Annotated in this window: 52 protein-coding genes, 1 other RNA gene and 1 pseudogene (1 of these 54 only partly in view); 29 read left to right on the forward strand and 25 right to left on the reverse strand. The window is 61.1% G+C overall.

The annotated features are described in order from the left end of the window. Positions 1 to 144: 144 nt before the first annotated feature. A complete protein-coding gene (locus M0H32_RS14960) occupies positions 145 to 585 on the reverse strand; it encodes a L,D-transpeptidase (RefSeq protein WP_248155392.1) in 441 nt (146 codons plus the stop codon). Positions 586 to 865: 280 nt separating this feature from the next. On the opposite strand from M0H32_RS14960, the gene M0H32_RS14965 reads away from it, so the two are divergent. Both M0H32_RS14965 and ilvC read left to right on the forward strand, forming a co-directional pair. Beyond that, positions 866 to 1,516 carry a TetR/AcrR family transcriptional regulator gene (locus M0H32_RS14965; RefSeq protein WP_248155394.1) on the forward strand — a complete coding sequence of 217 codons (651 nt, stop codon included), beginning with the start codon at positions 866 to 868 and terminating at the stop codon, positions 1,514 to 1,516. Positions 1,517 to 1,619: 103 nt separating this feature from the next. Further along, on the forward strand, positions 1,620 to 2,639 hold the full coding sequence (gene ilvC, locus M0H32_RS14970; RefSeq protein ID WP_248155396.1) for a ketol-acid reductoisomerase: 1,020 nt from the start codon (positions 1,620 to 1,622) through the stop codon (positions 2,637 to 2,639). A 62-nt stretch (positions 2,640 to 2,701) separates the two neighbouring features. Here the strand turns inward: ilvC and M0H32_RS14975 are convergent, their stop codons facing one another. Beyond that, positions 2,702 to 6,415, reverse strand: a complete 3,714-nt coding sequence (locus M0H32_RS14975) for a tetratricopeptide repeat protein (protein ID WP_248155398.1) — start codon at positions 6,413 to 6,415, stop codon at positions 2,702 to 2,704. 414 nt (positions 6,416 to 6,829) lie between these two features. Here M0H32_RS14975 and M0H32_RS14980 point away from each other — a divergent pair, with 414 nt between their 5' ends. Then, a complete protein-coding gene (locus M0H32_RS14980; RefSeq protein WP_248155400.1) occupies positions 6,830 to 8,044 on the forward strand; it encodes a GGDEF domain-containing protein in 1,215 nt (404 codons plus the stop codon). Here M0H32_RS14980 and M0H32_RS14985 read toward each other — a convergent pair. From M0H32_RS14985 to M0H32_RS15000, 4 genes are read right to left on the reverse strand one after another with little or no spacing between them, the layout of a single operon-like run. Beyond that, positions 8,016 to 8,906 (reverse strand): D-alanyl-D-alanine carboxypeptidase family protein, encoded by an 891-nt coding sequence (locus M0H32_RS14985; protein ID WP_248155402.1) that lies wholly within the window; start codon positions 8,904 to 8,906, stop codon positions 8,016 to 8,018. The two genes, M0H32_RS14980 and M0H32_RS14985, sit on opposite strands and share 29 nt — an antisense overlap. A gap of 26 nt (positions 8,907 to 8,932) precedes the next feature. Then, complete coding sequence (locus M0H32_RS14990) at positions 8,933 to 9,694, reverse strand: ABC transporter permease (protein WP_248155404.1); 762 nt, start codon at positions 9,692 to 9,694, stop codon at positions 8,933 to 8,935. A 17-nt stretch (positions 9,695 to 9,711) separates the two neighbouring features. Beyond that, the gene (locus M0H32_RS14995; protein WP_248155406.1) at positions 9,712 to 10,182 is read right to left on the reverse strand and encodes a GNAT family N-acetyltransferase; all 471 of its coding nucleotides are present in this window, start codon (positions 10,180 to 10,182) and stop codon (positions 9,712 to 9,714) included. Between the two features lie 4 nt (positions 10,183 to 10,186). After that, positions 10,187 to 11,110, reverse strand: coding sequence for an ABC transporter ATP-binding protein (locus M0H32_RS15000; protein WP_248155408.1), 924 nt, complete (start codon positions 11,108 to 11,110; stop codon positions 10,187 to 10,189). Between the two features lie 222 nt (positions 11,111 to 11,332). Here M0H32_RS15000 and M0H32_RS15005 point away from each other — a divergent pair, with 222 nt between their 5' ends. From M0H32_RS15005 to M0H32_RS15020, 4 genes are all read left to right on the forward strand, one after another. Beyond that, positions 11,333 to 12,235, forward strand: a complete 903-nt coding sequence (locus tag M0H32_RS15005) for a pirin family protein (RefSeq protein WP_248155410.1) — start codon at positions 11,333 to 11,335, stop codon at positions 12,233 to 12,235. 364 nt (positions 12,236 to 12,599) lie between these two features. Next, positions 12,600 to 16,058: a DEAD/DEAH box helicase gene (locus M0H32_RS15010; protein ID WP_248155412.1), complete on the forward strand. Its 3,459-nt coding sequence runs from the start codon at positions 12,600 to 12,602 to the stop codon at positions 16,056 to 16,058. 94 nt (positions 16,059 to 16,152) lie between these two features. Further along, complete coding sequence (locus M0H32_RS15015; protein ID WP_248155414.1) at positions 16,153 to 17,304, forward strand: bifunctional GNAT family N-acetyltransferase/NUDIX hydrolase; 1,152 nt, start codon at positions 16,153 to 16,155, stop codon at positions 17,302 to 17,304. A 237-nt stretch (positions 17,305 to 17,541) separates the two neighbouring features. Then, complete coding sequence (locus tag M0H32_RS15020) at positions 17,542 to 18,453, forward strand: PhzF family phenazine biosynthesis protein (RefSeq protein WP_248155417.1); 912 nt, start codon at positions 17,542 to 17,544, stop codon at positions 18,451 to 18,453. Between the two features lie 215 nt (positions 18,454 to 18,668). Here the strand turns inward: M0H32_RS15020 and M0H32_RS29505 are convergent, their stop codons facing one another. Further along, positions 18,669 to 18,992 (reverse strand): helix-turn-helix transcriptional regulator, encoded by a 324-nt coding sequence (locus M0H32_RS29505; protein ID WP_345779335.1) that lies wholly within the window; start codon positions 18,990 to 18,992, stop codon positions 18,669 to 18,671. A 54-nt stretch (positions 18,993 to 19,046) separates the two neighbouring features. Next, positions 19,047 to 19,631: pseudogene (locus tag M0H32_RS15030) on the reverse strand (AraC family transcriptional regulator); the annotation flags it as partial. Between the two features lie 100 nt (positions 19,632 to 19,731). Here M0H32_RS15030 and M0H32_RS15035 point away from each other — a divergent pair. Next, positions 19,732 to 20,496: an SDR family NAD(P)-dependent oxidoreductase gene (locus M0H32_RS15035; protein ID WP_248155419.1), complete on the forward strand. Its 765-nt coding sequence runs from the start codon at positions 19,732 to 19,734 to the stop codon at positions 20,494 to 20,496. A 234-nt stretch (positions 20,497 to 20,730) separates the two neighbouring features. On the opposite strand, the gene M0H32_RS15040 is transcribed toward M0H32_RS15035, so the two are convergent. Next, positions 20,731 to 21,381: a glutathione S-transferase family protein gene (locus tag M0H32_RS15040; RefSeq protein WP_248155421.1), complete on the reverse strand. Its 651-nt coding sequence runs from the start codon at positions 21,379 to 21,381 to the stop codon at positions 20,731 to 20,733. 149 nt (positions 21,382 to 21,530) lie between these two features. Here M0H32_RS15040 and M0H32_RS15045 point away from each other — a divergent pair, with 149 nt between their 5' ends. The 11 genes from M0H32_RS15045 (at position 21,531) to M0H32_RS15095 (ending at position 34,635) form a co-directional block, all read left to right on the forward strand. Then, on the forward strand, positions 21,531 to 21,851 hold the full coding sequence (locus M0H32_RS15045; protein ID WP_425607326.1) for an ArsR/SmtB family transcription factor: 321 nt from the start codon (positions 21,531 to 21,533) through the stop codon (positions 21,849 to 21,851). Further along, positions 21,851 to 22,342 carry an SRPBCC family protein gene (locus tag M0H32_RS15050; RefSeq protein ID WP_248155424.1) on the forward strand — a complete coding sequence of 164 codons (492 nt, stop codon included), beginning with the start codon at positions 21,851 to 21,853 and terminating at the stop codon, positions 22,340 to 22,342. Before M0H32_RS15045 ends, M0H32_RS15050 begins: the two co-directional genes overlap by 1 nt. A gap of 221 nt (positions 22,343 to 22,563) precedes the next feature. After that, on the forward strand, positions 22,564 to 23,271 hold the full coding sequence (locus M0H32_RS15055) for a DUF899 domain-containing protein (protein WP_248155425.1): 708 nt from the start codon (positions 22,564 to 22,566) through the stop codon (positions 23,269 to 23,271). A 446-nt stretch (positions 23,272 to 23,717) separates the two neighbouring features. Then, on the forward strand, positions 23,718 to 25,274 hold the full coding sequence (locus tag M0H32_RS15060) for a 2-isopropylmalate synthase (protein WP_248155426.1): 1,557 nt from the start codon (positions 23,718 to 23,720) through the stop codon (positions 25,272 to 25,274). A 538-nt stretch (positions 25,275 to 25,812) separates the two neighbouring features. Continuing rightward, complete coding sequence (locus tag M0H32_RS15065) at positions 25,813 to 26,730, forward strand: hypothetical protein (protein WP_248155427.1); 918 nt, start codon at positions 25,813 to 25,815, stop codon at positions 26,728 to 26,730. 89 nt (positions 26,731 to 26,819) lie between these two features. Further along, positions 26,820 to 29,930, forward strand: a complete 3,111-nt coding sequence (locus M0H32_RS15070; protein ID WP_248155428.1) for a DUF2169 domain-containing protein — start codon at positions 26,820 to 26,822, stop codon at positions 29,928 to 29,930. Beyond that, entirely contained in the window at positions 29,923 to 31,041 is a 1,119-nt protein-coding gene (locus M0H32_RS15075; RefSeq protein WP_248155429.1) for a pentapeptide repeat-containing protein, read from the forward strand. Before M0H32_RS15070 ends, M0H32_RS15075 begins: the two co-directional genes overlap by 8 nt. Beyond that, complete coding sequence (locus M0H32_RS15080; protein WP_248155430.1) at positions 31,041 to 31,442, forward strand: PAAR-like domain-containing protein; 402 nt, start codon at positions 31,041 to 31,043, stop codon at positions 31,440 to 31,442. The genes M0H32_RS15075 and M0H32_RS15080 overlap by 1 nt, the downstream gene beginning before the upstream one ends. A 59-nt stretch (positions 31,443 to 31,501) precedes the next feature. Further along, positions 31,502 to 32,140, forward strand: coding sequence for a DUF3540 domain-containing protein (locus M0H32_RS15085; protein ID WP_248155431.1), 639 nt, complete (start codon positions 31,502 to 31,504; stop codon positions 32,138 to 32,140). A 19-nt stretch (positions 32,141 to 32,159) separates the two neighbouring features. After that, positions 32,160 to 33,998, forward strand: coding sequence for a tetratricopeptide repeat protein (locus M0H32_RS15090; RefSeq protein ID WP_248155432.1), 1,839 nt, complete (start codon positions 32,160 to 32,162; stop codon positions 33,996 to 33,998). A 91-nt stretch (positions 33,999 to 34,089) separates the two neighbouring features. Next, complete coding sequence (locus tag M0H32_RS15095; protein ID WP_248155433.1) at positions 34,090 to 34,635, forward strand: P-loop NTPase family protein; 546 nt, start codon at positions 34,090 to 34,092, stop codon at positions 34,633 to 34,635. A gap of 315 nt (positions 34,636 to 34,950) precedes the next feature. Here M0H32_RS15095 and M0H32_RS15100 read toward each other — a convergent pair whose 3' ends face one another. Together M0H32_RS15100 and M0H32_RS15105 are read right to left on the reverse strand one after the other, a co-directional pair. Continuing rightward, positions 34,951 to 35,424, reverse strand: coding sequence for a hypothetical protein (locus tag M0H32_RS15100; RefSeq protein ID WP_248155434.1), 474 nt, complete (start codon positions 35,422 to 35,424; stop codon positions 34,951 to 34,953). A gap of 29 nt (positions 35,425 to 35,453) precedes the next feature. After that, positions 35,454 to 35,870 carry a 4-oxalocrotonate tautomerase gene (locus M0H32_RS15105; protein ID WP_248155436.1) on the reverse strand — a complete coding sequence of 139 codons (417 nt, stop codon included), beginning with the start codon at positions 35,868 to 35,870 and terminating at the stop codon, positions 35,454 to 35,456. A gap of 120 nt (positions 35,871 to 35,990) precedes the next feature. Here M0H32_RS15105 and M0H32_RS15110 point away from each other — a divergent pair, with 120 nt between their 5' ends. Beyond that, the gene (locus M0H32_RS15110) at positions 35,991 to 36,572 is read left to right on the forward strand and encodes a TetR/AcrR family transcriptional regulator (protein ID WP_248155438.1); all 582 of its coding nucleotides are present in this window, start codon (positions 35,991 to 35,993) and stop codon (positions 36,570 to 36,572) included. Between the two features lie 17 nt (positions 36,573 to 36,589). Here the strand turns inward: M0H32_RS15110 and M0H32_RS15115 are convergent, their stop codons facing one another. The 3 genes from M0H32_RS15115 to miaA all read right to left on the reverse strand — a co-directional run bounded on the left by M0H32_RS15115 (position 36,590) and on the right by miaA (position 38,873). Next, positions 36,590 to 37,132 carry a GNAT family N-acetyltransferase gene (locus tag M0H32_RS15115; protein WP_248155440.1) on the reverse strand — a complete coding sequence of 181 codons (543 nt, stop codon included), beginning with the start codon at positions 37,130 to 37,132 and terminating at the stop codon, positions 36,590 to 36,592. A gap of 80 nt (positions 37,133 to 37,212) precedes the next feature. Further along, a complete protein-coding gene (locus M0H32_RS15120) occupies positions 37,213 to 37,752 on the reverse strand; it encodes a GNAT family N-acetyltransferase (RefSeq protein WP_248155442.1) in 540 nt (179 codons plus the stop codon). Positions 37,753 to 37,958: 206 nt separating this feature from the next. Then, complete coding sequence (gene miaA, locus M0H32_RS15125) at positions 37,959 to 38,873, reverse strand: tRNA (adenosine(37)-N6)-dimethylallyltransferase MiaA (protein WP_248155444.1); 915 nt, start codon at positions 38,871 to 38,873, stop codon at positions 37,959 to 37,961. 34 nt (positions 38,874 to 38,907) lie between these two features. Between miaA and serB the strand changes: the two genes are divergently transcribed. Next, entirely contained in the window at positions 38,908 to 39,798 is an 891-nt protein-coding gene (serB, locus tag M0H32_RS15130; protein WP_248155446.1) for a phosphoserine phosphatase SerB, read from the forward strand. A 283-nt stretch (positions 39,799 to 40,081) separates the two neighbouring features. On the opposite strand, the gene M0H32_RS15135 is transcribed toward serB, so the two are convergent. The 6 genes from M0H32_RS15135 to M0H32_RS15160 form a co-directional block, all read right to left on the reverse strand. After that, a complete protein-coding gene (locus M0H32_RS15135; protein WP_248155448.1) occupies positions 40,082 to 41,569 on the reverse strand; it encodes a Do family serine endopeptidase in 1,488 nt (495 codons plus the stop codon). A gap of 136 nt (positions 41,570 to 41,705) precedes the next feature. Then, the gene (locus M0H32_RS15140) at positions 41,706 to 41,891 is read right to left on the reverse strand and encodes a DUF2065 domain-containing protein (RefSeq protein WP_094071660.1); all 186 of its coding nucleotides are present in this window, start codon (positions 41,889 to 41,891) and stop codon (positions 41,706 to 41,708) included. Next, the gene (gene hflC, locus M0H32_RS15145; RefSeq protein ID WP_248155450.1) at positions 41,888 to 42,820 is read right to left on the reverse strand and encodes a protease modulator HflC; all 933 of its coding nucleotides are present in this window, start codon (positions 42,818 to 42,820) and stop codon (positions 41,888 to 41,890) included. Before hflC ends, M0H32_RS15140 begins: the two co-directional genes overlap by 4 nt. Positions 42,821 to 42,822: 2 nt before the next feature. Then, positions 42,823 to 44,010 (reverse strand): FtsH protease activity modulator HflK, encoded by a 1,188-nt coding sequence (gene hflK / locus M0H32_RS15150; protein WP_248155452.1) that lies wholly within the window; start codon positions 44,008 to 44,010, stop codon positions 42,823 to 42,825. A gap of 251 nt (positions 44,011 to 44,261) precedes the next feature. Further along, entirely contained in the window at positions 44,262 to 44,723 is a 462-nt protein-coding gene (locus M0H32_RS15155; RefSeq protein WP_248155454.1) for a GNAT family N-acetyltransferase, read from the reverse strand. A gap of 17 nt (positions 44,724 to 44,740) precedes the next feature. Next, complete coding sequence (locus tag M0H32_RS15160) at positions 44,741 to 45,253, reverse strand: dihydrofolate reductase (protein ID WP_248155456.1); 513 nt, start codon at positions 45,251 to 45,253, stop codon at positions 44,741 to 44,743. 158 nt (positions 45,254 to 45,411) lie between these two features. On the opposite strand from M0H32_RS15160, the gene M0H32_RS15165 reads away from it, so the two are divergent. Genes M0H32_RS15165 through M0H32_RS15175 form a run of 3 tightly spaced genes read left to right on the forward strand, consistent with a single transcriptional unit; the run spans position 45,412 to position 47,872 of the window. Next, positions 45,412 to 45,786: a TfoX/Sxy family protein gene (locus M0H32_RS15165; protein ID WP_248155458.1), complete on the forward strand. Its 375-nt coding sequence runs from the start codon at positions 45,412 to 45,414 to the stop codon at positions 45,784 to 45,786. Then, entirely contained in the window at positions 45,783 to 46,463 is a 681-nt protein-coding gene (locus tag M0H32_RS15170) for a DUF2461 domain-containing protein (RefSeq protein ID WP_248155460.1), read from the forward strand. The genes M0H32_RS15165 and M0H32_RS15170 overlap by 4 nt, the downstream gene beginning before the upstream one ends. 59 nt (positions 46,464 to 46,522) lie before the next feature. Next, complete coding sequence (locus tag M0H32_RS15175; protein WP_248155463.1) at positions 46,523 to 47,872, forward strand: GH1 family beta-glucosidase; 1,350 nt, start codon at positions 46,523 to 46,525, stop codon at positions 47,870 to 47,872. Between the two features lie 174 nt (positions 47,873 to 48,046). Here the strand turns inward: M0H32_RS15175 and M0H32_RS15180 are convergent, their stop codons facing one another. Next, positions 48,047 to 49,117 carry a serine hydrolase domain-containing protein gene (locus tag M0H32_RS15180; RefSeq protein WP_248155465.1) on the reverse strand — a complete coding sequence of 357 codons (1,071 nt, stop codon included), beginning with the start codon at positions 49,115 to 49,117 and terminating at the stop codon, positions 48,047 to 48,049. 222 nt (positions 49,118 to 49,339) lie between these two features. Here M0H32_RS15180 and M0H32_RS15185 point away from each other — a divergent pair, with 222 nt between their 5' ends. Then, on the forward strand, positions 49,340 to 50,671 hold the full coding sequence (locus M0H32_RS15185) for a multicopper oxidase family protein (protein WP_248155467.1): 1,332 nt from the start codon (positions 49,340 to 49,342) through the stop codon (positions 50,669 to 50,671). A 290-nt stretch (positions 50,672 to 50,961) separates the two neighbouring features. On the opposite strand, the gene M0H32_RS29730 is transcribed toward M0H32_RS15185, so the two are convergent. The 3 genes from M0H32_RS29730 to M0H32_RS15195 are packed head-to-tail and all read right to left on the reverse strand — an operon-like array spanning position 50,962 to position 52,341. Further along, entirely contained in the window at positions 50,962 to 51,252 is a 291-nt protein-coding gene (locus M0H32_RS29730; RefSeq protein ID WP_425607323.1) for a type II toxin-antitoxin system RelE/ParE family toxin, read from the reverse strand. 3 nt (positions 51,253 to 51,255) lie between these two features. Continuing rightward, positions 51,256 to 51,492 (reverse strand): type II toxin-antitoxin system ParD family antitoxin, encoded by a 237-nt coding sequence (locus M0H32_RS15190; RefSeq protein ID WP_248155469.1) that lies wholly within the window; start codon positions 51,490 to 51,492, stop codon positions 51,256 to 51,258. Positions 51,493 to 51,546: 54 nt separating this feature from the next. Further along, entirely contained in the window at positions 51,547 to 52,341 is a 795-nt protein-coding gene (locus tag M0H32_RS15195; protein ID WP_248155471.1) for a thymidylate synthase, read from the reverse strand. A 153-nt stretch (positions 52,342 to 52,494) separates the two neighbouring features. On the opposite strand from M0H32_RS15195, the gene ssrA reads away from it, so the two are divergent. From ssrA to M0H32_RS15215, 4 genes are all read left to right on the forward strand, one after another. Continuing rightward, positions 52,495 to 52,865: a transfer-messenger RNA gene (ssrA, locus tag M0H32_RS15200) on the forward strand. Positions 52,866 to 53,039: 174 nt separating this feature from the next. Next, a complete protein-coding gene (locus M0H32_RS15205) occupies positions 53,040 to 53,618 on the forward strand; it encodes an SspB family protein (protein ID WP_248155473.1) in 579 nt (192 codons plus the stop codon). A 25-nt stretch (positions 53,619 to 53,643) separates the two neighbouring features. Next, entirely contained in the window at positions 53,644 to 53,853 is a 210-nt protein-coding gene (locus tag M0H32_RS15210) for a DUF4169 family protein (protein WP_248155475.1), read from the forward strand. Positions 53,854 to 53,859: 6 nt separating this feature from the next. Continuing rightward, positions 53,860 to 54,078, forward strand: coding sequence for a ribbon-helix-helix domain-containing protein (locus tag M0H32_RS15215; protein WP_248155477.1), 219 nt, complete (start codon positions 53,860 to 53,862; stop codon positions 54,076 to 54,078). A gap of 6 nt (positions 54,079 to 54,084) precedes the next feature. On the opposite strand, the gene M0H32_RS15220 is transcribed toward M0H32_RS15215, so the two are convergent. Then, positions 54,085 to 56,988: the 3' portion of an AsmA family protein gene (locus M0H32_RS15220; protein WP_345779336.1), read on the reverse strand. The gene runs 936 nt beyond the window's last position; 2,904 of the gene's 3,840 nt are visible here — the last part of the coding sequence; its start codon lies beyond the right edge, outside the window; its stop codon occupies positions 54,085 to 54,087.

Consider the following 56,988-nt stretch of genomic DNA (forward strand, 5'->3'; position numbering starts at 1 on the left):
TCCCGGAGGGACGCAAAAACGGCTTTGATTTGCTGCGTCAAACCGCTCAACCGGGCAGGAAGCCCGCTTTTCGCGCTTTTCCTTGCAACTCGTTGCCGTTTGTTGCGCCATTTCGATCAAATTAATGAGTCCTGCCCCTAACTCTCACCGCGTGATCACGACCTTCGCGTTGGCACGGCCGACCCGCCGGACGAGGTTGAAGAGATGAGCGGCGTTTTTCGGGTGCAGGCGGATGCAGCCGTGCGAGGCCGGACGGCCGAGGCGTTTGAGATCCGTCGTGCCGTGGATGGCATAACCGCCGTAAAAGAAGACCGAATAGGGCATCGGCGCCCAATTATACTTGCGCGAATGCCAGTCGCGTTCCAGACGCGTCGGCCGCCAGCTTCCCGTTGGGGTGCGGTAGCCGCGCCGGGCGGTCGAGACCGGCCATTTGCTGCGCAGCCGGCCATCGACATAGAGATAAAGCCGCTGCTCGGAGAGATCGATCTTGGCCGTCACCCGCTGCGCGGCCTCGGCAGCGGGAGCACCAAGAACAAAAAACGCCAGCAGAAACGGCACAAACGTAAACTTTTTCCAATTGAACATGACTTAGCCACCCAATGTACTCATGAGGTTATTGTTTTTGTTGAAAATGGACATCAGAAGGTATTCTGAAGGAACATTCCTTATCAAGTGTAAAAACATATCGTTACTACATGCACCCGCCGAACCGCACCTGAAACCTGCGCCTTTCCCTGCGTGAGGTAGCAGCACGAAAAGATCTGAAAATCCCTCTTGACCTGCCGTGAGAGCTTTGCCATAACCCGAACCGTACCGTACGGTTCACCAGCTAGAGCCCCTTTCGCAACCGACCTATCAGACCAAGATGCCCGCAACCGCCTTTGACATTGCCACCTCCCGCCCGGACGCAGCGCCCGAGTTTTCGCCGCGCCAGCAGGTGGTTTTGCAGCATGCCCTGACGCTGCTGGTGGAAGGTGGCGAGAAGGCGCTGACAACCGCGGGTCTGGCCCGCACGGCCAGCTGCTCCAAGGAAAGCCTGTACAAGTGGTTCGGCGACCGGGACGGGCTGCTTGCCGCTGTTGTCGCCTTCCAGGCCAGCCAGGTGCAGTTTCCGTCCGAGGCCGGCGCGACCGCCGATGCCGACACCTATCGCGCCCATGTCACCGCCTTTGTCGAGGCCCTGCTCGGCGTTCTGTTCTCCGAAAGCTCGCTGGCGCTGAATCGGCTTTCCATCGGCCAGAGCAACACCAATTCCAACCGGCTCGGCCATCTGCTGCTGGTGCGCGGCAAGCACATGATCTCCGCCCGAGCCCGCGCCATGCTCGACAGCGGCCGCCGTCACGGGCTTTTGAAATTCGACGACTCGGAAGACGCCTACCAGGTGCTCTACGGCCTGGCGATCCGCGACGTTCACATCCGCCTTCTTCTCGGCGAGGCCGCCAGCCCGGCCGAGAAGGATCTGAAATCCCAGGCCGAAACGGCCGTCGACCGCTATTACCGGCTGTTCGGGGCTTAAGCCCCGCCGCCGGATCCACCGGGGAACACCTCAAACACCAACGACCGGCCCCAAGGCCGGCCCTTGATAAAGACAGAACTGCAGACGGGAGAAAGGATACCCCATGCGCGTTTATTACGATCGTGATGCTGATCTCAACCTGATCAAATCCAAGAAAGTCGCCATCATCGGCTACGGCTCCCAGGGCCGCGCCCATGCCATGAACCTGAAAGACAGCGGCTGCACCGAGATTGCGGTTGCCCTGCGCGCCGGGTCCACCACCGCGCTGAAGGCTGAAGCCGACGGCTTCAAGGTCATGACCGTGGCGGAAGCTGCCGCCTGGGCCGACCTGATGATGATGGCCACCCCGGACGAACTCCAGGCCGACATCTACAGGGACCACATTACCGACAACATCCGCGACGGCGCCGCCATCGCCTTTGCCCACGGCCTCAACGTGCATTTCGGCCTGATCGAGCCGAAGGCTTCCGTCGACGTTCTGATGGTCGCTCCGAAGGGCCCGGGCCACACCGTGCGCGGCGAATACCAGAAGGGCGGCGGCGTGCCGTGCCTGGTCGCCGTCCACCAGGACGCCTCCGGCAACGCGCTTGACCTTGGCCTCAGCTACGCATGCGGCGTCGGCGGCGGCCGCTCCGGCATCATCGAAACCACCTTCCAGGAAGAGTGCGAAACCGACCTCTTCGGCGAACAGGCCGTTCTGTGCGGCGGTCTCGTCGAGTTGATCCGCGCCGGTTTCGAAACCCTGGTCGAAGCCGGTTACGCTCCGGAAATGGCCTATTTCGAGTGCCTGCACGAAGTGAAGCTGATCGTGGACCTGATCTACGAAGGCGGCATCGCCAACATGAACTACTCCATCTCCAACACCGCGGAATGGGGTGAATATGTCACCGGTCCGCGCATCGTGACGGCTGAAACCAAGGCGGAAATGAAGCGCGTCCTGACCGACATCCAGACCGGCAAGTTCACCTCCGACTGGATGCAGGAATACCGGGCCGGCGCCGCCAAGTTCAAGGCGACCCGCCGTCTCAACGACCGTCACCAGATCGAGGAAGTCGGCGAAAAGCTGCGCGGCATGATGCCGTGGATCAAGTCCAACGCCCTCGTCGACAAGACCAAGAACTAAGCGCAAGGCGCCCCATCGACCAAATGGAAAGGCCGGGCAGCAATGCCCGGCCTTTTTGCTGCTCAGTGATTTGTGTCGTCCCGATGCTCGCCGAGGCGCGCCAGCGCTGCGAGAGCTTCCCAGTCGCCATTGTCGGCGGCCATCTGGTAAAGCTCCCGCGCACGGTCGAGATCCTTGTCCATGTGCTCGCCTGCCTCAAGCAGGCTGGCGAGATAGAACTTGCCGTCGCCATCGTCTTCGGAGGCAGCCTTGCGGATCAGGGCAAGGCCTTCTTCCGGGTTTTTGGGCAGCCCCCAGCCATGCAGCATCATCCAGCCGATGTTGGCAGCCCCTCCCGGATAGCCGCGATCCATCGCCCTCCTGAACAGTTCGACTGCCTTGAGGTGATCCTGCGCGACACCGGCGCCATCGCGGTAGAGCACACCGAGATTGACATAGGCGTATATGTTCTCCTTCCGGACCGCGGCCTCGTAGAAATGCGCCGCTTCAGCCTGATCCTGCGCGACGTAGAGACCGTTGCGATACATCCAGCCCATCGCGTTCAGCGCGGCTGCATTGCCCATCTCCCCAGCGATCTTGAAATGATGAAACGCGCGCGCATAGTCGACCTTGCTGTCATCGCCTGAATAGTAGAAATAGCCGAGATTGAGGTGCCCACGGACGGGGTCGAGCGCGCGGATCCCTTCTAGCAGCTCGAGCGCCCTGGTCGGGTCCTTCGAGACGATTTCTCCCTTTACATGCAGATTGCTCAGGGTGAGCATTGCACCCGGGTCTTCAGAGGCCGCCAGATCCTGAATTGTCTCGAGGCCGGAGAGCTTCTTGTCGGCACCAAAGGCTTCTTCGAAAAGATAAAGTCGCGCAAGGTATTTTCGGGCGGTGTCGTCACCAACCTCAATCGCCTTGAGGTACCAGGTCTCGGCTTTAAGGACGTCCTTTTCCACGCCCTGGCCGTTCTGGTAACGCCAGGCAACGACGGCATAAGCGTCCGTGTTCCCGTCCAGCGCCGCTTTTTCCATGATCCTGAAACCGGTCGTGCGGTCGGTTCCCGGAAGTACCATGTCGTCATGCAGGTAACCGATCTCCAGCGCGGCCTGCGGCTGCCCCAGTCTTGCGGCTTTCTCCAGCCAGGCCAGTGCCCGGACCGGGTCGTATGTCGCTGTCTCGGTTGGGTCACCGAGGATCTTGCCGAGGCTCAGCGCCGAATTCGCATGACCGGCAGCCGCCAGATCCTCCAGAAGGCGGATGCCCTCCTCCGGGTCGGACTTGCCGGTCAAGGCGGCATGGTAATAACGCGCGTCAGCCGACTCCTTCGCGGCCAGACCGTACCACATCAAGGCCTTTTTGGTGTCGGGCGTAACCAGGGTCCTGCCCAGGAAGCGTCCGCTCTCATAGGCCTGGCCCAGAGCGAACTGGGCGCTAAGATTGCCTTGATTGGCAGCAAGGCTGATGAGGCCCAGGATCTCCGCATTGGCCTCATCCGTTTCGGGAAGAGTTTTGGAGAGCAGCCTTGAAAGGCCCAGTTGGGCTGCCGGGAAGGACGCCGAGTTCCAATCCAGCGCCTTGCGAAGATGCGCTTCGCCCGCTTCCAAATCGAGGGGAAAGATGATGCCGTAGGTCTTTGCCAGCCCCAGAAACAGCTCGCGCTCACGATGCTTCTGCCAATGACTGTCCGCATCCGCGCCGTCGCTGACCAGCTGGGAGAGAGCCCCGAGCGCCGACAAGGGCTGTGTCGCTGCGATTTGGCTGAGTTCCTTCAGGCCCAGATCGAAAATCGCGCCCGGCACCTCATCAAGAATCTGCATGCGGGCCCATTTGACGGAGGCATCCAGATTGCCGTTGTCGGCCGCCAGCCGGTAAAGCTCGGACGCTTTGGGCAAGTCCCCGAGAAGAGATCCGCCGGAGAGCTGTTCAGCGGCCGCATAGGCGGCCTCGGCATCGCCCAGCTCCGCCGCCCGGATGCGCCATCTCAGCACTTTTTTCCGGCTTTGTGTGACCGAGGTTCCCTTTGTAAACAGCTCGACGAGACGCTGTGCCGCGTAGAGGTTTCCCCCTTCGGCGGCGCTCTCGTAGTGGCGGATGGCCGCGTGTATTTCCTTCAGCCCGCCAAGCCCGTTCTCTTCCAGATAGCCGAGATAGGCGGACGCTAACCAGTTGCCGTTTTCCGCAGCCTTCTGAAAATAGCCCCGTGCCCGGAACAGGTCCTGCTCAACCCATTCCCCATCGAAATAGGCAATGCCGAGCACAGCAGCCGAGGCATCGACATTCGCAGCATATGCTTTTTCCAGGTAGTTCAGGCCCTTCTCGTAATCATGTCCGGAAAAGGCTTCGGTCGTAAAAAGCACGCCGAGATCCAGAAGTGCGCCCTGGCTCCCCCGATCAAGAGCCTGCTGGTAAAGCTCCAGGGCACGTCCGTAGTCCTGTTCGACCCCCTCGCCATCCTCGTAAAGGGTGCCAAGTTCGCGCATGCCATCTACGCTGCCAAGGTCGATGGCCTTCCGGTACCAGCCCGCCGCCGCAGTAGGATCCACGGCAACGCCATTTCCCCTGCTGTACATTTCGCCAAGCGACAGGATGGCCGGAAGATGCTCCGCGTCCGCAGCCTTCTCAAGCAGCCGGCGTCCCTTGTTGACATCGCTTCCGGTCACAGCTGCGCCGGCTATGTAGCCCAGTCCCAATTCGGTCAGCGCGAACAGGTCGTCGGCTTCGGATGCTTCGTCATAAAGCGCCCGCGCCGTTTCCAAATCCTGCTCAACGCCGAGACCTTCCGCATGGAGCCAGCCGAGATAGGCAAGCGCACGGGGGCCTCTGTTCTTGTCGATTGCCAACCGGTATTGCCCCGCGGCCTCGGCATAGTCCTGTTTCACACCGCCGCCCTGCTCATAGGCGAGGCCCAGCGAGACATGGGCGTCGACATAGCCAAGATCGACCGCCTCGCGAAACAGGGCAATCGCCCGCGTTTTGTCTTCCTCAACGCCCCGGCCCCAGTAATACATGGTTCCAAGATGATGTTTTCCCTGGCCATAGCCGGCTTCGGCTGCCTTTCGGTAAAGCGCGACGGCCTGTTTCAAGTCCGCTTGTCCCAGGGTCCCATGCTCATGCAGCAGCCCGAGCAGGACCCAGCCGCTCGGCAGGCCCTCGTCTCCGGCCCTGGCATAGAGGCCGGCGGCCTCCTCGATGTCCTTGTCCGTGCCAATTCCAAATTCATGAAGCCAGCCCAGTGCGACGATGGCTTCGGTCACACCCGCCTGACTGGCCCAATTGATCCAGAAGAAAGCCTGGCTTTCATGTTTTCGAACACCGAGCCCGTCCAGATACATGTATCCCAGACGAAGACCGGCCCAGGCGTCACCGAAATCGGCGCCGTCCTGGTAGAAGGAAACCGCCTTTTCGTAATCCTGAACACCCGCGAGACCGGTTTCATAATAATAGCCGACTTGCGCCTTGGCATAGGGATAGCCGAGGGCTTCGGACCGCTGAAAATAGGAAAAGGCCTTTTTGTTGTCGGGCTCCCAGAGCGCCTCTGACTCATAGGCCAGACCAAGGCGAAACAGGTCTTCCGGGTCTTGCGCGGCCTCTCGGGCAAGCAGTTTTTCGAGTTCGCCTGCGTCCGGAACCGCGTCAGGAAATTTGTGCGCTGGAGACACTGGTTGAGAAAAATACTGGCGCAGGCCGTGTCCGCTCCAGTCTCGCTCCTTGTCGCCGGCCTTGGGGGAAACCGCGTGTGCACCAAGTGCGGAAAGAAGGACAAAAGCGAGTGCAAGTCCAAGAAGTCTCATTGCCCACCCAGAACAACCAGAGCCTTCACCAACGGCCGAAGACCCCACCGGTTTCTCGCGCCGACAGACACTGGAGCGCATACTGCGCGGACTGCATCCCGGCGCCCGGGCCGTGTGGACGAATTGGGCAGGTGCCACGGCCAATACCAATTCGTCCATACGGCCCGGGACCTCCCTCTTACCGCGCGCTTCCCCCGCAGACAACTTCCGGAACGGCAAGGAATTGGTGTCCAACCATGCTGACGCCCGGGCTTACTCGATCGGTATATCTCGCGATGGAGAAGAATGATTTTCGACTGATAAGCCTCTCATTTTAATGAAATTTTTTTCCCGATCACTAACCGGATCGCAAGACCTCTTCCCCTAAGGTTATGCGGTGATTTTCGGTTTGGGGGGCCGTAGGCGGAGACAGTCTTGATAGATCCATCGACACTTTTTTCAGCCAATGTGCTTTTGCTGTCGATCTTCTCGATCACCTTCCTGGCAATCTCCTTCCAGGTGAGCCCTCGTGCGCATTGGCTCAGCTGGGCCGGCGCCAATGCACTGCTGGCCGCTGCCCTGGTGTGTTTCGCACTCGACGATTACCTGCCGCCCCTCGCCGTCTATCTCCTGCCCAACGCGCTGCTGCTGCTCGGCTTCGGTTTCCACTGGCATGCCGCACGCCAGATCGCCGATCTGCCAAGCCGCCTCGGCAATGTCTTTGCGCCGGCCTCCGCTTACCTGCTCGTCGCCGCCTGCGCCTTTCTCCTGCCCAACTACGCCCTCGCCTACACGGCGTCGAATGTGATCTTCACGCTCATCGCCGTCGCGATCATCAGCACCTATGCGACGAAATCCTTCCGCGGACTGCTGTCGCCGATCGGGCTGATCCTGGCATTCTTCTTCCTGGGCGTCGAAGGCGTGTTGCGGACCGTGCATGGCCTGGTCACGGGCGGCCCGCAGGGTCCGGGCATGATCGCCGACATGATCCTGGACATTCACCTGATGTGCGCCCTGGTCTTCGTCACGCTGACCGGCGCCTTCTCTCTGGCGCTCTCGTTCGAGCTTGTCGCCCGGCGCAACGAGGAAGCCGCCCGGCGCGACCCGCTCACAGGCGCTTTCAACCGGCGTGAATTCCAGGAGCGCCTGGAGGATCTGCTTGACGGTAGAGAGCGGGAGGATTTCGGCCTGGTGCATTTCGACCTAGATCATTTCAAGCAGGTCAATGACCGCTATGGTCATGTTGCCGGTGACGAGGCCCTGGTCAGGGTCAGCTCCGAGGTAAAGGCGCATCTGCGCCAGAACGATTGTTTCGCCCGGCTTGGCGGCGAGGAATTCGCCGTGTTGCTGCCCTCTATCTCACGTGACAATGCCTACAAGGTGGCGGACCGGTTGCGCGAACGCATATCCGGCCTCCGTTTTGAATTCGCACCGGATGATTTCCGCCTGACCGCTTCGGCCGGCATTTATCACGGCGACGGCAATGCCCTTGCCTCGACCGATATTCTGCAGACGGTCGACAAGGGGCTCTACAAATCCAAGAAAGCCGGCCGCAACCGGGTCTCCTTCGCGGACAGTGCGTCCGAAGAGAGGGAGCTGGTGAACGGCGTCGCCGGCAAACTCAGGAATAGGCCTCAATCAGCCGCGTGACTTCCTTGTCGCGCGCCGCTTCGCTCTGTCCGCCCATCACCACGACGATCAGCCGTTTGCCGCCGCGATTTGCGGTGGCGACCAGATTGTAGCCGGACATCCGGATGTAACCGGTCTTCAGACCATCGACACCGGCAACCTTGCCGACCAGGTTGTTGGTCGCCCGGAAGGTGCGCCCGTTATAGGAAAAGGTTTTCGCACGGTAATAGCTGCCATATTGCGGGAAGCTGCTTTTCAGCGCCAGGCCGAGCTTGGCCATGTCCCGCGCCGAAGTCACCTGGGCCGTATCCGGCAGTCCCGTCGCGTTTACAAAGCGGGTGCGGCTGAGGCCCAGCGCACGCGCCTGCGCAGTCATCTGGCGGGCAAAGGCCGCCTCGCTTCCGGCCAGGTTTTCCGCCACCACGATCGCAACATCGTTGGCCGACTTTACCGCCAGTGCCCGTGCCGCCTGTTCCACGGTGATGGTCGAGCCCGCTTTCAGGCCGATCTTGGCCGGCGGCTCCCCGGCGGCCTTGGCCGACACGGTGAGTGGCGACGACAGGGAATAGCGGCCTTCGCTGACGGCCTCGAACAGGAGGTAAAGCGTCATCATCTTGGAAAGGGACGCGGGATAACGCGGGGCGTCGGCCTCAACGGCGTAGAGCTCCGCACCCGTTGAGGCATCAATGACGAGCGCGGAAAAGCCGCGCTCGACCGCGCTGGCCGGCGCGTAATTGATGACCGGCGGGGCCGCGCTCTGGACTGCGGGTGTCGCGGTTGCGGGCGCTGACGCCGTTGTCGGTCCCTGCGCGGTCTGGCAGGCCGCCAGCAGCGCGACAAGAGCAACAACAGCGGCGCGTTTCAAAGTGGTGATGCAGCCCATTCCAAACCCGTAATCTGACCGGCGCCTCAAGGTTTCAGGCGGTAACCGGTTCTGAAAATCCAATGCACGACGGCCAGCGAGCCGCCGAGAAAGATCATGGTGGCCACCAGCGACAGCCACAGGCTGACATCGGCCTGACCGTAGAAGCTCCAGCGGAACCCGGAGATCAGATAGACCACCGGGTTGATCAGCGTGACCTTCTGCCAGAATTCCGGCAGCATGTTGATGGAATAAAAGCTGCCGCCCAAAAAAGCCAGCGGCGTGACGATCAGCAGCGGAACGAATTGCAGCTTTTCGAAATTGTCGGCCCAGATGCCAATGATGAAACCGAGCAGCGCGAAGGTGATCGCGGTCAGCATGAAAAAGGCCACCATCCAGAAAGGATGCTGGATTTCGAGCGGCACGAAGAAGCTGGCCGTGATCAGAATAATGACACCGACGATCACCGACTTGGTGGCCGCCGCGCCGACATAGGCGATGGTGATTTCCAGGAAAGATACCGGCGCGGACAACACCTCGAAGATCGTGCCGGTAAAGCGCGGAAAATAGATGCCGAAGGACGCGTTGGAGAGGCTCTGGGTCATCAGCGACAGCATGATCAGGCCGGGTACGATGAAGGCGCCGTAGCTGACGCCGTCGACTTCCGAAATGCGCGAGCCGATGGCAGCTCCAAAAACCACGAAATAGAGCACGGTGGAGATCACCGGCGAGATCACGCTCTGCATGATCGTGCGCCGGGTGCGTGCCATCTCCGCAACGTAGATCGACTTGATCGCCTCGAAATTCATCTGCCCCGTCGCCCCAGTTAAAGTGTCAGTTCCATGCGGGGCAAGCTGCGCCCCGGGATCGAGCCGGACGGTGTCCGGCCGATTGTTTGAAAGCCCATGTGGCCGTAGAACGGCTCGGCGAACGGATCCGCGTCCAGACCGATCCGGGTCAGGTTCAGCTCCCGCGACCGCAGCAGGAAAACCTCGAACAGCGTCCGGCCGACCTGCCTGCCCTGCCAGTCCGGATCGACAAAACAGGTCTCCAGTTCGCCGGTGACGCCGTCTTCGGCGACCGAAAGCCGGATGCAGCCCACAGGAGCCCCCGTTTCGGTCTCGGCCAGCCAGAAGTCGTTGTCGAGGATCCAGCTATCGCGGACCGCAAGCTCCTCGGCGCACATGGCCATGAAGGCATCGTCGTATCCGTTGGACTGTTTGGAACGCATGCACAGGTCCGTCAGCGCGTCCCGGTCAGCCAACTCCGCCCTGCGGATCGTGAAGGTCTCCGGCATCGCCCTATCCCTGCCTCACGAGATCGACAAAAATGTCCTCGAGCGAAGACTGGTCGGTCTGCAGGTCCTGGAAGCGCACGCCCGCCTTGGAAAGATCCGTCAGCAGCGATGTGATTCCGGTGCGGTCCGCCTGGCTGTCATAGGTATAGACCAGGCTGCTGCCTTCGTCCTCGAGGCAGAGATCGTACTGCGAGAGAATTGCGGGCACTTCCGACAGCGGTTCGGCGAGATTGAGCGTCAGCAGCTTGCGGCCGAGCTTGCGCATCAGCTCCGCTTTGTCTTCCACCAGGACAATCTCACCCTTGTTGATCACCCCGACCCGGTCGGCCATTTCCTCGGCCTCCTCGATATAGTGGGTGGTCAGAATGATGGTGACGCCCTTTTTCTTGAGCTCGCCGACGATGCGCCACATGTCATGGCGCAGTTCCACGTCGACGCCGGCAGTCGGTTCGTCGAGAAACAGGATCTGCGGTTCGTGCGCCAGTGCCTTGGCGACCAGCAGCCGCCGCTTCATGCCGCCGGAGAGCGCCATGATCGGGTTGTCGCGCTTCTCGTAAAGCGTCAGGTCCTTCAGGATGCTGTCGACAAGCTCCCTGTTGGGCGGCAGGCCGAACAGGCCCCGGCTGAAGGCAACCGTGTCGCCGACCATCTCGAACGGCGCCGTCGGCATTTCCTGCGGCACCAGGCCGATCATCTGCCGTGCCGCGCGATAGTCCTTCAACGCATCGTGCCCGCCGACAAAAATGCTGCCGGAGGTCGGTGTCACCAGGCCGCAGATCGTGCTGATCAAGGTGGTCTTGCCGGCCCCGTTCGGTCCCAGAAGAGCGAAGACTTCGCCCTGCCGGATGTCCAGGGATACGGATTTCAGAGCCTGGAAACCGCCATCGTAGGTCTTTTCCAGGTCGCGGACGGACAATATCGGAGACATGGGTTCCAACCGGCTAGGAGATTGGTTTTTTGACCGGACGGCCAAGGGGTGAGCACATTGGCATGTGGGCAAGACCACCGCAAGATACAAGGCCGCACCTTAAATCGGTTCAGGCATTCGACTGTTTCGGTTTGGGAAACACAGCGTTTGCCCACGTGCGGCTGGGTTTCCGCAAGAGAACCGCTATCTTTCCGGAAAGCCAGATCCTTGAAGGAAAAGAACATGTCCATCCGCCCCGTCACCCATATCGGCTCGACGCAACCGATCCTCGAAGGCGCCGGTGTCCGGCTGGAACGCGTCTTCGGCTTTCAGGACCCGGAGATGCTCGATCCGTTCCTGCTGCTGGACGACTTCCGCAACGAGCGCCCCGAGGACTATCTGAAAGGCTTTCCCTGGCATCCGCACCGGGGCATTGAAACCATCACTTATGTGCTGGCCGGCACCGTCGAACATGGCGACAGCTTGGGCAACACCGGCAATCTGGGTGCCGGCGACGTCCAGTGGATGACCGCCGGCCGGGGCATCATGCATCAGGAAATGCCCAAGGGCGACGCAAACGGTCGCATGCACGGTTTCCAGCTCTGGGCCAACCTGCCCTCTTCGCTGAAGATGACCGAACCGCGCTATCAGGATGTCACTGCCAAGGACATTCCGGTGGTCGTCGACGACGACGGCACTTCGGCGCGCATCATTTGCGGCAGCTTCTGGGGAAAGAGCGGCCCGGTGGACGGCATTGCCGCCGACCCGCAATATCTCGACATCCATGTGCCCGCGGGCCGGAAAAAACGCTTCAAGGTCGACACCTACAAGCAGACCTTCGCTTATATTTTCGAAGGCTCCGGCACATTTGAAGGCGCGTCCGACCCGTTTGGCGTGCTGACCGAAAAGGAGTTTGGCGGCGAGGAACTGAAGATCCGCGACGAGACCGGCAACCGCTCCCTGGTCATCTTCGGGTCCGGCGACGAGATCGTCGTCCAGGCGGGCGACGAAGGCATCCGCTTCCTGCTCGTCTCCGGCGCGCCGATCAAGGAGCCGGTCGCATGGCACGGACCGATCGTCATGAACACGCGCCAGGAACTGATCCAGGCGGTCAGCGAATTGCAGAACGGCACGTTCATCCGCTAGTCACCCGAATCTGAAGTTCGTCTTATTTCCCGGCATACTCGGAAAGAATTTCAGATTCAAAAGGGTGGCTAGCAAGCATATGTTTCTAGTGTGGTGAATTTGAAATTCGCCTCATTGTTGCAGCGACCATAGAAGCGAATTTCAAATTCACCACACTAGGGTTTGCCAATATTAACGGTGCGGTGTCAGGATCGAAATCTGACAAACACCCCCGGCACACGAACAGGGTCCGGCCACAAGGAGAAATTTCCAGACCACAGGTATTGGCTCCTCCAATCAATACCGGCTAGAAGTGACACGAGGTTCGATCCTGCCCTGGAAGCGGGTTCGACGCTAGCACGTGAGCGAGTCAAGCCTTCCAAACATGCCGGTCGAACATGAAACCATAAGACGTCTGATTGAAGAACCTGACTATTCCAGGGGCGTGGATTATTATAAGAACGGTCGGGTTCTCTCTTGCGAAGTCACCAGCGATACAAGCATCACCGGTGTGGTGAGGGGCAGTGGGCAGTCGCGCTACCGGCAGCACATCTCCCTCAAGTGGAACAACCGGGTTGAGCTTGTTGAGATCTACGGTGATTGCAGTTGTCCGGTTGGGTTCAACTGCAAACATGTTGCTGCGGTCATGCTTGCAGCTTCTCGGCAGTTTAATGCTGCGCCTTCACCTTCGAATCCGCTGTCGCTGGACGTCGGCGCACTTCTGAACAAGACCGAAGAAAAGGAATCCGCCGTCAATTCCTGGCTCGCAAAGCTGGAGACAGAAAAACTGCCCGGGGAGGAGACACCAGAGGTTCACCCGCCCAACGTCAGAGACAGGCTGTACTACGTCATTTCTCCGGATGTTTCGGGTTTCCTGGATGTCACGCTGTTCAAGATGACGCGCCGCAAGGACGGCACCTTGAAGGAAAATAACCGGCCTTACGATCCGATGTTCTTCCGGAGCAGGCAACGGCCCAAATTCGTGCTGCCTTCGGACATGCGGGTCTGCGTTTTGCTCAATCGCTGCAATCTGATCGAGAAGTGGGCATCCAGTGCCACAGCCCATCCGGAGGATCTAGCACTGGCTTTCAGGAAAATGCTCGACACCGGACGGGCCTGCTGGATGACCCCGGACGGGCCCACACTGACCCTGGGCCCTTCACGGAAAGGCCGATTCGAGTGGCGTAGCAGGGCTTCTGGGAAACAAATCCTTTGCGCGGTCGACCTGTCGGGTAAAGATCTTTCCGTCGTCAACATCGATGTGCCCTATTATGTCGACCCGGTTTCCGGCACCTGTGGCGAACTGGACTTTGGGGTTGCACCTCACACGGCCAGACTGTTGCTCGGTGCTCCGGCGATCCTTCCGGAGGCCGCACCGAAAGTGGCGCAAACGCTGCAGTCTGTCGCGGGCGGAAAAATTCCCCTGCCCGAAGCCCTGACCCAGGAAGTCTGGTCGGGCTGCACGCCAGTGCCAGTCCTTAAACTACTGAGCTTGGACGCCGGCAGAGATCCGTTCGACTTTTCCTCAACCTCCCGGAAACAGCGCACCATTCAGGTTCTGCGCCTCGGCTTCAACTACGAAGGACACCATGTCGCCTTGTCCTCGCGGCGGGGAGCCGTTTTCCGTGAAGGGGACAAGCTGATAACCGTCCAGCGCGACCAAAGTCTTGAAGAAGCCGCAATAGACCGGCTGGGCACCTTTGGTGCGGTACCGTTGCGCCCGGCTCGATATTTGAACTGCGAAGCGATGAAGGCTGGCGACCTGGCATTTCCGAACATGCTGGCCCAGACCGAATATGCTGGCACCTCGGGAGACGAGCAAGTCTTCGGAAATGAAACCGTTTTGCAATTCATGGCGGAGGCAATTCCCGAGCTGAAACGATCCGGCTGGATCGTGGAAATCGACAAGAGCTGGCCTTTCAGGCTGCACTCGGGTCCATCGACCGTGATCGCCAGCATTGAAGACGCAAATCCGGGAAAAGCTGGATCGCCGGCAAAGAACGATTGGTTCGACTTTGCGCTCAAAATGGAGGTGAATGGCGAGATCATCGACATTCTGCCGATTGTACTTTCCCTGATTGAAGCCTTGCCGCCGGATCTGATGGACGACTGGGCGCAGAAGACTGCGCCAGGGGAACCTGAACCTCTCGATGTCGACAGTTTCCTGGAGGACCTGGTCCTTTATCCACTGCTTCCGGACGGCTCTTATCTCCGTCTCGATGCCACCGCACTTGCGCCACTGATCAAGGCGTTGATTTCAGTTCATGGTCTCGACGCTTCGTTTCACAGGGCTGAAGCGGCCAAGCTTGCCGAACTGGCGGAGGCACTCGATGGGTGCGGCATCCCCTTTTCGGGCGGAGAAGCCTTGCTGGAGCTGGGCAGGAAATTGCAGCGCCTGGCAAATCCTCAGGAAATGAAGGTACCGAAGGCCTTTCACGGTGTGCTCCGCCCTTACCAGCTTGCCGGTTACGGCTGGATGCGCTCTCTTTGCGAGACGGGTTTCGGAGGTGTGCTGGCCGACGACATGGGACTGGGTAAAACCGTTCAGACGCTCGCCCTGCTTGTCTCCCTTCACCTGGAGCTCAAGAGCAACCGACCCAGTCTGCTGATCGTTCCAACCAGTCTCATCGGCAATTGGCAACGCGAGGCCGCGACGTTCGCACCGGGGCTCAAGTTGCTGGTCCTCCACGGACCGGACCGAAAGAAATTGTTTTCTTCGATTCCGGAGCATCATGTCATCGTGACGACCTATCCATTGCTGCACCGGGATCTGAAGATCTTACAGGAGCATGCTTTCAACCTGGTCGTCCTTGATGAGGCGCAGGCTGTCAAGAATCCAGCTTCTGCGGCGGCAAAGCGTATTCGCGAGATCGAATGCAGTCAGCGCATCGCCCTGACCGGAACGCCACTGGAAAACAATCTGGAAGAACTCTGGTCGTTGTTCGATTGGCTTGTGCCTGGCTTGCTGGGTAACCGAAAGACCTTCAACCAGATCTTTCGGACCCCCATTGAAAGGCACACCGACCTTACCGCGCACCGGCTGCTCGTTTCAAAGATCAAGCCGTTCCTCCTTCGCCGCACCAAGGAGCAGGTGGCACCTGAGCTGCCGGAAAAAACCGAAATCACCGAACTGGTTTCGTTCAACGAAGACCAGATAGCTCTTTACGAAACGATCCGCTCGGCGATGGACGAGCGCGTCCGGCGGGCCATTCGCGAAAAGGGTCTGAACGGCAGCCGGATCACTGTGCTGGATGCTTTGCTCAAGCTTCGGCAGGCATGCTGTGATCCTGCTTTGGTAAAGCTCGATGCGGCTGCAAAGGTGTCTGAAAGCGCCAAGCGGGCAAGACTGCTGGAAATGCTGGAAGAGCTTATTTCAGAAGGCCGGCGCGTTCTGGTCTTCTCCCAGTTTGTCGAAATGCTGAACCTGGTTGAGGCGGATATCAAGGAACGCGGCTGGGACTATCTGACCTTGACCGGACAATCCCGGAACAGAACGCGGTTGGTCGAAAAATTTCAGACCGGCGAGGTTCCGATCTTTCTGATTAGCTTGAAAGCGGGCGGTGTCGGACTGAACCTCACTGCCGCTGACACCGTGATCCTCTACGATCCATGGTGGAACCCGGCAGTTGAGCGCCAGGCCATGGACCGTGCGCACCGTATCGGCCAGGACAAGTCTGTTTTCGTTTACAAGCTGGTCGCCGAAGGAACGGTGGAAGCGGCAATTCAGCTTCTTCAAAACAAAAAACAGGCGCTAGCCGATAATCTCTTTGACGAAGCTGGGTCAGGGCCACTTGCGATGACGGAAAACGATCTAACCGAGTTGTTCAAACCCATTGGGGCCTGAACGATCCGCCATAGGCGAAGTACCGCGCCACCGCCTTGTTACTTTCACAAAGACTGGCTAGGGCTGTGCGGCACATCAAATCTCCGGACAGCCCATGCCTTTGAAACTTCGTCCCGCCACCCCTGCCGACGCTCCCGCCCTCACCGACATCCTGCACCGGAGCAAGGCTTCCTGGGGATATCCGGCGGAGATGATGGCGGAATACCGGGAGCACTGGCGCATCACCGAGGCGACGATCAGATCTTTGACGATAACCGTTGCCGAAAAGGATGGTGTACCGGTGGCCTTTTCCGGCGTGATCCGGCAGGGTGAGGACACGCTGCTGATCGATTTCCTGTTTGTCCTGCCCGAGCTACAGGGCCAGGGCATCGGAGAGCTGCTCCTGACCCGAGCGGAAGACCGAGCCCGCCAAGAAGGTCTCGGCCGCCTTTATCTGGAATCCGATACCTTTGCCGCTGCTTTTTACGAAAAGCGCGGCTTCAAGACGATCGCGACCCGGCCGAGCCAGATGTCCCCCGGCCGTGACATTCCGCTGATGGAAAGACCGCTGCCACCCAGCGTACACAAGATCAGCGCCCTGAATATCGGTGTATCCGAAACGCCCTGGGCGTTCGAGACCGCCAATGAAGGCGACATCCAGGCCCATTTCGAGGAAGCGAAAAAACGCATCGCACTGCTGTGGAACGGCCGGACACTGAAACTGACCGGTTACCGCTTCGAGGACGGTGTTTTCAACGGCACCTGCACCGAATGTTCCTTTGCCGCCTATCTCGCCTGGCGCGACTGGGGCGCACCTGATCCGTCGGCCTTCAACCTGTTCGGGTCGGCGATCCTGCGCTCCGCCGACGGGGCCCTTCTCTATGGCGTCATGTCGGACCGGACGGCGACCGCCGGAATGATCTATCCGCCCGGCGGCAATCTCGATCCAACGGATCTCTCGGAAGACGGCAAGGTCGATGTGGTGGGCGCCATCTACCGGGAACTTAAAGAAGAAACCGGTCTCACCCGAGAGCAAGTCGTCGGCAAGGACCTGCTGGTCGCCTTTGACGGCCCGAGGATTTCCATTGGCCAGGTCATGGAAGTCGACCGGCACGCGAAAGAGCTGCGCGAGGCCATCCTGCAGTTCTCGACTGCCTCCGAAGAACAGGAGCTGGCCGATGTGCGGATCATCAGAACTGCGGCCGACCTCGACGATCCGGCGATCATTTCCTATGCAAAGGCCGTTGGCCGCCACTTGCTGACCTAGCGGGGCGGTTGCATGCGCCGGGCTGCAAGACTTTGTTCACCACGTTGGCGCACTAAGCACTGGAAGGACGGGATTGAACATGCAAAAGTCCGCTCACCCTTGAAGGGTGATTTGGTGAATCGTGCGAGCTTATGCGGTTGGTTCAAACCCCAATGAAAGCTCTAACAGCTTGCGACAGATCGTGTTTCCTGCTTTCAAACACTCGTTTGTCCGCAGGCCCTAAGGAGAAAAAGAAATATGAGCCGCCGCTACGCGATCCTGGATGTCTTCACCAACACAAGCCTGGCCGGCAACCCTCTTGCGGTGGTCCTGGATTCCGAAGGCTTGAGCGACGTGCAGATGCAGAAGATCGCCGGCGAATTCAATCTCTCCGAAACCGTGTTTGTGTATCCGCCGGAAAATCCCGGCCATTCCGCCAATATGCGGATCTTCACGCCGAAGATGGAACTGCCCTTTGCCGGTCACCCGACCGTCGGCACCGCGATCCTGATGGCCAAGGAACGCTTCGGCGACATCTCCGGCGAGCAGGACGCCGTCGTGGTCCTGAAACAGCAGATCGGCACCGTGCGCTGCGCCGTGATCCTCAGGGAAAACGCGGCCGCTTTCGCCGAGTTCGACGTGCCACGCCTGCCGGAACCGGCCGGCCCGACCCACAATGCCGAGCTGATCGCCGCCGCGCTCAATCTGGAGCCGACAGACATCGGTTTTGAAAACCATGCACCGTCGAGCTTCAAGGTCGGTCCTCCCTTCACCTTCGTGCCGGTGCGCGATCTCGATGCGCTGGCCCGGGCCAAGCCGGTCCAGGCCATGTGGAAGGCCGGCTTCGGCAAGAACGGCCATTCGGACGCCTATGTCTATTGCCGGGAGACCCGCTCTCACGACAGCGCCTTCCATGCGCGCCTGTTCGCCCCGGACATGGGTATCCCGGAAGACCCGGCAACCGGATCCGCCGCGGCCGCCTTTGCCGGCGTTGTCGACTATTACGACGACCTGCCAAACGGCACCCACCACATCCGCATCGAACAGGGCTTCGAGATGGGCCGCCCATCGCTGATCGACCTGGAAATCGACATCGCCAACGGCAAGATGCACGCCGTCCGCATCGGCGGTCAGGCCACGCTGGTGGCCAGGGGCGAGTTGTTTATCTGAATTCTTTGAAGTTCCGGCTCCAAGCTACCAAGGCCCAACAACTGGTTCGCCAAGTTTGAATGGCGTCGTCATCACCTCGGTCTCCCTTCGGTCGCCCAGGGCGACACAGAACTTGTGGCGCGGTTGCTCAAGACGGACTTGAGCCTATCCACCAGGAAGGGGGCGCTTGGCATCCTGCCCCTGGCAAAATGAAGACAAGTAATTGAAGCTGGACGCTAAAACCCCGGCGCCGTGATCCCCGCGCCCTTGTCCATCCGCGGCGACACGCCGAACTGCCTGGAATATTCCCGGCTGAACTGGGTCGGGCTTTCATAGCCGACCTGGAAGGCTGCACTGGAAACCGACAGTCGGTCCGCCTGCAACAGCCGCCGGGCCTCGATCAGGCGGAGCTGTTTCTGGAACTGCAGCGGAGTGGTGCCGGTGAGCTCCCTGAAGCTAGCGTAAAATGCCGAAACACTCATGCCCGCCAGCCGGGCGAGATCCTCGACCTTGAGCGCATGCGTATAGTCCTTATGGATCGCCGCGATTGCCCGGGCCACCCGGTTGGCACGGCTGTCGCGCTTCGCCAGCTCCAGGAGAATACGGCCGTGACGGGCGGTGAGCAGCCAATAATGGATCTCGCGCCGGATCAACGGTTCCAGCACTTTCCGCGCGTCCGGTTGGTCGTGCAGGTCATAAAGACGTTTCATGGCATCTATGATCGCCGCATCCGCAGTACCGCTTTCGACCGCCCGCCCCCTGTCTCCCTAAGCATCTGCGGGCAGGTCCGCCGCAAGCTCCCGGACCAGAGCCATGTCGAGATGCAAGGCCAGAGCGACATAGGGCGCTTGCGGGCTCGCCGATACAATGCTTGCGCCTGCAGGCAGGTCGAGACCGACGATCAGGGATTCCTCCGCGCCGAACCGCACCGGCCCGTCACCAAGCCGGATTTCCTTCACCCCCTGGAGAACCAGGCAGAAAATCGGCTTGTATACCGAGACATGAATCTGCTCAGGCTGCCGTTGCCGCACCAGGCTCAAGCCGGGCACGCCAACCTGTAGGGGAGCCCCGTCCGCCCCGTTCCTGTCGGCAAATTCAATCAACCGCTGAACAAGGTCCTTGGTCTGCATCACAAACACCTCCGGCACCGCCAATAGGCCATGCGAGACGCGGGAACAAGACAGGCGCCAACGAGCCATGGAGGATCGGGCATGTTTTCAGGAGGAACCGGCAGGCAGGCGGACCTGTGGAGGGCTATTTCCGGATCATCGCAGTTTAAAAAGCCCCCAGGAGACACCCATGACATCCACCGGAAAAATCGCCCTTGTCACCGGCGGAAGCCGCGGCCTTGGCCGCAACACCGTCCTGCAATTGGCGCAGAACGGCATAGACGCGGTCTTCACCTACCGTTCCAGCCAGGCGGAAGCGGCCGCAGTTGCCGCCGAAGTCGAGGCTCTGGGCGGCAAGGCGGTCGCCCAGCAGCTGGACACATCCGACATCTCCGGCTTTGCAGACTTCGCCGGCCAGCTTCAAACCATACTGAAAGACACCTGGAACCGGACCAGTTTCGACTTCCTGATCAACAATGCCGGCATTGGCATCAACAAGCCTTTCGCGGAGACCAGCGAAGCCGACTTCGACCAGCTGATGAACGTGCATGTGAAAGGCGTCTTCTTCCTGACCCAGACCCTGCTGCCGCTGATTGCCGATGGCGGCCGGATCCTCAACCTCTCCTCCGGCCTCGCCCGCTTCTCCCTGCCCGGCTATGCCGCCTATGCATCAATGAAAGGCGCGGTGGAGGTGCTGACGCGTTATCTGGCGAAGGAACTGGGGGTGCGCGGTATTGCCGTCAACACGATTGCGCCGGGCGCCATCGAAACGGATTTCGGCGGTGGCGCCGTGCGCGACGTTCCGGAGGTCAACCAGTATGTCGCCTCCGTCACCGCCATGGGCCGGGCCGGCCTGCCGGACGATATCGGCGGCGCGATCGCCGCGTTGCTGGCCGGTCAGTCCGGCTGGATCACCGGCCAGCGGATCGAGATATCCGGCGGCATGCATATCTAAGAACCTAACTGACGGCGGCCAAACCGGCCGCCGTCTTTGGACTGTTCGCATGCCCCGATTTCGTCATCCCGGACAAGCGCAGCGCAGATCCGGGACCGGCGAGCCAGAAGACTCTACGCACTTGGCTCCCCGATCCCGGCTCGCGCTTTGCTTGGCCGGGATGACGTCGGTTGGGAAGTGCCGTTGCCAACAAGGTTCGGTGGCGCTCGAACTGTCCGTCGCCAGTCCCGGGCCCTATTCGGCCGCTTCGGCCGGGGCTTGCGGAGCGGTGGACTGCCAGGACGGCAGGCTTTCCAGGCGCAGATACCAGGCTTTGACATTCGGATAGGCGTCCAGCGGCACCTGGGACTGCGGGTGCAACGCCAGGGCCGACGCGGCGCCAACCGCAAAATCGGCAACGGTCACACTGTCTCCCAGAACATAGTCACGCCCTGCAAGATGCTCGTTCAGGACGGCGGCAAACCGGTGGAAATTTTCCATGGCCGCGTCGATCTTGGACTGGTCCGGACCGCCCATGCCGAAAGCCGGCTTTGCGATGGTTTCCCAGACGATATCGCCAAGCGCCCGGTTGTAATGCTGCACTTCCCAGGACATCCAGCGCAGGATCTCGATGCGGCCGCGCTTGTCGGAAGGGCAGAAACTCTCAGCGCCCTGCCGGTCACCGAGATAGATCATGATCGGGTTAGCTTCCCAGAGCTTCAGATCGCCATCCACCAAAACCGGCACTTTCTGGTTGGGATTGACCGCCTGGAATTCCTCGGTGCGGTGCTCGCCCTTGATCAGGTCGAATTTCCGGATGTCGGTGCCTTCCTTCAGGCCCAGATGCTCGACGGTTGCCAGGACACGGCGGCTGTTGGGGGACAGATCGGTGACAAAAAGCTTCATTTTACCCTCTCCTGTTCAGACAAATGCGCGGGGGAAGCGCCTTCCGTTGAGACCGGCCCAGAACGGCGGCCTTTACTCAACCTGATGGTTGACTATAATGAATTCAGATGATAGTCAACCAAAAGGTTCACCTTATGACTGTGATGGACATGCCCCAACTCGACACCACCTTTTCAGCCCTCAGCGACGGCACCCGCCGGGCGATTGTCGCCCGGCTCGCCGATGGCGAGGCGCCGCTGTCCGAGCTTGCGGAACCGTTCGACATGTCGCTGACGGCGGTCTCGAAACACCTCAGGGTGCTGTCCGACGCCGGTCTGGTCGAAATCGAAAAACGCGGCCGCACCCGCCATTGCCGCCTGCGCGGCGCACCGATCAAGGAGGCGGTCGACTGGCTCAGCAAATATGAAGGCTTCTGGATCGACCGCTTCGACGCGCTCGCCCGCCACCTTGCCAAGGAGGACAAAGACTGATGACCGTTCAACAACCCGCCCGCGAATTCCTGAAATCCGAGCCCGGTCTGGAGCCGGTCATCGTCGAGGGCCTGTTCCGGGCAACGCCCGCCCGCGTCTTCCGCGCCTTCACCGAACCGGAAGAGGTCCGCTGCTGGTTCCTGCCGAAAGGCGGCAATCTGGTTGCCGCCGAAATCGACCTGAAGGTCGGCGGCCGCTGGTGCTTTGTCATCGAGAAAACGGACGAGAAGCAGATCCATTTCGAGGGTGAATACCTGGCGATCGAAGCCCCGAACCGGCTGGAATTCTCCTGGCGCCATGTCCAGGAATTCGCCGACGGCACCCGCGAGGCAACCGACAGTTCCAAGGTCACCGTTTTGTTTGAGGAGGCCGGCAAGGCGACGGAAGTCAAGCTGCGCCATGAGGCCATCAAGACCGAAGATGCCCGCCGCGGCGTCGGCGGCGGCTGGAACGGCTGCTTCCTGCGTCTGGTGGAGTTTGTCGTCGAGTGAGGCACGAAGAGGTGGACAAGGCTGGGTCTTGCGGCAGTCGCAGGTGTCACCCCGGGCAACCAAAGGAAGACCCGGGTCCTACTCGTTTGCAGCGACTTGGCCGGTTGGCTGGGCCTCATACTTAGCTTCCCACCTCGACAAGCTGAAATGCGAGTGGGCCCGGATCTGCGCTTTGCTGGTCCGGGGTGACACCCGGGTTCAAACCAATCAGGGAGAAGATCATGACTGCCCCGAAGATCGTCAGCCGCGAGGACTGGCTGGAAGCGCGCAAGGCGTTTCTGGCAAAGGAAAAAGCCTTCACCAAAGAGCGCGACGCGCTCTCAGCTGCGCGTCGCGAGCTTCCAATGGTGATCGTCGACAAGGATTATGTCTTCGAGACGGAAAACGGCAAAAAGACGCTCGCAGGCCTGTTTGGCCAGCACAGGCAGCTGATCGTCTATCATTTCATGTTCGGCGAGACCTGGGAGGAAGGCTGCCCGAGCTGTTCGTTCTGGGCGGACAATTACGACCGGCTCGATACGCATCTGGCCGCCCGCGACACCGCGCTCGTTGCGATCTCCAACGCGCCGCTCACAAAGCTTCAGGCCTACAAGAAACGGTTGGGCTGGAGCTTCGACTGGGTCTCGACCGCAGGCAATGGCTTCGGCGTCGATTTCGGCGTCACCTTCCCGGACAAGGAGGTCCGGAATGGCCAGGGCTACAATTATACGGACGCGGCCTTTTCGGAGGAACTGCCGGGCGTCAGCACCTTCCTGAAGCTGGAGGACGGCCGGATCGCGCACACCTATTCCACTTATGGCCGCGGCCTCGACATGCTCAACATGGCCTATAACCTGCTCGATCTCACCGCGATGGGCCGCCACGAGGACGACCTGCCCTGGCCAATGGCCTGGCTGCGGCGGCGGGACCGGTACGGGGTGGAGGGCTAGCTCCTCCATCGCCTTCATCGGCCGCCTAGCTTTCCCCGCTCCACTGGTCTGCGGCAGAGGGACAGATGTGAAAGCTTCACAAAAGCCGGTTGCATCATTTTCAAACCTGACTTATGAACAAAACCCGTTAACCGTCGGGTCACGCTTTTGCGCCACCTTTGACGGCAACAGACCTGAAGACGACCAAAGGCCCAAGGCAGACCCATGATCGCGGCACGCGACATTTCCGGTTCTTCTGCGATCGCGCTGACCCAGCGCGGCGGCCTCCTCCTACTTGGCGATCTCCTCCTTCTTAGATGCCCCTGAGCGTCGGCTGCTCCGCGTCTTGATCCGCGGAACGGGCACTTAGGGGAACGTTTTTCAAAAACCGCATCACGACAATCGGATCGCGCCTCCCAAGCCCAACACCGTTTCACGGCGCCGATCCAAGCCAGGGACGAAACATCATGACGACCACCTCCGAGAAGGATCAGATCCGGATCTTCGACACCACCTTGCGCGACGGCGAACAGTCGCCCGGCGCGTCCATGACGTTGGAAGAGAAGCTGCAGATCGCCGAAATCCTCGACGACATGGGTGTCGACATCATCGAAGCCGGCTTCCCGATCGCCTCAAATGGCGACTTCGAAGCCGTCAGCGAGATCGCCCGCCGTTCGAAGAATTCCGTCATCGCCGGTCTGGCCCGCGCCATTCATGCCGATATCGACCGTTGCGGCGAAGCCGTCAAACATGCCGGGAAAGGCCGGATCCACACCTTCGTGTCGACCTCCCCGATCCATCTGAAATTCCAGATGAACAAGACCGAAGAGGAAGTGCTGTCGATCATCACCGACACGGTGACCCGCTCGCGCAACCTGATCGACGATGTCGAATGGTCCGCCATGGACGCGACCCGCACGCCGATCGACTATCTGTGCCGCTGCGTGGAGGCCGCCATCAAATGCGGCGCCACCACCATCAACCTGCCGGACACGGTCGGTTATGCGACGCCGGAAGAATACAAGGCCATGTTCGAGCAGATCCGCGAGCGCGTGCCGGACAGCGACAAGGCGATCTTCTCCGTGCATTGCCATGACGACCTGGGCCTGGCTGTCGCCAACTCGCTGGCCGGTGTCGCCGGCGGCGCGCGCCAGATCGAGTGCACCATCAACGGCCTCGGCGAACGGGCCGGCAACGCGGCCCTGGAAGAGATCGTCATGGCGATCCGCACCCGAGCCGACGTTCTGCCCTATGCCACCCAGATCGATCCGAAATTCATGGTGCGCGCCTCCAAGATGGTCGCTGGCGCCTCCGGCTTCGCCGTCCAGTACAACAAGGCGATTGTCGGCAAGAACGCCTTTGCCCACGAGAGCGGCATCCACCAGGACGGCATGCTGAAGAATGCCGAGACCTACGAGATCATGCGTCCGGAAGATGTCGGCGTGAAAGCCACCTCCCTGGTCATGGGCAAACATTCCGGCCGCCACGCCTTCCGCGACAAGCTGAAGGAGCTGGGGTTCGAACTGGGCGACAACGCCTTGCAGGATGCCTTCCGCCGGTTCAAGGACCTGGCCGACCGCAAGAAGCATGTCTATGACGAGGACATCGAGGCGCTGGTCGAGGACGAGATCAACATCCTGGGCGAAAGCACCAAGGTGATCGCGCTCACCGTCATTGCCGGCACAGGCGGCCCGCAGAAGGCCATCCTGACCATGGATGTGAACGGCCAGCACATCACCAAGGAAGCCACCGGCGACGGTCCGGTCGATGCCACCTTCAACGCCATCAAGGACATCGTGCCGCATGAGGCGACCCTGTCGCTCTATCAGGTACACGCAGTGACCGAGGGCACCGACGCCCAGGCGGAAGTCTCCGTCCGTCTGGAAGCCGAGGGCCGGATCGCCACCGGCAAGGGCGCCGACACGGACACGCTGGTCGCCTCGGCCCGCGCCTATGTCTCGGCCATGAACAAGCTGGCCCTGCGCCAGCAGACCGGCAACCCGGGCGCGCTGCAGGCGGTGTAACCGAGCAGGGACCCTAGCCAAAACAAACCCCTGGAACCGACCGGCATTCCGGCTCCGTTCCAGGGGTTTCCTGTATTGAAGGCACTTAGTTCACACTTTCGCAAATAAAAAAACACGCTGTTTTCGTCACAAATAAAGCGTCATACCTGACCCCGAAAATTAACTCTATTGCCTGCTCTCAAAGACATTGCAGAGAATTCACAGTTAATTTCTGTGTCCGAAGATTTCTTCCTCTTGAAATAATCCAGCGCGATGATCAACTCAATTGTTACGAATTGGTGACAAGGTCTTCGGCGAACGTCACGCGCCATCTGGCCGAATAAACGAAGGATATATGTACCGCCCGCCCCGCGGGTGACAGATTGCGCAAGAGAAGGTTTTAAACCTTCACCGCAGCCAGCCTCGCGCACTGTTGCGATTGCATGACGAGAGCGCCGTTCGCGTCATGTGCCCAGGAAGACACAGGAATAACGAGAAGTGGTCTGTTTTTGCAGGCCGGGCCACTTCAAAACAAAAACCCAAACATGGAGAATCAACCATGGCTCTGCATCCCCACCGTCACAATGCGCCGGCCGCAAGACGGACGATGTTCTATCTGGTCCCGACCAGCAGCCCGTCCTCGACGACCGACAAAGTGGGGGCGTTTCTGCGTCTCGGCGAATATTCCGACGTGGAACACCGGGTTTTTGATCACGGTCACCAGTCCGACCTGTTTCCCGCCCAGCATATCTCCGACGAAGGCAATGACAGCTCCGTCTATACCAACGCCGCCGGCGGGTCCGAGGGCATCATGATGTCCTGCGATGGCCGCATCCTGGTGAAGGCCGCGGAGAAAATGTATCTGGAATCAGGCGACTATCACCAGAAGACCAACGGCAATCACACCTTCGACATCAACGGCACGCAGAACACCGCCATTCAGAACCACTACAATCTGAGCACCGAAAGCGGTGACATGACCATCACCAGTGCCAGCAAGCTGAAGGTCACCTGCCAGAAGGAAGAGCGCAAGATCAAGGACAAGTCCGAGCACACTTACGACAAGTGGCACCTGATCAAATACAAGGACTCCTACGAGAGCCACAAATGGGGCTGGGACTTCAACAGCGTCTATGGCTTCAACATGACGACCTACTACGGCGGCATCATGGAATCCGTCTATGGCGTGCGCATGCAGTTCGACAAGTTCAACTTCTTTTCCGATTGGGTGTGCCTGAACTGGAAAGGCACCCAGATCGACCTGAAGGCGATCGTGATGAAAAAGGTGACGGCAAAATTCGGGTCCACCGATTGCACGGCCGAATGGAACCAGATCATGGTGGGCCTGGAGAGCTTGAAGGTCGAGAACAGCCAGATGAAAGGCATGTGCAGCAATCTTCAGGTCGAGACCGTCCAGGCAGACCTGAAGAGTTCCGGCTGCGACGTCAAGCTCGGCAATCTCACCTGCTACGTCTGACCCGATCCGGATCCCAGACATCATGGCCGGATGATTAAGCAATTGGCGCTAGCATCCGGTCCAAAGACAACAGACGGTGAGAGAGCAGCTTGCCAGCAATCATCAAACCATCGCGGATCTCGGTAGCCCACCAGACAGAGCTTGCCCGGGACGGTGCACTGACCACCGTCTCAGCCTATGCGCTGTTTGATTTCTCGGACCCGAAGCGATTCCTGACGGAACAGGCGCTCTGGCCGATGGTGGTCGAACAGATGCCCAACGGGGCCATCTTCGACAAGGGACAACTGAAACCGAAAGCCGAGCTGATCATCGCCGGCTGCGCACTCTCGCCCGGAGATGACCCTGTCGAGGGCGTTGAGGTATCGGCCCGCTTTGCCTCCTTTCACAAGCGCCTGGCCGTATTCGGCGACCGTTTCTGGCGGCTGACCGACCAGGGCCTTCAGATGAGCCGGCCGGTGCCGTTCCTGAAGATGCCGATCGGCGACGCCCAGGCCTTTGGCGGGCAGGCTTTTCCGCAAAACCCGCGCGGCAAGGGCTTTGGTGCGCGGCAACTGGTCGATGCCGGCTACGACGCGCCCCTGCCGAATGTGGAAGACCCCGAGCGGCTCATAAAATCCCTCGACGACCAGCCGCGCCCGGCCCATTTCGGCCCGCTCCCGGCCGACGATCCGACCCGCCTGAAATACCTGGGCACCTATGATCAGTACTGGATCGACAACGTCTCTCCTCTGAAGCCGGAGGATTTCAATCCGCTTTATCACTGCGACGCCCCGCTGGAACAGCGTTTCGACACGTTCTTTGAAGGTGGCGAGAGCTTTGTAATCACCGGCATGTCGCGTGGCGCGGCATCGGTCGGTGGTGTGCTCCCCCGCCTCACCGCCCGTTGCTTTTACAAGCTGGCGCAGAATGGCGGCCTCGTGGAAACGGACATGCGTTGCGACACGGTCACCCTGTTCCCGAATGTCGAAAAGGCCGTGCTCACGTTTCGGGGGCTGATCCGCGGCAGCAACCGTTTCGCCGAGGACATCGAAACACTGATGCTGGCGGTCGAGGAGACCGATGCACCCCGCCGGGACGGCGCCTATTACGCGGATGTCTTCCAGAAGCGCACGTCGAAGGACGATGCCTACAAATACGCGCTTGCCGATTACCAGTTGATGCCGATGGTCGATGACGCGGTCCTGAGCGCCAGACGGCAGGCCAAGCTGGACAAGGCGGCTGCGGATCGCCAGAAATTCATCGACAATCAGGCCTGGGCCACCCGCAAGATGCTGGAGGACGAGGGCATTCCCCCCAATCTGGTGCCGGAGCGGGACACCAGCATCCTCGACGATCTGCCGCTTGTCCCGCAGCCGACGCAGGAAGAACTGGAGAGCGGCGACCTGGACATCGCCCAGCTGCTCGACGACATCCAGGCGGTACAAGATGCGCTCCTGGAAAAGCGGGACCGGGAGATGGTCAAGGCCGAGCTGCAGCGCAGGGCCGTTCTGGCCGTGACGCCGCCAGAGCGCCAGCCCCCCAACATGAAGACACCGATCGCCGATGACGAGCTGATGGCCCGCTTTCCGGATATCGAGCTCGACCCTGAACTGGCGGAGGGCCTGGACCAGATCAAGAACAGTCTGGCGGTGATCGAGGAGCAAAAAACAGGCTTGCCTGCGGATGCAGGTGACGGTGACACGCCCGCTGCTCTCGGCCGCCTTGATGATCTTTTCGGCGCGGACGAAGAAACCGTTGAAACCGCCTATCGGAAGGCGGCTGCCCGGGCACTGCGGCAGCCGGAAGGCAGCCTACTGGCGGATTTCCGCAAGGCCGTCGAAGAGATGGATCTGTCCGGCCTTGCCCATGCCGTTCCGGAGGAAACCGAAGCTTCGCCCGCCGACACACTTGGCAACGAAGCCCTCCCGCCGAAAGCGATGCTGACCGAGCGCCTGGAACAGGAAGCAGCGCAATCCAGTTCGCCGATCGTTCAGAAGGACACGTTTGGCGATATGCTGGACGAGCTGATGGCGCATGTCGACAGTGCCCAACCGGAAGGGCTTCAGCCGCCGGCGAACCGTCCGCCGTCCGAAGCCGCTCCGACCTCCATCGACATGGTGATGGATCGACTGGAAGAGGCCCAGGCAACCGTCGACGACAGCATGGTGATGGCGCGCCAGCACGCCCCGACCGCGCTGTTCCCGATGGAACCGCTGCCGGACGGCGTCGCGCTGCGCCTTGGTACGCTTGTTACGGAAAAGCTCAGTGACGGGCATGCCTTCAAGGGGGCGGATCTGGCTGGCGCCGATCTGCGCGGTGCAGATTTCAGCGGCCAGGATCTTTCCGAGACCTTTTTCGAGCAGGCCGACCTGACCGGCGCGCGCTTTGCCGGTTGCAATCTGACCGGCGCGGTCTTCACAGGTGCGACCCTCGACAAGGCCGACTTTTCCGGCGCCGATCTCACCCACGCCAATCTCAGCAAGGTCAGCGCGAAGGAACTCTGTCTCGACAAGGCCATCCTGCGCGACCTGCACATCTTTCAATCCGACTTCTCGCAGTCGCAGGGCAACCAGACCGTGCTGGACCAGGTGCGTTTCATCGAGACGACCCTCAACGGGGTGCACCTGAAGCAGAGCCGCGTGGCCGATTGCCAGTTTCTCACCGGACGCGCCGACGGATTTGCCGCGACCGCCTCAAAGCTTCAGCGCAACATGTTCGTGATGCTGTCGATGGTGGGCATGGATTTCTCAGCAAGCGACCTGGAACGTGTCGCCTTCATCGAAGTGCGTGCGCCCGGTGCCGATTGCCGGAACGGCAAATGGAATTCCGTTGGTGTCATGGGTGCCTGCGACCTGACCGGATCCAGGTTCGACGCGCTTGAGGCCACGGACAGTTCCTTCAACATGGCGAAGATGGCGGAAAGCTGCTTCCTGCGGGCGAAAGGCACAACCGTCTTCTTCAATACCTGCGACCTGGAGGCCAACGACTTCCGGCTCGCCTCGTTCAGGAATTCTCTGTTCGGACGCTCGAATTTCAAGGGCAGCGATTTCTTCGGCGCGAACCTGTTCATGGCGGCCATGACCGGCGTCGATCTGCGGCACTGTTCCATGCGCGCGGCCAATCTTTACGCCGCCGATCTTATGGACGCCAAACTGGCTGCCTGCGATTTTTCCGGCGCCAATCTCGGCCTGACCCTGCTGGAGCAACCAACCCATGCTTAAGGCAGACAGAAAACCGGTGAGCCGGGAAGACGTTCTGGCGTTCCGTGACCATGAACAGCCGGTCATGCTGCGAACCGCCATCGGCCTGACCTTTGCCGGGGAAGACCTCTCCGGCGTCCGTTTCATCGAGTGCGATCTCTCAGGCTGTGATTTTTCCGGGGCGGATCTCAGCAACGCGACGATCGTTTCCTGCAGACTGACAAAAGCTGCGTTCAACAAGGCAAACCTCAAAAACACCCAGATCGTCCGCTGCGAGATGAGCGGCATAGAGATGCGCGAGACCAAGGTCGAGCGGCTCCAGATTGTCGCCGGCGATGCCAGCAACAGCAGCTTTGCCGGCAGCACGTTCAACGAAGTGTCCCTGGCGCAGCCCAATCTCGCCAATACGGATTTCTCCGCCACGAAATTCGACCGCGCCGCCCTGCTCGCCCCCGACATCAAGAATGCGACATTTGAGAATGCGGTCCTGTCGAATTTCATGCTGACGGAAGCGGACCTGCGTCCTGTCAATATCACGGGTGCCCATATCGATATCGCGCTGTTCGCGGAAGCCAACCTGTCGGGCCGCGATCTGTCGGGCCAGTCCTGGCAGCATTGCACCTTTCACCAGGGCTCCTTCAAGGGCACACGGCTGGACGGCGCCAACTTAAGCGCTTCCGTCTTCGCCGAATGCGATTTCGAAGGGGCCAGTCTCACGGGCGTGACGGCAAACACCACCTGCTTCGCCAAGTCCCGGCTCGACGGGGTCGACCTGTCAGGCAGCCAGTTCACCATGGCGAATTTCGCCGGCGCCGGCCTGTCGGGCACCCGCTTCACAAGTTCCCAGCTGTTCTCCGCGGTGTTCCTGGAAGCCGATTGCCGGGCTGCCCTCATGGACCGCTGCGACCTGCGCCAGGCGGAATTCTCCAACTCGGACCTGTCCGGGGCCAATCTCGGCGCGAGCCACTTCTTCAATACAAAGTTCCATGGCGCCAAAACCGAGCAAACTGTGATGCTCGGCACAGCGGGCAACCGGATCGAGACTGATACTGAACGTTTAAAAGCAGAACGATACCGGACCGACAAGGTCGTGCTTCACGGCGAACATCCGGTCAATAGAGGGATAGCCTGATGTGCTTTGTTAATTCTCAGGGTCCGTTGCCGGGCCTGGATTTTTCGGCTCCCGACATCTATCTACAGACGACACCGGCCGGCCCCGTGCCGGTTCCGCTGTTCTCCATGGGCTACCGATCCACCGAAATCCCGACCTGTTTCCGGACCTACGCCCAGTGCACGCCCGTGCACAACATGACCAATGTGGCCCCGGTGACGGTCAGTGGCCCCGGCCCCGGCGTGGCTTCCGCCATGGTCTGCTCAAACAGCCGCAACATCATTGGATCGTTCAAGCTCTTCTTCCAGTGCATGCCGGCGACCCGCGCCCTCGTGAACCCGACGGCTCAGAACGGCCTGTCCCCGAATTCCGTCGGCACGACCCTCGTTCCCTCGCAGGTTCGTCTTTTGAGCCTCACCTGAAGGCCGTAGCAGCCTAAATCTGATATGATAACGCATCAACGCGAAACGGTGAGCCGCGCATGACCCCACAAAGAGACATTCAGGCGGAAGCGGCCCTCAATAAGGCGTCCGTCGCCCAGGCCGGAACAAGCCTCGACACCGGTACCGTCAAGGCCCTGGTGACCGAACGGGAAGCCATGGTGACGCTGGCGAATGGCAATCAGATTCACGCCTTTCAGGCCACCAGCTGCCTGCTGGCACCGGTGATCGGCGACACCGTGCTGGTTTTCCAAGGCCCGGAACAGGCCTTCGTGCTGTCGGTGCTCGCCCGGGAGGCGGACGTCACCGCCGAGCTCGGTGTTGCCGGCGCCAGGGATGTGGCACTGAAGGCGGAAGGCCATCTGGCGCTTGCCGCGCCGGACGTTCAGGTCAGTGCCCGCCGGATGACGGTTCTGGCGGACACGCTGATGCAGACCGGCAAGAAGCTGGTGAGCAATTTCAGCCGCACCCTGGAGACCTATGTCGACAAAATGGTGAATGCCCGCACGATCACAACGACCGCGCAGAGCCGCAGCAGCGCCATCAAGGAAACCGAGACCCTGAAGGCTGGCATTCTGGTTCAGAACATCGACACCGTCGCCACCCAGAACAGCGAAATCTCCATGATCACGGCGGAGGAAGATGTCCGCCTCGACGGCAAGCGCGTCAGCGTAGGTTAGGCCCATTTGAATGCTTCTGGTGGATGACAGACTGAAGGCGGCGCAGGACCATGCCGCCGCCGGCCGGCATGACAATGCCGCTCTCCTTTTTGAAAGCATTCTGGATCTGTCCCCGGGACACCCCGCGGCGCTGTCCGGCCTGATCGAGACGCGGCTCGCCCATAACGACCTGGACGGTGCGGAGAAACTGCTGGCCAGCGCCACCGCAGCAAGCCAACAGGATCCCGGTTTCCTGGCCCTTGCCGCGAAAGTCGCCCTCATCGGTCAAAACCCGCAGGAGGCCGAACGCCTGACCGACCGGGCCCTGGCCCTGGATCCGCTTCATGTGCAGTCCGCTCTCCTGAAGGCAGAGTTTCTGGCCGCGACCGGTGCGCTTGCCGAGGTCGAGGAGCTCTTGAACGGCATCCGCGCCCAGACACCCGACCCGGATATCCTGCAGGGCATCGCCCGGCTTTATTTCGGTCATGGCCTGTTCGGCCCGGCACTGGTGACCGCCCAGGAAGCACTCGACCTGGCGCCGGAAAACGCCGCCCTCAACGCTCTGGTCGGCCAGATCCTCACCGCCTTCGGCGATCACGCAAAGGCGGCCCCGTTCCTGGAAACGGCACATTTGCAGCAGCCTGCAAATCCCGAATACCTGATCGCCCTGGCCAACAACGCGGCCGAGACAGGACAGATCACGGAGGCCGGCCGCTTCGCCCAGCGAGCCAGGACATTGTTCCCGGAGCTGATGCCGGCCTGGCTTTGTTATATCCGGGTGAAGGCGGACCGTGGCGAGGCTACCGACGCCCTGCAAGAATTCGCTCCGGTGGCAAAGACCGCAAAAGACCGGATCGACGCCATGCTCACGCTCGGGATCGCTTATGGCCTCGCTGGTGAGCCGGACAAGACCCTGCAGCTTCTGGAGCCCTTGCTTGGCGATAGCGACCGTCTCGACGATCCGGCGAAAGCGCGGCTCTTCGACATTCTGCGTGATGCCTATTTGTCGACCGGCCAACCGGAAAAGGTGACGGCGCTCCCGGAAACCATCTTCCGGGCCGCCACCGACGAAAAGCGCATGGCCGAGCACCTGAAGACCGCCGCGATGATCATCGATCCCGGTCTGAGCACGCTCGAGTTCATGGTGCTGGCGCGTTTTCTCGGCCACACCGGCCGCGGCCTCGACACTCCGGTGGTGGGACCGTCCGCGACCGTGCAGCTGACACGCCTTTTCGGATACGAAACCTATTTGCCCAATGATGCGCCGGGTGCGGGCGAGGCATTGCCGGAGATGTCCGGCGGCTTCCCCGTCTCAAGGCTGCTTGCCCTGCCGGCAGGCTTACGCGGCGGATTGACCGGCACGCTGCCCTATTTGCCGGCGCGCGAGGATCTTCTGAACCGCTGGCAGGAGGCCCTGGCGGAGTTTCCTCGGCCCTGGATCGGCCTTGCCTGGAACGAGGCCGCGCCCGGCCTGACACTGGCACCGCTGCTCACCGCTCTGCCGGAACTGCCCGGCACTCTGATCGGCACCGTCTGGGACCACAGCCGGAACCAGTTGAGCGGTCAGAAGAACATCATCGACGCCGGTGCGCATGTTCAAAAGCTTGAGGATCTGGCTGCGCTTCTCTACGCGCTTGATTTTGTCATCGGCCCGGACGGGATGGTGCTGCATGCGGCCGGGGCCGCCGGCACGCCCGGCCTGGCGCTGGTCCCGCATGTGCCGCCCTGGTACTGGTATGCCGAAAACGGCAAGAGCCTCTGGTATCCGAGCATGGACGTGATCAAGGCCCCCAGGCCCGGTCACTGGGCGACGCTGCTGCCGGAACTGGCGGGTGGGGTCGCGGCAAGCCTGGAAGCGGCCGAAATTCCCGGGACCTGACAGAACTGCCACTGCAATGCTATGAAGGAACGTCCGGAGCGCGCATCGACGGCGCGTTCAGACACTTCAGCTGCCAGCGGAGTGGGTTCGCATGCAAAAGCCCGATGCGGCACAAACCATGAAACGGGTCCTGATTGCCGGAAGCCCGGGATCCGGCAAGTCCCGTGCCGCGCGCACCCTGGGCGACCTGACCGGACTGCCGGTCATCCATCTGGACAGTCACTATTGGCAGCCGGGCTGGCAGCGGCCTTCCAAAGAAACCTGGCGGGCCACAATCCAGGAGCTGATCGCCCGGCCGCGCTGGATCATGGACGGCAATTACGCCAGCACGCTGGACCTGCGCCTTCAGGCCGCCGACACGCTCATTTATCTCGATTTCACGACCTTGACCTGCGCCGCCCGGGTGGCAAAGCGCACTTTTCTCGGGCACGGCAAGAGCCGTGACGGTGAATTGCCCGAGGGGTGCCTGGAGCGGGTCGACTGGCCGTTCTTCCGGTTTGTACTCAATTACCGCGACACCCATCGCGACAGGGACCTGCAAAGCATTCACGCCTTTTCCGGCAGGCGTTATATCTTCACCCGCCCCCGGCAGTTGACCCGGTTTTTCGCGCAGTTGAAGAAGTCGATCAGTACCTGAAGGCCCCTGCCAAAAGGGGCCGCGTCACGGCCCCTCTCCAGAGCGTTTCACGGTTAGATTGAAGCATTCTGCCGAGGTCGGTTTGGTTCAAGGCCAAGGGCTTTGTCGAAGGCCGTGCTGGCTGCACGGTCGAGGCAAAGACCGACGGCATTGGACCAAACCGGCCCGGCCCTTCGGGTTTACGTCCGGCGGACGTCTGCATTGTCGTGCCGCTCACCCATAGCCCCGCTATGGGTTTCACGACCCTCCGCGCATTCGTCTCGCCGGACGACAAACAGAATGCTTCAATCTAACCGTGAAACGCTCAGCTACCAGCTATTTGCAGACTTCGCCGGAATAGCGCACCAGGCCCTGCATGTCTTGCGGGTCGCGCAGGTCGACCAGGCCATAGCTCCTGAAGCTGCCCTTATACTCGGCGAGCGTGCCGCGACCCTGGCCCTCCTGAACTTCGTAGCTGATCTCGATCATAAACCGCCCCGGCCGGCCCGGCACCGCGGTCAATACACCGACATCCCTGGTGAAAAGCGCACCGCCGTCAGCCCGACCGAAATAGTGTTCCATGTCCATTTCTAGCCCGGTTTCGGTGACACGCTGCGCCATTATCTTGCCCGCCGCGTTGGTCACCGACCCCATCAGGGTCGCCGAAATGATAACCGGCTCTCCCTTGCCTTCAGAAAAGAAGTTCGGGATGGCGACACCGCCAAGTTCCAGGCAGCCCTCGGCCTGCACCGGAAAGGCCGTCAGCATCGTCAAGGCCGTTGCGGCCAGCGTTTTGCTAAATATCTTCATGTGATCGATCCTTTTGTGTGAGCTTCGGCTCAGCCTTGTGAAATACGGCCTGCGAGCTGGCTGTTGGTCATCGCTTCCCCATCCAGGTTCCAGGTACCATCGACCGTGTGCACGACGTTGGAGAAGATCCTCTCGGGTGGCAGACGTCCTTCGGCGGCATCCGCGATGATTGCCGTGGCTTCCTTGAAAAAACCGACCTGAATGTCGCGGTCGACAAGCGCAAAGGACGGGGTCTTGCACTCGAGCCAGGCCCCGTCCACCGGCTCACCGCCCGACAGGGCACCTGTTTTCGGCAGTGCCTGGATCTGCATGGTGACATTGGGCGTCATCACCTTGTTTCCGGCAAGGCCGTGCCATTTCAAAAACGCTTCCGTGATCCGTTTACCGGCAAGACGGCCTGCCTCGGCGGTCAACATGCCTTCCGTGTAGTTCAATGCGAGGGGCATATCAGGGTCCTTTCCTTTTAAATATAACGTTCGTTATATTTTCTGACGGACCTTATTTATGTAACGATCGTTATTAAGTCAAGATTCAAATAGCGATCGTTACAAAAGTGATGGACAGGCATGGCAAAACAGCAGCAACGCAAGGCGGAGACGCACAAGGCCCTGTTGACGGCTTCAAGCCGGGCGTTTCGCAGCGAGGGCTACTCAGGCGTCGGTGTGGACGCGATCGCAAAAGCGGCCGGGGCGACATCGGGTGCCTTTTATGCCCATCTCGGCTCCAAGGACGGCGCCTTTCACGCGGCGTTGGAACTCGGGCTCGACGAGGTGATTGAGACCGTACCGTCCTATCAGGCGCAATATGGTGCCGGCTGGGTCGCGGCATTTGCCCGTTATTATCTCGGCGCCGCCCATCGCAGGGACCGGGCCTGCGGCTGCGCGATGACAGCGATGTCCCCGGACGTCGCTCGCGCCAGCGCCGAGACACGTGCCGTTTATGACCGGAAGATGCGGCAGATCGCTGAGCTGATTGCCGATGGACTGCCCGGCGACAGCCCGGGTGACCGGCTGTCACGCGCGTGGGCCTTTCTCAGTGTGCTGATCGGCGCCCTGACCACGGCCCGGGCTCTTTCAGAAGAGGGACTGGCGGAGGCCGTTACAGCCGCCGCACTGCCGGTGGCCCTGGCGGCGGCCAGAGGCGGCTAGCTGAGAGAGAGCCGGCGTCAGGCGGACGCCGCCATCGCCTGCTCCATATAGGTCGAGCGGTCGATGCGGTAGAACCGGCACGCAAGACCATGCATGTCCAGATCCAGCCAGAAACCCATGCCCGCCTTTTGCATCACCTTCAGCGACGCGTCGTTCTCCCGCACCGCATAGGCCAGAAAGTGATCCTGGTCCGTGTTTTCAAAAAACCAGGCAATCAGCGCCCGGGTGATTTCCGTGGCATAGCCCCTGCCCCACGCCGCCTGTTTCAAGCAGTAGCCGAGTTCATAACCCTCGGGATCGTTCATCCAGGTAAAGCCAGCACGACCGACCACATCGCCGTCGAGCGTTTCCAGTTTCCATTTGGAAATGCCGGTGTGGAGATGGTCGCCGATATAGTTGGTCAGCCGGTGCCGCACTTCTTCCGGGCTCATGATCGCCGGTCCGGGCGACAGGTAGCGATTGACCTCGGGATCGGAATGCAGCGACTGCAGGTTCTGAAAGTCATCCTCGGTAAATGGGACCAGACGCAGCCGATCGGTTTCCAAAACGGGATTGGTCAAAACGAAATCTTTCAAAAAAAGGGACCGTGTCAAACCACGGCCCCAGGCAAACCGGGTGCCCGAAGGCACCGGCGCACTGCCTATGCACTCATGAGATAGGATTGCATGGACGGGCTGAGCAGCTGGAACACATCCGCCTGCATGCCCTCGATCACCTTGCTTTCGCGATGGTAGAAGCCGGTCTGCATCACGACGTCCCGCATGGTGCGGTTGTCGGTGCGCACCACGGCGACGAGATGCGAGAAATAGGTGTTCTCGAAGAACCAGTCGGACAGCGCGGCACACAGCCGCTTCGGCAGATCCGGATCCTTCTCCAACAGATCATTGCGCAGGCAATAGTTCAGGCTGATCTCGGACGTTTCCGATACCGGCGTGAACCCCGCCCAACCCAGAAAGTCGCCCTCCGGGGACACGGCCTTCCATTTGGCGAAGCCCAGATCGCTCTGTGTCTGCTGTGCGGAGCGCACCAGTTCAGCCGCGTCAACGACCGTGCAATTGGTGGAAAAATCTGTACACCGGTTTCCATAGGGGTCGGAATGAAGGTCTTTGACGAGATTGATATCGGCGGGCGAAAAAGGGACTAGCCGCACTGCGCCGCATTCGAGAAAAATCGTCTGCACCGTGTCCTCCCAGTCTTGGATTTCTGCCCGCAACATCCGTCGAATCGGCAATTGCTGCACCAGGGCCCTATGTAACCCTGAATTGTGCCAACCCGATGGCAGACCAAAGTATAAGAACAAAATCGGCGAAAATAAATTCGTATTACCAACTAGTTAAGGTGATATCTCACGCTGCACCGCACACCCCACAGGTTGACGGAATACCGTCACAATAAGCCCTGCAACTCTTCCAGATTGATTTCCCCCGACGGATCAAGCCGTTGCCAGTCGCCCATCTGATTGCGAAACCAGGTCTCCTGACGTTTTGCGTATTGCCGCGTTGCAACAGTGAGCCTGTGGAGCGTTAATGCATAATCGGCCCGTTCTGCCAGAAAATCGCCGATTTCCGGGACGCCGATGGCCCGCATGGCCGGTAATCTGTCCGAAAGGCCGCGCGCCAGCAGCCTCCGCACTTCTGACAGGCCCTCATCCGCCAGCATCAGTTCGGCGCGCTGTGCGATCCGCTCGTGCAGCCAGGGCCGCGGCGGTGCCAGAACGATGCGGCCGGCCTGATCGGGCGTCAGCAGCGGCGGCGACTGATGCGCCTGCTGCCAGTGGCCAAGCGTCTTGCCGGTCGCCATCAGCACTTCCAAGGACCGTGCCAGGCGCTGGGGGTCGGCCAGTGCCTCCGCCGCCTCCGTGTCGCCAAGATCCCGCAACGCGCTCTTCAGGCCGTCGACACCGTCCCGGTCGGCAAGATGGCGCGCGCTGTCTCGAATGTCCTCCGGGATCTTCGGCAGCTCGGCGAAGCCCTCCGTCAGTCCCTTGAAATAGAGCCCGGTTCCACCGACAAGGATCGGTATCTGGCCGTTGCCCCAGACTGTTTCCAACTCGGTTTTGGCAAGACGCAGCCAGGCACCGGTGGAAAAGGCCGTCTCCGCGGAAAGCACCCCGTAAAGCCGGTGCGGCACCAAGGCTTCCTCTGCGGCGCTTGGCCGGGCGCTTACCAGCCTCAGGTCTTCATAAAGCTGCATGGAATCGGCATTAATGATGACACCATTCAATCGTTTCGCCAGATCCAGCGCCAGGGCGGACTTGCCGCTGGCGGTCGGCCCGGCTATCAGAATGGCGCGCTTATCCATTGTCCTGTCTTCGCTTTCTTGCAAGGAACCGTCCATGTCTCTCGTCGCCACCTTGGTGTCCACTCCTACTGCGCCCGCCGTCGATGCGGATCTGATCGACCGGTCCGCGGACGCGCTTGGCGCTTCAGAGGCAGCGACCGTCCTGATGACCGGTGTTGCAGCCGATATCGTCTTTGACGCGACCGATGCAAGTGCGGCGGAGAAAACCTTGCGGGAAATTGTCGGCAAGGCGCCCGTCGATGTCTTTGTGCAGCCGCAGGCCGGACGCCGCAAGCGTCTGCTGATCGCGGACATGGATTCCACCATGATACGCCAGGAATGTATCGACGAACTGGCCGCCGAACTGGGCCTCAAGGACCGGATCGCTGAAATCACCGAGCGGGCAATGCGAGGTGAAATCGAATTCGAGCCGGCCCTGATCGAACGCGTCGGTCTGCTTGAAGGCCTGCCGGTCTCCGCCATCGACACCGTGTTGAGCAACCGCATCCAGCTTATGCCGGGAGGGCGCACGCTGGTGCAGACCATGAAGGCCAACGGCGCCTATTGCGCCCTGGTCTCCGGCGGCTTCACCCATTTCACCAAGGCTGTCGCCAACATGATCGGCTTTGACGAACACCAGGCCAACACGCTTCTGGAGCGGGACGGCCGGCTGACCGGCAAGGTCGGCCAGCCTATTCTCGGCCGCGAAGCCAAGCGGGCCCGGCTGGAACTCCTGGCGGCCGAAAAGGGCCTCGCCTTTGAAGATACGCTCGCCGTCGGCGACGGTGCCAACGATCTTTCCATGATCGAGCGCGCCGGCACGGGCGTTGCCTATCGCGCCAAACCCGCCGTCGCCGAAGCCGCCGACATCCGCATCCACCACGGCGATCTCACCGCGCTGCTCTATCTGCAGGGCTATGCGGAGAGGGATTTTGTGCTGAGTTAGGAAGACGCCGTTCGGCTTTTGCTCGCTCATTCTGGATCAGCGTTCAGCGGTCGGAAAAAGGCACACCCCAACCCTCGTCATCCCGGCCAAGCGAAGCGCGAGCCGGGATCGGGGAGCCACAAGACTTGCCGATAGCAACGAGATTCGTTTTACGGGCTACAGCTCCCCGGTCCCGGATCTCCGCTGCGCTGCGTCCGGGATGACGATGGAGAGGTAAGTTTGTTCCCAAACAAAAAAGGCGCCGTTACCGGCGCCTTTTCTTTTCTGGCAACTAAGGCCGGTCCTACTCGTCCTCGATCCGTACCGGCACGAAGCGGACATCGCCGGTCGGGTTGGACAAAAGCAGCAGAGCCGAACGGCGGCCACCGTCCTTCAGCTTCTTGATCTCGGCCTGGACATCGGCAGGCGTCTCCACCGGTTCCTGGGCGACTTCCTTGATGACGTCACCGGCCATGACCCGTTTTTCTTCCGCGGACGAGCCGGGTTCGACCTCGGTAACGACCACGCCGGTCACGTCTTCCTCGATCGAAAACTGTTCGCGCAGGCTGTCATCGAGTTCGGCAAGCATCATGCCGAGGACCTTGCTTTGCTCGGCGGGTGCGGTTTCCGGCTCTCCCTCCGTGGTCGCGCTGGCCTCGGTGACCTCGTTTTCAACGAGACGCTCGAGGGTGACGCTGATGGTGACTTCCTCGCCCTTGCGCAGGACAATCACCTCGACCTCCTTGCCGATCGCAGTCTCGGCAACCATGCGCGGCAGTTCCCGCATGGCTTCGACTTCACGGCCATCGAACTTGATAATGACGTCGCCCGGCTCGATCTTGGCCTTGGCGGCGGGGCCGTCCTCGGTCACACCGGCCACCAGCGCGCCCATGGCTTCGTCCATGGCCAGGCTGTCGGCGATCTCGTCGGTGACTTCCTGAATGCGCACGCCCAGCCAGCCGCGGCGGGTTTCGCCATACTCACGCAGCTGTTCGATGACATTCATCGCGGTCTTGGCCGGAATGGCAAAGCCGATGCCGATGGAACCGCCAGACGGCGAGATGATGGCGGTGTTGATACCGACCACATTGCCGTCCATGTCGAACAGCGGACCACCGGAATTGCCCCTGTTGATGGAGGCATCGGTCTGGATGAAGTTGTCATACGGGCCGGAATTGATGTCGCGGTTACGTGCCGACACGATCCCGACGGTAACCGTTCCGCCAAGGCCGAACGGATTGCCGATGGCCATCACCCAGTCACCGACGCGGATCGCGTCGCTGTCGCCGAAACTAACGTCCTTGAGCGGTGTCTCCGGTTCGACTTTCAGTACCGCGAGATCGGTTTTTTCATCGGTACCGATGAGCTCCGCGCGCAACTTGGTGCCGTCATTGAAATTCGCGGTGATTTCGTCCGCGCCCTCAATGACATGATTGTTGGTGATGATGATGCCTTCCTTGCCGTCGATCACAAAGCCGGACCCGAGCGATTGCACCCGGCGCGGCTGATCGTTGTCGCGATTTTGACGGTTGAAAAACTCCTCGAAGAATTCCTGGAACGGAGATCCGTCCGGAACCTCGGGCATCGGCACCGTCCGCCGTCCCTGAACGGTCTGGGCGGTGGAAATGTTCACCACCGCATCACCCAGTCCTTCCGCAAGATCGGCGACGGAAACCGGGCCTTGCGCATAGGCCGCGTCGATAGGCTGAAAAGCAGCCATTCCGCCAAGCAGGACACCGGCCGCAGCGGCGGCGACACGGGCCATCCGGCGGCGAACAAAATCTGGAGCCATAGGGCTTTCTCCTCATCCCTGTCGGTGGGACCGCCGGCCTGTCTGTCGGGGCCGGCATCCGATGGGTTTTCTGATCCTTTGACCAGAATATAGAACGGGCGGGGCGTTTTTGCGCCTGCCGCCCGAAAACTTTTCGTTATCCGCGAATGATCCACACAAGAAATACGCCGATCACCGCGGCAATGAGCCCTGTCAGCCGCAGGGTCTGGTCCGGCGTCTCCAGCGCGCTGCGCATGATGGCCTTCATGCCACCGGGCACAAGCGCGTAGAGCACACCTTCAAGCACCAGGACCAGCCCCAGCGCGGTCACCAGCTCGCTCATTGAGCGGCAAGCGACGGCGACCGGTCGGAAACACCCTGGCTGCCATTGTCATTGACAGCCGGCGGCAGGACACCGGACGGGTCCTTGAAGAACCGGAAGAAGCTGGAATCCGGCGACAGCACGAGGCTCGTGTCTCCCGACCGCAATCCGGCTTCATAGGCCTGCATGGACCGGTAGAAGGCGAAGAACTCCGGATCGGCGCCGAACGCCTCGGCGAAGATCTTGTTCCGCTCGGCGTCGCCGTCACCACGAGTGATTTCCGAGTCCCTTCTGGCCTCGGCCACCAGGACTGTGGCATCGCGGTCGGCACGTGAGCGGATCCGGCGGGCGACTTCCTCCCCCTGGGCGCGGATTTCGGTGGCTTCCCGCTGACGTTCGGTCTGCATCCGGGCATAAATGGCCTGGGAGTTGGCGTCCGGCAGGTCCGCACGGCGGATCTTCACATCGATCACCTCGATGCCAAGTTCTTCCGCATTGGCGCTAACATTCCGGCGGATCGCTTCCATGACACCCGAGCGGTCGTCGCGCACGAGCGCCACGAAGCTGGTCCGGCCAAGCTCGGAGCGGAGCGAGGACTGCAGCAGGGTCGACAGGCGCCGGTTGGCGGTCTGCACATTGGAAACACGCTGATAGAACAGCACCGGATTGGAGATCTTGTAGCGGGCGAAAGCGTCCACCACGAGACGTTTCTTATCCGACGAGATCGGCTCAAGCGGCGGCATGTTCAGGTTAAGCACCCGCTTGTCCATATAGACCACGTTCTCGACGAACGGATACTTGAGGTAAAAACCGGGCGTGGTTTTCGGTTCCTCGACGATCCGGCCAAGCCGCAGGACCAGGGCCTGCTGGGTCGGATTGACGATAAAGATCGACATATAGCCAAGCACGGCGACGACGATCAGGATGATTGCGAGAAGAGTACTGCGCATGATCAGTTTCCTCCGGTCCGTGCCGTCGCGGCGGCGCCGCCACGCGGGTTCAGGTCATTGAGCGGCAGGAATGGCAGAACGCCAGATCCGGAGGTATCGCTGTCAATGATGATCTTGTTGTTGGAGCCCAGAACCTTTTCCAGGGTTTCCAGGTAAAGACGCTCGCGGGTCACATCCGGAGCATTCTTGTACTGTTCGTAAATCTTGGTGAAACGCTGGGACTGACCGGTCGCCTCGGCGATGGTCTGCTCCTTGTAGGCGTTGGCCGCTTCCAGGACACGGGCGGCTTCACCACGCGCTTCCGGCACGACACGGTTGGCGTAGGCCTCCGCCTCGTTTCGAATGCGTTCCTGGTCGGCGCGGGCCGCCTGGACATCCCGGAAGGCATCGATGACCTGGGACGGCGGATCAACGCGCTGCATCTGCACTTCCGCGACCTCGACACCGGCACGATAGGTATCCAGCGTGGTCTGCATCAGGGTGACAACATCGTTCTGGATCGCCACCCGGTTCTCGGTCAGGATGGCGTCGATGTTCGAGCTGCCGACCGCTTCGCGCATCGCGCTCTCAGCGACCGCCTTCACGGTGCCTTCCGGATCCTGAATGTTGAACAGATAGTCGCTGATGCCCTCGCGGGTGTTCTTGATACGCCAAAGCACCTTGAACCCAACATCGACGATGTTTTCATCGCCGGTCAGCATCAGGCTTTCTTCCGGCACGTCCCGGCTCCGCACGACACCCGAGCCGCTGACCGTTTCATCAACGCCGACTGTGGTTTCGCGCTGCTGCTCGACCTTGGGCTTGTAGACCTCGCCGACAGGATAAGGCCAGTTGTAGTTCAGGCCCGGGGGGGTCTGATCGGTCACTTCGCCGAGCACCAGCTCGACGCCGACCTCACCTTCGTCGACCACGTAAAAACCGGTCGCAAGCCAGCCAATGACAACGATCCCGACGACGATCAGCACCCCGATGGTACCAAGGCCGCCGCCACCGCCGCCCGGCAGCACGCTTTTCATACGATCCTGTGTCCGTTTCAGAAGCTCTTCCAGGTCAGGCGGGGTGTTGCCGCCCCGGTTCGGGCCACCTCCCCAGGGGCCGTTGTTGTTTCCGCCGCCGCCGCCCCAGGGACCGCCGCCGTTTCCGCCACCCTTCCAGGGGCCACCGCCACCTGACTGATTGCTCCAAGGCATCAAGATTTCCTTCTATCGTATCCGGCACACGATGCCGGACTTGGGTTTTCGCCCGTTCTGACTCACCGTTGGTTATAGGGAGGTTACCGCCTGCTTTCAACGAAAAGCCCGGTGCGACCAAGCGTACCGTAAACGGCTGCCACCCTTGTAAAACCCATATGATTTCCCGTGCCGCAGGTGGGGCTTGAAGGCGGCTCTGTCAAGACCGGCCGCACACTTCGCTGCACGCACACCGCAAGCCTGCGCCAATATCACGGCCGGATCATGTCGATATGCGGAATGCCGTCCTCGATATAGACCTCCGAAACGGTCCTAAATCCAAGCGATCCGTAGAATTTTTCCAGATAGGCCTGGGCCGACACGTGGATCCCGCAGCCAGGCGCAAGCTCCTGCGCCTTGTCGATACCCGCCTGCATCAGGGATCGTCCGAGACCGGTGCCGCGCGCCTCCGGCGCGATCACCACCCGGCCGATCCGGGCGGTATTCTCCCCGGCCTCGACAAACAGCCGGATCGCGCCGAGCAGACCGGACGCCGCCCTGTCAGTGATCATATAGTGCAGCGCGTCCGGGTCCTTGCCGTCGATATCGGCATAGAAGGACTCCTGCTCCAGGATGAAAACATCCTGCCGCAGCTTCAACAGCGCATAGAGCTCGCTCAAGGAGAATGCATCAAACGCCAGCCATTTGGCGGTCATGGAATCGGAAAGGGGCATCGTCTCGGAATCGTTTGTCAGGCCTTGCGGCGGTAGGTGACGAAGGTGAAGTCGGCGCTGTCCTTTTCGGTGCGCTCCCCCGGAACACGGGATGTTTCCTGCCAGAGCGCCGGATCGATCTCCGGAAAGCGTGTGTCGCCGGACGGTTCGGCGTCGACTTCCGTGATTTCCAGCCGGCCGGCCCGCGTGATCGCCTGGGCATAGATCTGGCCGCCGCCAATGCACATGATTTCTCCGGAACCGGCCTCCCGTGCGAGCTCGCTCGCACGGTCGAACGCCGCTTCGAAGGAGGTCGCGCTCTCCGCGCCCTCCGGGGCATAGGCCGGATCGCGCGAAATCACCACATGCGGGCGTCCGGGCAATGGCTTGCCACCGAAGGACAGGAACGTCTTGCGGCCCATAATCACCGGTTTTCCGAGTGTCAGTTTCTTGAAATATTTCAGGTCGGACGACAGGCGCCAGGGCATGTCGTTGTCCGCGCCGATAATCCCGTTGCGCGCCACGGCGGCGATCAGGACGAGTTCAGGCAAGCGATCCTCCGAATCCGGTTTTCTTTCTCCAATCCGCCTCCTAGCATGATTTCCACCTGCTGTGGCAGTCCGCGAATTTCTTTTGGCCCGGTGTCGGTTTTCCCGGATCAGCGCCGTCCTTGCCGGGTAACGTCTTTTTTGAAGGGAGTTTTCAAACCATGTCGGACCTGATGGACACCGTCTTGATCGAGCGCACCCGCGCGCTCATTCCCGATGACACCGTCGAGCAGAAGCGCATGTTCGGCGGCACCTGTTTCATGGTCAACGGCAACATGCTGGTCTGCGTTTCCAAACGCGGCCTGATGGCCCGTGTCGGCGCGGACCAGGAAGAAGAAGCCCTCTCCAAGCCGCATGCCTCGCAATGCCGTCCGACCGGACGGCCGATGCCCGGCTTCATCCGGATCGAGCCGGACGGCATCGAAACGGATGACGATCTGAAGGACTGGGTCGAGATGGCGCGCGCTTACGTTTGCGCCCTGCCGCCCAAGGCTGCGAAACCGAAAAAGGCGAAAGCCGGAAAGGCCGCCCAATGACTTCCGCCGGATTTGAGCCGGAGACATTCCGGTTTCTGGAAAACCTTGCCGCCAACAATTCCAAGGAGTGGTTCGAGGCCAACAAGGTGGACTATCAGCGCGCCATCAAGAAGCCGGCGGATCAGTTCCGGCCGGCGCTACAAGGGGCGCTCGAAGAGCTTACCGGGCGCGCGCTTGCCTCCAAGCAGTTCCGCATCAACCGCGACCTCCGGTTCTCCAAGGACAAGACACCCTACAACACGCATATCCGCATGGCTTTCTGGCCGACCGGTACCGCGTTTGAGGGCAAGGATGCCCAACCGCCCAGCTTCTTTCTGTCGATCGAGGCCGATCACATCCGCCTCGGCACAGGCTGCATGGCGTTTTCAAAGCCGGTGCTCGGCAAATATCTGAGTGCGCTGGAAACCGGTGGCGGCGACGAGGTCGCAGCGCTGCTCACCCAGTTGCAGAAGAAGGAGTTCGAGCTTTCCGAGCCGGATCTTGCCAAGGCACCGCGCGGCTTTCCCAAGGACCACCCCCATGCGGAGCTGGCCCGGCACAAGGGCCTGGGTGTCTGGAAAACCTTGCCGGACCCCAAGGCGGTTCTCGGGAACGGGGCCGTTGCCGCGCTGGTGGAAAGCTGGGCGCCGACCCTGCCTTTTTGGCGATACTTGTTGGGTTTGCAGGAAAGAACTTGAACCAAAGCGCTTTGAGACCTATCACATCGGCATCTTCCTTTCAGCCGAGATGAGTTCCGATGGCATCCCCCAAAGATCTGGCCAAGCGCTTTCCAGAAGACTTCCTGTTCGGCGTGGCCACCGCCGCCTATCAGATCGAGGGCGCCGCAGCCGAGGACGGGCGCAAGCCCTCGATCTGGGACGCCTTTTCGAAAATGCCGGGCCGGGTCTATCGGGGGCATTCGGGTGACGTTGCCTGCGACCACTATCACCGCTGGGAGGCCGATCTCGATCTGATCCAGTCGCTCGGGGTCGATGCCTACCGCTTTTCCATCGCCTGGCCGCGCATCCTGCCGGACGGCCGGGGCCAGGTGAACGAGAAGGGCCTGGATTTCTATGACCGGCTGATCGACGGCATGGTGGCGCGCGGGCTGAAGGTCTATCCGACGCTCTACCACTGGGACCTGCCCCTGATGCTGGCCGGCGACGGCGGCTGGACCGCGCGCAGCACCGCCGAGGCGTTCGCGGACTATGCCGGTATCGTGGTGAGGCGGCTTGGCGACCGCATGGATGCGCTGGCGACCATCAATGAACCCTGGTGCATCTGTCACCTCAGCCATCTTTACGGAATTCATGCGCCTGGCGAAAAAAGCCCCGAGGCGTTCGCCGCCGCCCTGCATACCCTGAACCTTGCCCATGGGCTCGGCGTAAAGGCTGCCCGTTCAGAACGCCCCGATCTGCCGATGGGCATCGTTCTCAACGCCTATTCGATCTATCCGGCCTCCGAAGCGCCCGAAGACAAGGCCGCGGCTGAGCGGGCGTTCGAGTTCCACAACGGCGTCTATTTCAAGCCGCTCTTCGAGGGCGCCTATCCGGAAGAGTTCCTGGACGCCTTTGGCACATCGATGGACATCCGGGACGGTGACCTTTCGACAATCAACCAGCCGCTGGACTGGTGGGGCCTGAACTATTATACGCCCTGGCGCGTGCGCGAGGACGGCGACCTGGAAGCCGATTATCCGCAGGCCGTGGCCGTACCGCCGAATGGCAGCGTTCCCCAGACCGATATCGGCTGGGAAGTCTATGCACCGGGTCTTTCGGATCTTTTGAAGGATCTACATGTCCGCTACGCCCTGCCCGACTGTTACATCACCGAGAACGGCGCCTGCTACAACGACGAGCCTGAAGGGGGCGTCATCGACGACCAGCGCCGGATCGATTATCTGGAAGGCCATTTCGGCGCCGTCGCCGACGCGAAAGACGCCGGCGTGCCGGTCAAGGGCTATTTCCTTTGGAGCCTGATGGACAATTTCGAATGGGCCGAAGGCTACCGCATGCGCTTCGGCATTGTTCACGTCGACTATGACAGCCTGGTCCGCACCCCGAAGGCCAGCGCGCACTGGTATCGGGAATTGCTGGCGGCGCGGTAGGTTTGCCGTATCCGGACATCCTGCGGCGTTTGCCCCCAATTCAGCGTCATCCTGAGGAGCCGCGTGAGCGGCGTCTCGAAGGACGGGCCACTTGCTATGGAACTTGAGGCCGGTCCTTCGAGACGCGCGCAAGCGCGCTCCTCAGGATGACGACGGAATTTGTGGCAGTTTCAGTCACACCCTGACCAAATTCGCTAGGATGATCTCGCTCCAGACCCGCGTCGGCGGGATCCAGGCGGTCCAATCATTGTAATTTCCGGAAAAGATGACGGCGGCGATATCGGCCTTGGGGCAGATCCACAGACGCTGGCCGCCATTGCCGAAGCCGGCGAACCAGTCCGCGGGCCCGCCAAGCGCCGGTACCGGGGCCTGACCGCAGAACCAGGAATAACCGTAGTCCGGGCCTTCTCCAGTGGCGATTGCCGGCCGTAGCGAGGCCGTCAGCCAGGCTTCGGGGACGATGCGGTGGTCCTGCCAGACGCCGTTGCCCAGCAACAGCCGGCCGATTTTCAGAAGGTCGGGCGCGGTCAGGCGCAGGCCGGAGGCCGGCGAATGGGTGCCGTCCGGCCCGGCAGACCATTCGAACGTCTCGATCCCCAGAGGGCCGAACAGGACCTCGCGCGCGAAGTCCGGCAGTTTTCTGCCCGTACCCCGCTGCAGGATCTCGCCGACCAGCGCGGTGGCACCACCGCTGTAGATCCAGCGTGTGCCCGGCTCCGCCACAAAGGGCCGCTCCAGAATGTAGCGATAGCGGTCCGGCGCCATTTCCATGGCGATTTCGCTGTTTTCAGGATCTGTATAGGGGCGGGTCTCGTCCCATTCCATGCCGAGCGTCATGGTCAGCGCGTGCTCGATGGTCAGGCGTTGCCGCTCCGGATCGGTTGCCAGGTCCGGATAGTCCGGAAACAGCTCCAGGAGCGGCGTGTCCAGCCGCGGCACGTCACCGCGTTCCAGGGCAATGCCATAAAGCAGGCTGACGATGCTTTTGGAGACAGAGCGCAGGTCATGCAATGTGTCGGCGGCAAACGTCACTTCGCCGATGGACCGGCCCCAATTCTCATCCGGGCCGCTGCCATAGCTTTCCAGAACCGTTTCGCCGCCCCGTTCGGCCAGCACGACGTGAAGATGCGGCAAAAGCCCCGCCTCAACACCTGCGCAGAGCCTGCGCCCGATCGCCGTGTCGAAGCCGCGCCGTTCGGCGGCAAGCGCGTGTGGAGAGAGGGAAAGTTCGCCAGTTGAAACCATCGCCTGAAATTCCTGCTGGTAAATCCATGGGTAGAGTGATTGGTTTCAAAGCGAATTGCGACCGATTTCTGCCCCAAAAGTTTTTGTCCTACATCTTGACCTTCCTCCTGCTGGAGGCCTCAATTAACGGTGGGGGATGTCAGTATGGTCGACCGGGAGACACGCGCCTTGGATCGCAGAACGTTCTTGAAAACATCCGTGGCCGGATGCGCAGCCACCCTGTTGCCGACTTTTTCTCTGGCGAAAGCCGCCGACGGTTTTTTCGAGCTGACAGCTGAAAAAGGCCAGGCCCGGCTCTATGGCCCGGATGGCGGGCTCTCCGACCTCTGGCTCTATAACGGCCGCCTGCCCGGCCCGGAAATTCGGGTGAAACGCGGCGAGCGTGTCCGTGTCCGGTTTAAGAACGACCTGGACGAACCGACCTCCGTGCACTGGCACGGCATCCGCATCGACAACAAGATGGACGGCGTTGCCGGTCTGACCCAACCGGCAGTGAAGCCCGGCGAAAGCTTCGACTACGATTTTGTCGCGCCCGATGCCGGCACGTACTGGTATCACGCCCATAACATGAGCTGGAACCAGGTGCCGCGCGGGCTTGCCGGTCCCCTGATCGTCGAGGAGGAGGAACCACTCTTCACTCCGGAGCGTGACATCATTCTGATGCTGAGCGACTGGCGGCTCGACGAGGACGGTGTTCTGGACACGGAAAGCTTCGGCGCCATGCATGATTTTTCTCATGCCGGACGCCTCGGCAACTGGCTGACCATCAACGGGATCTCCATGCCGGAGATCCCTCTGCAGCAGGGCCGCTGGCATCGTCTTCGCCTGATCAATTCCTCTGCTTCAAGGGTCCTGGACATCGCCCCATCCCGCTTCGGCGCCAAGGTCATCGCGCTGGACGGCCAGCCTTTCGAGACCCCGCGCGACATGGACGGTAGGCTGCGTCTGTCGCCGGCACAGCGCATGGATCTGGTGATGCGGCCGGAAACAGCCGAAGACATCCCCTTCGAGACTATGACCGGCAAGCCCTTCCGTTTCGCGACCTTCAAGATCGGCGCCGGACAGGGGGACGACCTTCCGCTAAAACAGCCCGCAATCAACAGACTGCCGGAACCGGATCTCACCGCGGCCTGGGAACTGCCGCTGGTCATGGCCGGCGGGGCCATGGGCGGCATGCGCGCGCTGATGGAGGGCCGCACAAGGGACGAGCTCAATCAGATGATGCAGGACGGCCTGTTCTGGACGCTGAACGGCAAGGCCCGCATGGACGACACGCCGATGTTCACCGCCAAACGCGGCGAGACCATTCTCCTGGAAAGCCGCAACGACACCTCCTTTGCTCATGCCATGCATCTGCACGGCCATCACTTCCGCGTGCTGGAGCGCAACGGCAAGAAACTGGAGCACCCGGACTGGCGCGATACTTTCACAGCGGAACCCCAGGAAACCGTCAAGATCGCCTTTGTCGCCGACAACCCGGGCAAATGGCTGATCCACTGCCACATGCTGGGCCACGCGGCCTCGGGCATGATGACGTGGTTCGAGGTGGGGTGAAGATCAGCCGGAAATTCTAGGCTGTAGTGACACATTGACGATTGGCAGCGCCGCCCGAGAATTGGGTCATTTCAAGGAGCATGGAGGACGGACATGCGGGGCATATTCGACGACATGCGACGCGGAAATGACCCAATTATCGGACGGCCCCTTCGGGGTTGGGCCAGGATCGTCCCTGAAGGCGTTGGAAATGCTCGAAAGTGCGCTGCACTTCCTTGCGCTTTCCGCCTGTTCAGGAACGATCCTGACGCCAACGATGCCAGTCGTTAATGTCTCACTACAGCCTAATTTCAGAGATTTAGATCCGGATCCATTCGTTCGTGCAATATGCGAACGATGATCAGAACCGCGTTCGTCTCTCGAAAATAGAGAACATGTTTACCCGATTTCGCTTTCCGGTATCCGGGGCGGACATGTTCAGCGGACTGACTAATCAATTTATCCCGAGCTAGAGCCTGGCAAGACGATTTCAGATCCCGCACATATTGGACAGCCTGTTGTCTGCCCCAGAGATCAACGGTGTATTGCCAGATCTCGTTTAGATCCTGTTCCGCAGCCGGTGTGAACTGCAGGCGGCGCAAGGGTCAATCCGCTAATTTGCGTTCAAGGAAAGCGTCGAAGTCGAAATCGTACGGTTCGCCGGAAGCCTCACCTTCTTTCAGCGCAGCGCGCACCTGTTCAAGCCGCGTTTCCTGCTCCTCGAGCAGCCTCAGGCCTGCGCGGACGACATCGCTCGCGCTCGCGTAGCGCCCAGAGCGGATACGCTCATCAACGAAGTCCGAAAAATGATTTCCAAGGGAAATGGAAGTGTTGCGCGGCATGACTGGCTCCTAAAGGGACAGTACCAAAAATTGGTACTGTCCTCAAGCGTACGATCACACCGCGATCGGCGCCGCGATGTGCGGGTGCGGGTCGTAGCCCACCAGCTCGAAATCCTCGAACCTGAACGAGAAAAGGTCGGTGACATCCGGATTGATCTTCATCTGCGGCAGCGGGCGCGGCAACCGCGTCAGCTGATCGCGGGCCTGGTCGAAATGGTTGGAATAAAGATGCGCGTCGCCGAACGTGTGCACAAAGTCGCCCGGTTTCAGCCCGGTGACCTGGGCGACCATCATGGTGAGGAGCGCATAGGAGGCGATGTTGAACGGCACGCCCAGAAAGACGTCGGCCGAGCGCTGATACAGCTGGCAGGAGAGTTTTCCATCCGCGACATAGAACTGGAACAGGGAATGGCACGGCGGCAGCGCCATCTCGTCGACCAGGGCCGGGTTCCAGGCCGAGACGATCAGCCGGCGGCTTTCCGGATTGGTGCGGATCATTTGCAAGAGTTTGGCGATCTGGTCGATGGAGCGCCCGTCGGGTGCCGGCCAGGAGCGCCACTGGTAACCATAGACAGGGCCGAGCTCGCCATTCTCATCGGCCCAGTCGTCCCAGATCCTGACGCCGTTTTCCTTGAGGTAACGGATATTGGTGTCGCCGGCGAGAAACCAGAGCAGCTCGTGGATGATCGATTTCAGATGCAGCTTCTTGGTGGTGACCACCGGAAAGCCTTCCGAGAGGTCGAAGCGCATCTGATGGCCGAAAATGGAGCGCGTGCCCGTGCCGGTGCGGTCGCCGCGGTCGATGCCTTCGTCCAGAATTTTCGCCAGAAGATCGAGATATTGCTGCACGTTTGAGGCCCCTGCTCGCCGGGTTTCTGGACTTGGGGTTAATGTGGCAGATTTTCGCAAAAACGCAGCCCTTGTCGCCGACTTTCCCCAGCTTCGCGCTCCCCTCGGAGATCAAGCTGCCGTGAGCCGGCAAAGCAGCCCTCACAACGAATGCCCCTTTCCATTCAGGTTCAAAACCCCTATATCAGGCGTGCTGGTTCGCCAGCTATGGCAATAAATGGTCAGTGCAATAAACCTATCGGACCCGGGGGCGGTACCCGGCGCCTCCACCCAAGCCCATGGGGCTTAAGCTCAAGAAATCTCATGGGTTTCGGCGGGGGCGAAATAGGATCGACGAGGGTGTAAAGACTGCGCTTTTGCTCGGCATTGTACCACCGTTATCGGGCTGTTCTAATAGTTGCAAACGACAACTATGCTATGGACAACGCTGTCGCAGCGTAATGCTGCGCCGGTAGTCCACTAAGTCCTGCTGGTTAGCACCTTCAGGCGGGGTTCGGAGGCACCTGGCAACAGAAGCCTCCACTGATCTTTCCACATTTTGCCTCTGTCCTAGTTACTTCCCCATGGGGTTGCAGCAATTCCGGAGCGATGCGGCACATTAATCTGGGTTCACTTGGAAAAGAGCCTTTTCTTTTTGATCCCGTCCCGTCAATGTGCTGCAGAGAGATGACTTTTCCAGCGAGATTCGAACAAAACTGATGTCTGAAGACCTTCTGCGATACGACATTCTGATTCAGGACGCGCTGCGTGGCGCAGTCAAGAAGATCCTTGCCGAAGTCGGACGCACCGGGCTGCCAGGAGATCATCACTTTTACATCGCCTTCGACACCAACGCCCCCGGCGTGCGCATTTCCCAGCGCCTGAAAGAGCGCTACCCGCAGGAAATGACCATCGTGCTGCAGCACCAGTTCTGGGACCTCGCCATCGGCGAGCATGCATTCGAGGTGGGACTCTCCTTCGGCGGCGTGCCGGAAAAGCTGCTGGTGCCCTTCTCCGCCATCAAAGGTTTCTTCGACCCGTCGGTCCAGTTTGCTCTGGAATTCGATCCGGGCAAGACCGCCGAAGAATTGCCGGAAGAACTTCTGGAAGCCGTGGAAGAGCTCGCCAAGGCCGAACAGGAACAAGCCGACGGCCAGCCGAAGGCGGACGGCCAGGACGACAGCAAGGAAGCCGCCGAAGCGGCCTCCGGCGACAAGGCCGAAACCGCAGCCGAAGCGCCCGCAGGCGATGGCGGCGGTGAAGTGGTCTCGCTGGACGCATTCCGCAAGAAAACCTGATCCGGACAGATTTCGGGAGGGTCCCGTGAGCGCGGAGATCATCAATCTGCGCATGGCGCGCAAACAGAAACAGCGTCAGGACAAGGACAAGACGGCGGAAGACAACCGCCGCAAATACGGCCGCTCGAAAGCCGAACGCGAAGCCGCCCGCAAGCGGCGCGAAGACCTTGAAAGCCATGTCGACGGCCACAAGCTCGAGCCAGGCGACGCGCCCGGCGATGACGCCGACAGCTGATCCAAGATGGCGCTGATCAAACGCTCCCTCTCCCTGCACGGCCACCGCACCAGCATTGCCCTGGAACCGGAGTTCTGGGACGTGGTCGACGGTTATATTTCTTCAGAAAAACGGTCCCTGGCAGGGCTGATCGCCGAAATCGACGACAACCGCGATCCGGACGATCCGCTGTCGTCGGCGGTGCGGGTGTGGGCTTTGAAGCGGGTTCAGTCAGCGGCGACCTAGTCGGTCTTACTGCGCACCCGGTAGAACCAGCGGTCCGCCAACTTCCCGGGTGAGCAGGTCTTCAATCGAAACCGGCGGCTCCAGCGGCGGCAGGCTGCCAGCCGGTTTGGACGCAGGAGCCGAGGCCGGTGCCGCAATGGCGTCCGACCCGGGCGTTTCCAGAACCGCGCGGATACGCTCGGCGAAGGGAGCGGCCGGTTCGGCGGGAACAACGCTGCTCTGCCGGCGCGGCGCCGGAGTGACAGGAGCGCTTTCCTGCGGCAAAGCCGAATTTTCCTGCTCGGTCTGATCCGTCCCGCCTGTGCCGGATTGTTCTTCTTCCAGACGCAAACGCTCTTCTTCTGCTGCCTGCGCCGCCTCCGCGGCAAGACGCGCCCTTCGGTCGGTCGCTTCCCTTTGTGCCTTCAACTCACGCACCAGCCGGTCCCGCTCCAGAATTTCCGCCTGCAGCTTCTCCACCCGCTCGACCTCCTGCTCAAACGCACGCAGGGTCAGGTAGGCGGTGAAGGGCGCGATATCGATGCGGCGCAACGGCGCGTCCGCCGGCCCCTCGAACAAAAGACCCACCTGCGGCTCGGCGCCGGTGACCGCGTCCTCGCCCGGGTCGACCTGCAGCGAGAAATCCGCGTCGAGATCGTAGCTGCCGAGATTGACTTCGGCCGAGCCGAAGATCTCCGCCTTTTCGGAATCGACCACCACGTTGCGGGCACTCAGGCGTCCGCCCACAAGCGTCAGCGTTCCGTCGACGCGCTGGAACGGCAGGCTGCCGGCGGCCATGTGGCTGACGAAGACCTCCCGGATCTTGGCGTCTTCCAGTTCCAGACCCGCATCGACCGCGCGGGTCACCAGCGGGAAGGCCTGCGGGTTGAGCCCCTGGAAGGCGCCGTTTTCCATCGAGAAGGTGCCGCCACCTGACAATCCGGTGACAATCGCGGAAATCGAGCGGCCGGCGCCTTCGAACTCCAGAAACAGGTCCAACGTACCAGAAGCGACGGCGCGGCCCTCCGGCCGCCAGCTGACCTGCCGCAGATCGACACCGTTAAGTTTCACCCGCCCGGACGCGGCCGCCTCCGCCTCGGAGCGGCGGATCGACAGGCTGCCCTGAAGATTGCCGCCGGCAAAGGCACCGCTCAGGCCGTCGAGGCGCATCAGCGTCGGAGAGATCCTCAACTCGGCTTTGGGTCCGGTAATGGCGCTGTCTTCGTCGAGGCGCAGGCGGTCGGCCTGAAACGCCAGGGTCAGATCGAAACCGTCGAGCAATGGAGCGCCGAACGGGGCGACAGGCCACATGCTGCTGCCATCGCCGGCCGCGAACCACTGGTCCGGCCCAAGTACCAGCTCCGACAAGGATCTGAGATCCGCCTGATTGAGCGAGATTTCGCCGTTGAAGCGCCGGGTACGCTCGCTAGGTGCGGGTTCGAGATCTCCCTCCAGCCGGGCCTCAAAGCGGGTCTCGCCCACGGCGCCCTCGGCGCGGCTGACCGCAACCGCACTGCCGACACCTTCCAGGTCGACGGCAAGCTGGGCCGGGATCGTACCGGTCATCACCGGCAACACCCGCCCCGCCATCAGCGCCAATGGGCCGAGATCATCCGTTTTGGCGGTCAGGCTCATCCGGTAGGCGGGATCCGCGTCCTTGGCCAGCGTCAGCGACCCGGTGCTTTCCAGCTGCGATGCGCCGACATTGGCGGTGACCGCGATGTCGAGCCCGTCCTTCGGTTTCCCCGCCGCCGTCAACGACAGCCGCCCGGAACCAGCGGCATCCACCGGGATCACATCCAGACCGAGCTGTTGCAGCAGCTTGCCGCCGTCCGGGCCGTCCAGGGAGACACCCAGATTGATGTCGGCCGCATGCCAGTCGTCGACGCGGCCTTTCAGCTCCGCCGTCAGAGCCGTCTCGGCGCCGCCCGCCGTGCCGTCGAGGCGCAGAGACATATCCGTGCCGCCATCGAGCGCAGCGGCCTGCAGCTGGGCGTCAAACTTGGCCGGCACAAGACTTGCGGCCGCTTTTTCCAGACGCTCGACAAAGACGGTCTCGGGAAAGAGACTGCCGGTCAAGGCCACCAGCCCGGACAGGTCCCGGGCATCCAACGTGCCGGAGACGCTGCCTTCCGGCGCGGAAAAGAGGTTCTTGATCTCACCGTCGACATCAAGACGGGCTCCGGCAAGATCGTTGGCAAACAACCGGTCGATGCGAACGCCGCCATCGGAATATTCCGCTTCCAGTGTCAGGCCCTCGCCTTCCACGCCGCGGGCGACCACCTGTTTGGCGCGCAGGCGCACCGACACGTCGAGCCCTTTCGGGTCTTCGGTAGTGCCGGTTTCGCTCCGCTCAGGCCGGATCAGGGCGGAGAGGCCCTCGACCTGATCAAGATCGAGCCGGTCCGCGTCGAGGCTGAGCGAAAAAACCGAGTTGCCGTTGCGCGGTTTCCGGTAGGCGAGCCCACCGCGGGCTTCAGCCCCGGCAAGTGTCAGACGCAGATTGTCGAGCGCGGCGCCTTCGGGCACCAGGTTCAACCGGCCCTCCAGGGAAACCGGCTCCATGGTGCTGACACCGAAATCCCTTTGCCGCCACCAGCCGAGCAGCGAACCGGGCTGATCGGAACTGATCGAGACGGCGCCGCGATAGCTCATCGCCGGCTCCAGCCCGAGATCCCCCTGGGTTGCCACGGTGGTGCGGCCCGGCAAACGTCCCGCAAGCCGGGCAATGCGCCAGCCGCCCAGCATGGTCTCCAGGTCGAGACGGACATTTTGGATGACACCGCCGCCGGCCACCAGCGCCGGCACATCCATGGAAATGGCACCGTCGATCGAGGGCAGCGGCACCGCGCGCAGGGCATCGACCAATTGCATCGCGGCGGTTTCGATGTCGACCGGCGCTTGCGGCCCGCCACCCAATAGCCGGTCCAG

It is taken from the genome of Roseibium sediminicola, assembly GCF_023156505.1.
Taxonomy (GTDB): Bacteria; Pseudomonadota; Alphaproteobacteria; order Rhizobiales; family Stappiaceae; genus Roseibium; species Roseibium sediminicola.

Coding starts and splice junctions, on each gene's coding strand:
- M0H32_RS14960 (WP_248155392.1), bottom strand. CDS start 585: ATGTTCAATTGGAAAAAGTTTACGTTTGTGCCGTTTCTGCTGGCGTTT.
- M0H32_RS14965 (WP_248155394.1), top strand. CDS start 866: ATGCCCGCAACCGCCTTTGACATTGCCACCTCCCGCCCGGACGCAGCG.
- ilvC (WP_248155396.1), top strand. CDS start 1,620: ATGCGCGTTTATTACGATCGTGATGCTGATCTCAACCTGATCAAATCC.
- M0H32_RS14975 (WP_248155398.1), bottom strand. CDS start 6,415: ATGAGACTTCTTGGACTTGCACTCGCTTTTGTCCTTCTTTCCGCACTT.
- M0H32_RS14985 (WP_248155402.1), bottom strand. CDS start 8,906: ATGGGCTGCATCACCACTTTGAAACGCGCCGCTGTTGTTGCTCTTGTC.
- M0H32_RS14990 (WP_248155404.1), bottom strand. CDS start 9,694: ATGAATTTCGAGGCGATCAAGTCGATCTACGTTGCGGAGATGGCACGC.
- M0H32_RS14995 (WP_248155406.1), bottom strand. CDS start 10,182: ATGCCGGAGACCTTCACGATCCGCAGGGCGGAGTTGGCTGACCGGGAC.
- M0H32_RS15000 (WP_248155408.1), bottom strand. CDS start 11,110: ATGTCTCCGATATTGTCCGTCCGCGACCTGGAAAAGACCTACGATGGC.
- M0H32_RS15005 (WP_248155410.1), top strand. CDS start 11,333: ATGTCCATCCGCCCCGTCACCCATATCGGCTCGACGCAACCGATCCTC.
- M0H32_RS15010 (WP_248155412.1), top strand. CDS start 12,600: ATGCCGGTCGAACATGAAACCATAAGACGTCTGATTGAAGAACCTGAC.
- M0H32_RS15015 (WP_248155414.1), top strand. CDS start 16,153: ATGCCTTTGAAACTTCGTCCCGCCACCCCTGCCGACGCTCCCGCCCTC.
- M0H32_RS15020 (WP_248155417.1), top strand. CDS start 17,542: ATGAGCCGCCGCTACGCGATCCTGGATGTCTTCACCAACACAAGCCTG.
- M0H32_RS15035 (WP_248155419.1), top strand. CDS start 19,732: ATGACATCCACCGGAAAAATCGCCCTTGTCACCGGCGGAAGCCGCGGC.
- M0H32_RS15040 (WP_248155421.1), bottom strand. CDS start 21,381: ATGAAGCTTTTTGTCACCGATCTGTCCCCCAACAGCCGCCGTGTCCTG.
- M0H32_RS15045 (WP_425607326.1), top strand. CDS start 21,531: ATGCCCCAACTCGACACCACCTTTTCAGCCCTCAGCGACGGCACCCGC.
- M0H32_RS15050 (WP_248155424.1), top strand. CDS start 21,851: ATGACCGTTCAACAACCCGCCCGCGAATTCCTGAAATCCGAGCCCGGT.
- M0H32_RS15055 (WP_248155425.1), top strand. CDS start 22,564: ATGACTGCCCCGAAGATCGTCAGCCGCGAGGACTGGCTGGAAGCGCGC.
- M0H32_RS15060 (WP_248155426.1), top strand. CDS start 23,718: ATGACGACCACCTCCGAGAAGGATCAGATCCGGATCTTCGACACCACC.
- M0H32_RS15065 (WP_248155427.1), top strand. CDS start 25,813: ATGGCTCTGCATCCCCACCGTCACAATGCGCCGGCCGCAAGACGGACG.
- M0H32_RS15075 (WP_248155429.1), top strand. CDS start 29,923: ATGCTTAAGGCAGACAGAAAACCGGTGAGCCGGGAAGACGTTCTGGCG.
- M0H32_RS15080 (WP_248155430.1), top strand. CDS start 31,041: ATGTGCTTTGTTAATTCTCAGGGTCCGTTGCCGGGCCTGGATTTTTCG.
- M0H32_RS15085 (WP_248155431.1), top strand. CDS start 31,502: ATGACCCCACAAAGAGACATTCAGGCGGAAGCGGCCCTCAATAAGGCG.
- M0H32_RS15095 (WP_248155433.1), top strand. CDS start 34,090: ATGCAAAAGCCCGATGCGGCACAAACCATGAAACGGGTCCTGATTGCC.
- M0H32_RS15100 (WP_248155434.1), bottom strand. CDS start 35,424: ATGAAGATATTTAGCAAAACGCTGGCCGCAACGGCCTTGACGATGCTG.
- M0H32_RS15105 (WP_248155436.1), bottom strand. CDS start 35,870: ATGCCCCTCGCATTGAACTACACGGAAGGCATGTTGACCGCCGAGGCA.
- M0H32_RS15110 (WP_248155438.1), top strand. CDS start 35,991: ATGGCAAAACAGCAGCAACGCAAGGCGGAGACGCACAAGGCCCTGTTG.
- miaA (WP_248155444.1), bottom strand. CDS start 38,873: ATGGATAAGCGCGCCATTCTGATAGCCGGGCCGACCGCCAGCGGCAAG.
- serB (WP_248155446.1), top strand. CDS start 38,908: ATGTCTCTCGTCGCCACCTTGGTGTCCACTCCTACTGCGCCCGCCGTC.
- M0H32_RS15135 (WP_248155448.1), bottom strand. CDS start 41,569: ATGGCTCCAGATTTTGTTCGCCGCCGGATGGCCCGTGTCGCCGCCGCT.
- M0H32_RS15140 (WP_094071660.1), bottom strand. CDS start 41,891: ATGAGCGAGCTGGTGACCGCGCTGGGGCTGGTCCTGGTGCTTGAAGGT.
- hflC (WP_248155450.1), bottom strand. CDS start 42,820: ATGCGCAGTACTCTTCTCGCAATCATCCTGATCGTCGTCGCCGTGCTT.
- hflK (WP_248155452.1), bottom strand. CDS start 44,010: ATGCCTTGGAGCAATCAGTCAGGTGGCGGTGGCCCCTGGAAGGGTGGC.
- M0H32_RS15155 (WP_248155454.1), bottom strand. CDS start 44,723: ATGCCCCTTTCCGATTCCATGACCGCCAAATGGCTGGCGTTTGATGCA.
- M0H32_RS15165 (WP_248155458.1), top strand. CDS start 45,412: ATGTCGGACCTGATGGACACCGTCTTGATCGAGCGCACCCGCGCGCTC.
- M0H32_RS15170 (WP_248155460.1), top strand. CDS start 45,783: ATGACTTCCGCCGGATTTGAGCCGGAGACATTCCGGTTTCTGGAAAAC.
- M0H32_RS15175 (WP_248155463.1), top strand. CDS start 46,523: ATGGCATCCCCCAAAGATCTGGCCAAGCGCTTTCCAGAAGACTTCCTG.
- M0H32_RS15180 (WP_248155465.1), bottom strand. CDS start 49,117: ATGGTTTCAACTGGCGAACTTTCCCTCTCTCCACACGCGCTTGCCGCC.
- M0H32_RS15190 (WP_248155469.1), bottom strand. CDS start 51,492: ATGCCGCGCAACACTTCCATTTCCCTTGGAAATCATTTTTCGGACTTC.
- M0H32_RS15205 (WP_248155473.1), top strand. CDS start 53,040: ATGTCTGAAGACCTTCTGCGATACGACATTCTGATTCAGGACGCGCTG.
- M0H32_RS15215 (WP_248155477.1), top strand. CDS start 53,860: ATGGCGCTGATCAAACGCTCCCTCTCCCTGCACGGCCACCGCACCAGC.